General features: G+C 36.1%; 55 protein-coding genes and 2 riboswitches (2 of these 57 only partly in view). Of the genes, 2 read left to right on the top strand and 53 right to left on the bottom strand.

Annotation, left to right across the window (positions count from 1 at the left end; genetic code table 11):
* The 49 genes from Bccel_RS17435 to Bccel_RS17675 form a co-directional block, all read right to left on the bottom strand.
* Positions 1-478, bottom strand: partial view of a FliA/WhiG family RNA polymerase sigma factor gene (locus Bccel_RS17435; RefSeq protein ID WP_036938615.1) — the 5' portion only. 293 nt of this gene lie to the left of the window's left edge; 478 of the gene's 771 nt are visible here — the first part of the coding sequence; the start codon lies at positions 476-478; its stop codon lies off the left edge, out of view.
* Between the two features lie 93 nt (positions 479-571).
* Positions 572-856, bottom strand: coding sequence for an ECF transporter S component family protein (locus Bccel_RS17440; RefSeq protein ID WP_050753597.1), 285 nt, complete (start codon positions 854-856; stop codon positions 572-574).
* A gap of 21 nt (positions 857-877) precedes the next feature.
* Entirely contained in the window at positions 878-1,363 is a 486-nt protein-coding gene (locus Bccel_RS17445) for a chemotaxis protein CheD (RefSeq protein ID WP_036938617.1), read from the bottom strand.
* Positions 1,363-1,983 carry a chemotaxis protein CheC gene (locus Bccel_RS17450; protein WP_036938620.1) on the bottom strand — a complete coding sequence of 207 codons (621 nt, stop codon included), beginning with the start codon at positions 1,981-1,983 and terminating at the stop codon, positions 1,363-1,365. The genes Bccel_RS17445 and Bccel_RS17450 overlap by 1 nt, the downstream gene beginning before the upstream one ends.
* 17 nt (positions 1,984-2,000) lie before the next feature.
* Positions 2,001-2,453, bottom strand: a complete 453-nt coding sequence (locus Bccel_RS17455; RefSeq protein WP_036938623.1) for a chemotaxis protein CheW — start codon at positions 2,451-2,453, stop codon at positions 2,001-2,003.
* 17 nt (positions 2,454-2,470) lie between these two features.
* A complete protein-coding gene (locus Bccel_RS17460; protein ID WP_036938626.1) occupies positions 2,471-4,540 on the bottom strand; it encodes a chemotaxis protein CheA in 2,070 nt (689 codons plus the stop codon).
* Between the two features lie 5 nt (positions 4,541-4,545).
* The gene (locus Bccel_RS17465; protein WP_036938629.1) at positions 4,546-5,640 is read right to left on the bottom strand and encodes a protein-glutamate methylesterase/protein-glutamine glutaminase; all 1,095 of its coding nucleotides are present in this window, start codon (positions 5,638-5,640) and stop codon (positions 4,546-4,548) included.
* Between the two features lie 4 nt (positions 5,641-5,644).
* Entirely contained in the window at positions 5,645-6,331 is a 687-nt protein-coding gene (locus Bccel_RS17470; protein WP_036938632.1) for a flagellar brake protein, read from the bottom strand.
* A gap of 58 nt (positions 6,332-6,389) precedes the next feature.
* Positions 6,390-7,298, bottom strand: coding sequence for a MinD/ParA family protein (locus Bccel_RS17475; protein ID WP_036938635.1), 909 nt, complete (start codon positions 7,296-7,298; stop codon positions 6,390-6,392).
* 1 nt (position 7,299) lies between these two features.
* Positions 7,300-8,505, bottom strand: coding sequence for a flagellar biosynthesis GTPase FlhF (flhF, locus tag Bccel_RS17480; RefSeq protein WP_036938638.1), 1,206 nt, complete (start codon positions 8,503-8,505; stop codon positions 7,300-7,302).
* A 2-nt stretch (positions 8,506-8,507) separates the two neighbouring features.
* Positions 8,508-10,532 (bottom strand): flagellar biosynthesis protein FlhA, encoded by a 2,025-nt coding sequence (flhA, locus tag Bccel_RS17485; RefSeq protein WP_036938641.1) that lies wholly within the window; start codon positions 10,530-10,532, stop codon positions 8,508-8,510.
* A gap of 172 nt (positions 10,533-10,704) precedes the next feature.
* Positions 10,705-11,820 (bottom strand): flagellar biosynthesis protein FlhB, encoded by a 1,116-nt coding sequence (gene flhB, locus Bccel_RS17490; protein WP_036938644.1) that lies wholly within the window; start codon positions 11,818-11,820, stop codon positions 10,705-10,707.
* On the bottom strand, positions 11,817-12,608 hold the full coding sequence (gene fliR, locus Bccel_RS17495) for a flagellar biosynthetic protein FliR (RefSeq protein ID WP_036938646.1): 792 nt from the start codon (positions 12,606-12,608) through the stop codon (positions 11,817-11,819). The genes flhB and fliR overlap by 4 nt, the downstream gene beginning before the upstream one ends.
* 51 nt (positions 12,609-12,659) lie before the next feature.
* Positions 12,660-12,929 (bottom strand): flagellar biosynthesis protein FliQ, encoded by a 270-nt coding sequence (gene fliQ / locus Bccel_RS17500; RefSeq protein ID WP_036938649.1) that lies wholly within the window; start codon positions 12,927-12,929, stop codon positions 12,660-12,662.
* Positions 12,930-12,953: 24 nt separating this feature from the next.
* Complete coding sequence (gene fliP / locus Bccel_RS17505; RefSeq protein WP_036938653.1) at positions 12,954-13,727, bottom strand: flagellar type III secretion system pore protein FliP; 774 nt, start codon at positions 13,725-13,727, stop codon at positions 12,954-12,956.
* Entirely contained in the window at positions 13,717-14,205 is a 489-nt protein-coding gene (locus Bccel_RS17510) for a flagellar biosynthetic protein FliO (protein ID WP_036938656.1), read from the bottom strand. Before Bccel_RS17510 ends, fliP begins: the two co-directional genes overlap by 11 nt.
* 17 nt (positions 14,206-14,222) lie before the next feature.
* The gene (locus tag Bccel_RS17515; protein WP_036938659.1) at positions 14,223-14,585 is read right to left on the bottom strand and encodes a response regulator; all 363 of its coding nucleotides are present in this window, start codon (positions 14,583-14,585) and stop codon (positions 14,223-14,225) included.
* A 105-nt stretch (positions 14,586-14,690) separates the two neighbouring features.
* Positions 14,691-15,857 carry a flagellar motor switch phosphatase FliY gene (gene fliY, locus Bccel_RS17520; RefSeq protein ID WP_036938662.1) on the bottom strand — a complete coding sequence of 389 codons (1,167 nt, stop codon included), beginning with the start codon at positions 15,855-15,857 and terminating at the stop codon, positions 14,691-14,693.
* 1 nt (position 15,858) lies between these two features.
* Positions 15,859-16,845 carry a flagellar motor switch protein FliM gene (gene fliM / locus Bccel_RS17525; protein ID WP_036938665.1) on the bottom strand — a complete coding sequence of 329 codons (987 nt, stop codon included), beginning with the start codon at positions 16,843-16,845 and terminating at the stop codon, positions 15,859-15,861.
* Positions 16,846-16,857: 12 nt separating this feature from the next.
* Positions 16,858-17,376, bottom strand: coding sequence for a flagellar basal body-associated FliL family protein (locus Bccel_RS17530; protein WP_036938669.1), 519 nt, complete (start codon positions 17,374-17,376; stop codon positions 16,858-16,860).
* Between the two features lie 245 nt (positions 17,377-17,621).
* The gene (locus tag Bccel_RS17535) at positions 17,622-17,831 is read right to left on the bottom strand and encodes a flagellar FlbD family protein (protein ID WP_036938673.1); all 210 of its coding nucleotides are present in this window, start codon (positions 17,829-17,831) and stop codon (positions 17,622-17,624) included.
* Between the two features lie 204 nt (positions 17,832-18,035).
* A complete protein-coding gene (locus Bccel_RS17540; protein WP_036938676.1) occupies positions 18,036-19,400 on the bottom strand; it encodes a flagellar hook protein FlgE in 1,365 nt (454 codons plus the stop codon).
* Between the two features lie 130 nt (positions 19,401-19,530).
* Positions 19,531-19,926 carry a TIGR02530 family flagellar biosynthesis protein gene (locus Bccel_RS17545; protein ID WP_036938679.1) on the bottom strand — a complete coding sequence of 132 codons (396 nt, stop codon included), beginning with the start codon at positions 19,924-19,926 and terminating at the stop codon, positions 19,531-19,533.
* Between the two features lie 2 nt (positions 19,927-19,928).
* A complete protein-coding gene (locus Bccel_RS17550; protein WP_036938682.1) occupies positions 19,929-20,777 on the bottom strand; it encodes a flagellar hook capping FlgD N-terminal domain-containing protein in 849 nt (282 codons plus the stop codon).
* A gap of 13 nt (positions 20,778-20,790) precedes the next feature.
* Positions 20,791-22,452: a flagellar hook-length control protein FliK gene (locus Bccel_RS17555; RefSeq protein WP_036938684.1), complete on the bottom strand. Its 1,662-nt coding sequence runs from the start codon at positions 22,450-22,452 to the stop codon at positions 20,791-20,793.
* Positions 22,453-22,502: 50 nt separating this feature from the next.
* The gene (locus Bccel_RS17560) at positions 22,503-23,378 is read right to left on the bottom strand and encodes a MotE family protein (RefSeq protein ID WP_036938686.1); all 876 of its coding nucleotides are present in this window, start codon (positions 23,376-23,378) and stop codon (positions 22,503-22,505) included.
* Positions 23,379-23,491: 113 nt separating this feature from the next.
* A complete protein-coding gene (gene fliJ, locus Bccel_RS17565) occupies positions 23,492-23,938 on the bottom strand; it encodes a flagellar export protein FliJ (RefSeq protein ID WP_036938688.1) in 447 nt (148 codons plus the stop codon).
* A 120-nt stretch (positions 23,939-24,058) separates the two neighbouring features.
* Complete coding sequence (fliI, locus tag Bccel_RS17570) at positions 24,059-25,372, bottom strand: flagellar protein export ATPase FliI (protein ID WP_036938691.1); 1,314 nt, start codon at positions 25,370-25,372, stop codon at positions 24,059-24,061.
* Positions 25,373-25,422: 50 nt separating this feature from the next.
* Positions 25,423-26,196: a FliH/SctL family protein gene (locus Bccel_RS17575; RefSeq protein WP_036938693.1), complete on the bottom strand. Its 774-nt coding sequence runs from the start codon at positions 26,194-26,196 to the stop codon at positions 25,423-25,425.
* Positions 26,189-27,211, bottom strand: a complete 1,023-nt coding sequence (gene fliG, locus Bccel_RS17580) for a flagellar motor switch protein FliG (protein ID WP_036938695.1) — start codon at positions 27,209-27,211, stop codon at positions 26,189-26,191. Before fliG ends, Bccel_RS17575 begins: the two co-directional genes overlap by 8 nt.
* Positions 27,212-27,280: 69 nt before the next feature.
* Positions 27,281-28,882 carry a flagellar basal-body MS-ring/collar protein FliF gene (gene fliF / locus Bccel_RS17585; RefSeq protein WP_036938697.1) on the bottom strand — a complete coding sequence of 534 codons (1,602 nt, stop codon included), beginning with the start codon at positions 28,880-28,882 and terminating at the stop codon, positions 27,281-27,283.
* A gap of 151 nt (positions 28,883-29,033) precedes the next feature.
* Positions 29,034-29,336 (bottom strand): flagellar hook-basal body complex protein FliE, encoded by a 303-nt coding sequence (gene fliE, locus Bccel_RS17590; protein ID WP_036938699.1) that lies wholly within the window; start codon positions 29,334-29,336, stop codon positions 29,034-29,036.
* Between the two features lie 92 nt (positions 29,337-29,428).
* Positions 29,429-29,872 (bottom strand): flagellar basal body rod protein FlgC, encoded by a 444-nt coding sequence (flgC, locus tag Bccel_RS17595; protein ID WP_036938700.1) that lies wholly within the window; start codon positions 29,870-29,872, stop codon positions 29,429-29,431.
* Between the two features lie 3 nt (positions 29,873-29,875).
* Entirely contained in the window at positions 29,876-30,289 is a 414-nt protein-coding gene (gene flgB / locus Bccel_RS17600) for a flagellar basal body rod protein FlgB (protein ID WP_036938702.1), read from the bottom strand.
* A gap of 418 nt (positions 30,290-30,707) precedes the next feature.
* A complete protein-coding gene (trmFO, locus tag Bccel_RS17605; protein ID WP_036938704.1) occupies positions 30,708-32,030 on the bottom strand; it encodes a methylenetetrahydrofolate--tRNA-(uracil(54)-C(5))-methyltransferase (FADH(2)-oxidizing) TrmFO in 1,323 nt (440 codons plus the stop codon).
* A gap of 55 nt (positions 32,031-32,085) precedes the next feature.
* Entirely contained in the window at positions 32,086-34,167 is a 2,082-nt protein-coding gene (gene topA / locus Bccel_RS17610; RefSeq protein WP_036938706.1) for a type I DNA topoisomerase, read from the bottom strand.
* Positions 34,168-34,190: 23 nt separating this feature from the next.
* Positions 34,191-35,300, bottom strand: coding sequence for a DNA-processing protein DprA (gene dprA, locus Bccel_RS17615; protein WP_036938708.1), 1,110 nt, complete (start codon positions 35,298-35,300; stop codon positions 34,191-34,193).
* Positions 35,301-35,609: 309 nt separating this feature from the next.
* The gene (locus tag Bccel_RS17620; RefSeq protein WP_036938709.1) at positions 35,610-36,335 is read right to left on the bottom strand and encodes a DUF2161 family putative PD-(D/E)XK-type phosphodiesterase; all 726 of its coding nucleotides are present in this window, start codon (positions 36,333-36,335) and stop codon (positions 35,610-35,612) included.
* Between the two features lie 141 nt (positions 36,336-36,476).
* Positions 36,477-37,238 (bottom strand): sensor histidine kinase, encoded by a 762-nt coding sequence (locus Bccel_RS17625; RefSeq protein ID WP_050753598.1) that lies wholly within the window; start codon positions 37,236-37,238, stop codon positions 36,477-36,479.
* A 28-nt stretch (positions 37,239-37,266) separates the two neighbouring features.
* Positions 37,267-37,668, bottom strand: a complete 402-nt coding sequence (locus Bccel_RS17630) for a response regulator (protein WP_036938711.1) — start codon at positions 37,666-37,668, stop codon at positions 37,267-37,269.
* A gap of 54 nt (positions 37,669-37,722) precedes the next feature.
* On the bottom strand, positions 37,723-39,804 hold the full coding sequence (locus Bccel_RS17635; RefSeq protein WP_036938713.1) for a substrate-binding domain-containing protein: 2,082 nt from the start codon (positions 39,802-39,804) through the stop codon (positions 37,723-37,725).
* Between the two features lie 42 nt (positions 39,805-39,846).
* Positions 39,847-41,382, bottom strand: a complete 1,536-nt coding sequence (locus Bccel_RS17640; protein ID WP_036938715.1) for a YifB family Mg chelatase-like AAA ATPase — start codon at positions 41,380-41,382, stop codon at positions 39,847-39,849.
* A 223-nt stretch (positions 41,383-41,605) separates the two neighbouring features.
* Complete coding sequence (locus Bccel_RS17645; protein ID WP_036938717.1) at positions 41,606-42,397, bottom strand: prepilin peptidase; 792 nt, start codon at positions 42,395-42,397, stop codon at positions 41,606-41,608.
* Between the two features lie 239 nt (positions 42,398-42,636).
* Positions 42,637-43,821, bottom strand: a complete 1,185-nt coding sequence (locus Bccel_RS17650) for a 3-phosphoglycerate dehydrogenase family protein (protein WP_036938720.1) — start codon at positions 43,819-43,821, stop codon at positions 42,637-42,639.
* A gap of 139 nt (positions 43,822-43,960) precedes the next feature.
* Positions 43,961-44,035: riboswitch (glycine riboswitch) on the bottom strand.
* A gap of 3 nt (positions 44,036-44,038) precedes the next feature.
* Positions 44,039-44,130, bottom strand: a riboswitch (glycine riboswitch).
* Between the two features lie 165 nt (positions 44,131-44,295).
* Positions 44,296-47,790, bottom strand: coding sequence for a cohesin domain-containing protein (locus Bccel_RS17655; RefSeq protein WP_050753599.1), 3,495 nt, complete (start codon positions 47,788-47,790; stop codon positions 44,296-44,298).
* A gap of 1,356 nt (positions 47,791-49,146) precedes the next feature.
* A complete protein-coding gene (locus tag Bccel_RS17660; protein ID WP_242853075.1) occupies positions 49,147-51,204 on the bottom strand; it encodes a UvrD-helicase domain-containing protein in 2,058 nt (685 codons plus the stop codon).
* 139 nt (positions 51,205-51,343) lie between these two features.
* On the bottom strand, positions 51,344-51,694 hold the full coding sequence (locus Bccel_RS17665) for a DUF1294 domain-containing protein (RefSeq protein WP_242853076.1): 351 nt from the start codon (positions 51,692-51,694) through the stop codon (positions 51,344-51,346).
* A 68-nt stretch (positions 51,695-51,762) separates the two neighbouring features.
* Positions 51,763-53,121, bottom strand: a complete 1,359-nt coding sequence (locus tag Bccel_RS17670; RefSeq protein WP_036938727.1) for a PFL family protein — start codon at positions 53,119-53,121, stop codon at positions 51,763-51,765.
* Positions 53,122-53,133: 12 nt separating this feature from the next.
* The gene (locus Bccel_RS17675) at positions 53,134-53,403 is read right to left on the bottom strand and encodes an ACT domain-containing protein (protein WP_036938729.1); all 270 of its coding nucleotides are present in this window, start codon (positions 53,401-53,403) and stop codon (positions 53,134-53,136) included.
* A gap of 315 nt (positions 53,404-53,718) precedes the next feature.
* Between Bccel_RS17675 and Bccel_RS17680 the strand changes: the two genes are divergently transcribed.
* Positions 53,719-54,999, top strand: a complete 1,281-nt coding sequence (locus tag Bccel_RS17680) for a putative DNA modification/repair radical SAM protein (protein ID WP_036938732.1) — start codon at positions 53,719-53,721, stop codon at positions 54,997-54,999.
* Between the two features lie 52 nt (positions 55,000-55,051).
* Positions 55,052-55,801, top strand: a complete 750-nt coding sequence (locus Bccel_RS17685) for a TIGR03915 family putative DNA repair protein (protein WP_242853077.1) — start codon at positions 55,052-55,054, stop codon at positions 55,799-55,801.
* 3 nt (positions 55,802-55,804) lie between these two features.
* Here the strand turns inward: Bccel_RS17685 and Bccel_RS17690 are convergent, their stop codons facing one another.
* The 4 genes in view from Bccel_RS17690 to Bccel_RS30975 are tightly spaced (at most 20 nt apart) and all read right to left on the bottom strand, a layout consistent with a single transcriptional unit that may run on beyond the window.
* On the bottom strand, positions 55,805-56,236 hold the full coding sequence (locus Bccel_RS17690; RefSeq protein ID WP_036938734.1) for an MOSC domain-containing protein: 432 nt from the start codon (positions 56,234-56,236) through the stop codon (positions 55,805-55,807).
* Positions 56,229-56,723, bottom strand: a complete 495-nt coding sequence (gene moaC, locus Bccel_RS17695) for a cyclic pyranopterin monophosphate synthase MoaC (protein WP_036938737.1) — start codon at positions 56,721-56,723, stop codon at positions 56,229-56,231. The genes Bccel_RS17690 and moaC overlap by 8 nt, the downstream gene beginning before the upstream one ends.
* Positions 56,724-56,726: 3 nt before the next feature.
* Positions 56,727-57,479 (bottom strand): GTP 3',8-cyclase MoaA, encoded by a 753-nt coding sequence (locus Bccel_RS17700; protein WP_201781970.1) that lies wholly within the window; start codon positions 57,477-57,479, stop codon positions 56,727-56,729.
* A gap of 20 nt (positions 57,480-57,499) precedes the next feature.
* A protein-coding gene (locus Bccel_RS30975; RefSeq protein ID WP_201781971.1) for a hypothetical protein crosses the window boundary here: on the bottom strand, positions 57,500-57,671 show its 3' portion. The gene runs 32 nt beyond the window's last position; 172 of the gene's 204 nt are visible here — the last part of the coding sequence; its start codon lies off the right edge, out of view; its stop codon occupies positions 57,500-57,502.

A 57,671-nucleotide genomic window follows, 5' to 3' on the forward strand; every position in this document is an offset into this window, starting at 1 on the left:
AATCCTCCAGTGATACCATTGAAGAAACACTGACATCATTCAACAGCTTATAGAACTCATCCATAGAAATTCCAAGCTTTTCTGCTACTTCTTTATCAGTAGCCGAATGGCCTAACTGATTTTCTATTTCAAAATAGACCCTTTCAAGTTCTTTGTTCTTTTGCCTCAAAGACCTAGGTACCCAATCCATCTCGCGAATGCTGTCTATTATTGAACCCCTTATCCTTAGAGATGCATATGTCTCAAATTTGACACCTTTATTAACATCAAATTTCTCGATTGCATCAATAAGTCCGAAAACGCCAAAACCCATTAGATCGTCATATTCCACATTTGATCCGAAGTATATGCTTAATCTTCCTGCAACGTATTTTATAAGGTGGGCATATTCAATAATGAGCTTCTCCCTAATAACAGGGTCTTTTCTTTCACTGTACTGCTTCCATAAATCAATTTGTTTAACATTTGCAGATAACATCAAAATCCCCCATTACTAATAAATTTAGGACTAATAAAACTAGTATAAAAAATAATTCTTCTCATCAACTCTGAAATCAATATTATGTGCACTTTAATCCGATGCTTCCTGCTCTTCATTGTCATCCGACTCAACTTCTTCATTATTTACTTCTTCATTATTTGCTTTTTCCATCTCCTCCTTTCTTTTCTCAAGCTCTTCATGAATGCTATATAGAACACTTCTAGCAGATGCTCCGATTATGTAAAAGATCACTAAAGCGATTGTCATTTTAATACATGTCTGCTTCAGATCATCTTTACCGGTATAACTTATAGTGCCTATAACTATAGCCATAACTGCACTAATTATAAACGGAAATCTTTGGACATAATCCATTGGGATTCCTCTCAATCAAATCTAAATATAATTTATACCAAACCCCACAGTCTTGATAAGCAATTTGCCGTCATCGGAATATAATTCTATAGTCCGCCCATGATTTCCACCAACATCTTCTGAAACGATGGGTATTCCTAATTGTGCCAGAACATTCCTTGATGCTTCTATATTTCTAAGACCTATACGAATATTATCGCTTGAATCAGTGAAATTAAACATCTGTGCTCCCCCAGCAAGCTTGGCTTTTATTATTCTCCTATTTGCTCCCAGCTTAACCATCTCCTCGACAAGCTTAACAATAGCCGTATCAGCAAATTTAGCCTCATTAACTGCAGCTTTTGCAATCTTGCTGGTCGGCAGCATAATATGTGCCAAACCAATTATTCTCGTTGAAGGTTCATATAAAGCTATGCCTACGCATGAACCCAAACCAAGTGTCACCAGGATACTAGGATGACTGGTTGCTTTATAATCTGCCATGCCTACCTTTATATTTTCATGCATCAGATTATTACTCCTAAGGTCTTTAATAGTGTTTCATATGAACCTAAATCGGGTATCAGGAAAAAATCCCCTATTACCTTGTTGTCTCCTTCATTAAACTCTGATGCAATATAAAGCACAGTTTCACCAAGCATACCGAATTCAATAGCTGGAACGCTAAGTATTGCACCTGCCATATCTATTGCAACATTAGGAACACTACATAAAATTTTAAGATTTGTCAGCATTGACAAAGCAGCAACATACGATCCTGTCATTATATTGCCTAATTCTTTTATTGCCGACATCTCAAGTTCATCAAACTCCTCACTGGTACTTTCTTTAAACCCAAAAAGCATATTCACCAATAAACGTGCAGATTTCTTATCAAGCATAAAAAGAATGTGTCCTGTAATATCACCTGTCATACCCAGTAGTATTCCCACTACAGGCTCCTCAGGAGCATTTAACATGTCTGGAATCTCATTAAATTCAAGAATTTTAACCTTCGGAACCGACATATCTATTTTTCTGTTAACCATCTTAGCAAGGGCAGAAACTGCATTGCCAGCTCCAATATTCCCTACTTCACGGAGCACATCCAACTGAAGGTTGTTTAATTCATTAAAATTAATTGTCATATTTTTACTCCTCAAACCTATTCCTTAACAGAAATGTTAACAAGCTTTTCTATGTTTAAAAGAGTTATAACCCTGTTATCAACCTTGCCTGCTCCAAGCACATTCTCCATTAACCCTTCTTTAGCAAGACTTGTTGTACTTTCAATCTGCTCCTCATTGATATAAATAACTTCTTTCACTTCATCCACAATTATTCCCATCTGAACATCTTCAAATTTTACAATTATTATTCTAGTTTCTTCAGTTTCCTCAATTTGAGGGAGTCCAAACCTCTCTTTTAAATCCATTATAGGAACTATATCACCCCTTAGGTTGATAACTCCCTTTATAAATTTTGGAGTCTTTGGAACTCTTGTAATAGGAATCATCTTTTCAATTGTATTAACTATCTGTATATCAAGGCCGTATTCTTCATCTGAGAGTACAAACACAACAAATTGTATGGTATTTAATGCAACAGTTTCAGTCATTTATGACACTCCTTTCACTATACTGCAAGAGAATTTACATCCAATATCAGTGCAACGTTTCCATCTCCAAGTATGGTTGCTCCGGCTATGGTCTTAATTCCCGCCAGAAGCTTTCCTAATGATTTGATAACAATTTCATGCTGTCCGATAAGATTGTCTACAAGAAATCCCGAAAGCTTTTCACCTTTTTTAACAACAACTACTGTCAAAAGCTTGTTTTGCTTATCGCTTGGTGGAACATCGAGACAATTTCCAATCCTGATTATCGGAACAATGGTGTTTCTTAATAGAATTATTTCCTGCTTCTGAACCTGCTTAATATCTTCAGGCTTAACCTTTATGATTTCTCTTATTGTATTTAATGGAAGTGCATATTTTTCAGTATTTATTTGTACAAGTAGAGCCTGTATTATTGCCAAAGTCAAAGGAAGTCTTATAATAAACTTACTACCCTTTCCTGCTTCTGTATCAACCTCTACCATACCACCTAATGTTTCAATTTTGGTCTTGACCACATCAAGTCCTACCCCTCGGCCTGATAAATCAGTTATGGCCTCAGCAGTACTAAAGCTTGGTTTAAACAGAAAATCAATAATGTCTTTTCTTGAAAGGTTCTTTGCAGCATCCTTATTTACAAATCCTCTATCTATAGCCTTCTTCTTTACTTTTTCCAGATCTATTCCTTTTCCGTCATCCTCAACCTCAATAACAACATTGTTTCCATCCTGATATGCTCTTAAGTTAATCTGTCCTGCATCCGGCTTTCCTAATTCTCTTCTTTTATCAAGGGACTCTATTCCATGGTCCGCTGAATTTCTCAGTAAATGTATAAGAGGATCTCCAATTTCATCTATTACAGTTCTATCAAGCTCAGTATCTTCACCTGACATATTAAGAACAATCTCCTTGTTTATACTCCTTGAAATATCCCTTAACATTCTTGGGAATCTGTTAAATACAGTTTCAATAGGAACCATCCTTACTTTCATAACTGCGTCATGTAGGTTTGTTGTAACTCTTTCAAAATATTCAATTACCTCATTATAATTCTGATTTCTTTCTATTTCGTCCAAACCTTCAAGTCTAGTTTTTATTATGATAAGCTCACTTACGAGATTCATTAGAACATCCAGTCTGTCAATATCAACTCTTACTGTTTTTCCTGTCTTGATATTGTTTTTCGAAGCTTGCGACTTCTGGTGCTCTGATTCTTCACTATCATCATGATGACTTGTTGCATCTTCATGAACCTCAGCAGAGCTTTCCTGTGGTTCACTCAACACTTCATTAACAATCTCTTCAGTCCCGTTTGAATGAATAGTTGTAATTTTGACATCATCAACTTCTGATATGGATGTCAATTCCTTATGGAATGTTTCAGCATCCCTTTTACTAATAACAACAACCGTAAATTCAAAGTCAAATTTTTCATCCTCTATATCCTCAACTCTAGGTTCCGATTTTATTATTTCTGCATGACGTTCTAAAGTTTGGAATATTATAAATGCCCTTGCTGACTTCAAAACACAACCCTTATTTAATACAACAGTAATTTTGAAGACATTCATATTTATGTCAACTGCTTTATTGATGAGGTTCTGCTCATACTGATTCATTTTGAAGTTAGAAGTTACATGTTCAACACTAGCCTCTGCATTACCTGTTTTTAATACATTATCAACCTTTGCTGCATCTTTGCCATCCTTTTTGTTTAATATGCCATCCAAACCCCTAATTATTTCTGAATATTCTTCACTTCCCTCTGATCCTTTTGTCACTACCTCATTCACATAATTCTCCAATGCATCAAGGCACCTGAACAATAAGTCTACCAGATTGGTATTAACTTTTACTTCATTATTACGAAGTGCATGAAGAACATTTTCCATATCATGGGTTAACTTAGCCATTTTGCTAAATCCCATAGTTCCGGCCATACCTTTAAGCGTATGTGCTACCCTGAATATTTCGTTCAAAATTGGTACATCTTGAGGATTCTTTTCAAGCTGGAGCAAGCTTTGGTTCAATCCCTGCAAATGCTCTTTGGATTCCTCAATAAATATTTCCAGATATTGGCTCATATCCATTTTTACTACACCCCCACTATCTCCGTAATCTTTTTCGTGATCCTTTCAAGCGGTACAATTTCATCAACTATTCCCAATTCAACTGCGACTTTAGGCATACCGTATACAATACAAGTCTTTTCATCCTGTGCAATTATATATCCGTTGTTTTCATGTTTTAATTTTTTTGCACCTTCGCTTCCGTCATTACCCATTCCAGTCATAATGACGCCTACGATATTTGCAAGGCCTGTCTCACTCAGAGACTCCATCATAACTGTTGCAGATGGTCTGTGGGCTCCATATGGAGGATCTTTTGTAAGTTTTATTATTATGTTTTTATCTCTAGCCAGAGCAATCTTCATGTGATAATCTCCCGGTGCAATATAAACCACTCCAGACTTGACCGTCTCATTGTCTTCTGCTTCCTTAACCCTTACACTGCTTAATGAATCCAATCTTTCTGCCAGTGATTTTGTAAACCCCGGCGGCATATGTTGAACTACTAAAAATGCTGCAGGTATGTCACCAGGCAATTGGGGTATCACATCCCTCAAAGCCTTTGGTCCACCTGTCGATATACCTATAGCAACAATTTTCTTAATTTGTGAACTTTGATTATGTCCTTCTTTAACAATTATTTGCGGCTCATAGCAGCTTTTAAATTGCTGCACCTCTTTTGGCTCCTTTGCCGCAATTTTATTTTTCAGCCTGGATATTACCTTAACTTTCTCCAGCAATTCACTTTTCTTATCTTCTGAATTTATATGAAATATATTAGAAGGCTTGGTTATAAAGTCAATGGCACCATGCTCCAAAGCGTTTATTGTAGCCTCTGCACCTTCTTTTGTATGGCTGCTTAGCATTATGACAGGAATTCTACATACCTTTGAGAGTTCTTTCAGGCATGTAATACCATCCATAACAGGCATCTCAACATCCATAGTTATAATGTCCGGTTTAAGGTTAATAGCCTTTTCAATTGCTTCTTTGCCATTTCTTGCAGTATCAATGGTGGTAATTTCTTTATCACTATTTAAAATATCAGATATTACCTTTCTCATAAAAGCCGAGTCATCCACCACCAAAACCCTAATAGCAGAAACACTATTTATCGCCATAACACTATATCAATCCTTTTTTCCTTAGTTTTCTTTGCTCTTCAAAAATAAAACTGATTATAGTTTCTCTTGACCTGTTATCAATGTTATAAAATTCTACACCTGCTTCATATTTGTTTTTGCTTTCAGAATCGGTTTTAATACTTCTTACTATCGTTCCATAAAACTTTATAATCTTGTTTTCAGACAGTTGAAGCTCGCATTCAATAAATTTGCCCTTTTCAATACCTTCAACAAGTGCCAGGCAAGTGCCTCCTCCACTTATATCCCGTGTAAGACCCTTAAAGAAATTGCCCTTTGGCACAGCCGTGTTATTAAGCATCTCAACTTCCCTGCATTTTATATCCAATACACAATCGAACCTGAAAAATTGCCTTCTCTGGATTTTCTCCATTTCATTTTCTATGCTTAGCTTGTATATTGGCAATCCATCCTTTATAAGTCTATCTGTCAGGGTTGCTTTAAGCTTATAAAATTGATTGCTAATGCTTATATAGACGTACATATTTGTACCATTGGATGCAGGCAGATACATTCCTTCATATATTGGTGCCGCTACACATATGACATTTTCTCCCTCAGCCCATTCAAATTCACTTACAAAAAGATTATTTATATCTTTTTCACCTAAAGAAAAGTCCAACAATTGAATTTCCAATTTAGTTCCAGGTTTCAACTCGGAAGCCTTCATATGTACCCCCGCAATCTTTTAGATTTTCCAAAATCAACTGCATTACAACTCCAAGCCATCAGACATTTAAGAAACCAACAAGCCTGTTCATAAAACCCTTAATCCCTTTCATTTCTGCATTACTACCCTCGTTCCCATTGCATATAAGTTTCTTTGATATCTCCCTGATTTGTTTCGAAGCATTGCTTTTGGGATAACTTATCAAAAAAGGGTTTTGTGTTTTTACTGCTTTTATAACGGCTTCATCCTGAAGTACATATCCAAGAGGCATAAGCTTTAGTGAAAGAAATTTCTCAGATACTATGGAAAGTTTATTTAATAAATCGTTTGCCTCATTGGTATCCTCTGCCCTATTTACTATAACCTTTATAAGTCTTTCCTTATCTCTGTTGGATATCATCTTGATAAGTGCATATGCATCGGTTATTGAAGTAGGTTCAGGTGTTGTAACCAGCAGCACCTCATCAGCAGACATAACAAAGTTCATAACATTATCTGAAAGGCCTGCACCTGTATCTATAAGAATTACATCTGCTATCTTATCCATTAGTGAGATATTTGACAAAAACTTTTCAAGCTGGCTGTTTTCAAGCTTTATGAGTTCCTCAACGCCTGATCCCCCAGATATGAATTTAACATTGCTTGGCCCATCCGACAGTACTTCCAGTATATTTTTCTCACTATGAATAACATCCACCAATGTATGCTTAGGTATCATTCCAAATAATACATCTATATTTGCAAGACCAAAATCAGCATCTAAAATTATGACCTTGAGCCCTAATTCACTTAAGGCAATACCAAGATTTACTGATATATTGGTTTTGCCAACGCCACCTTTACCACTAGTTACTGTAATCACCTTGGCGTTTTTCTTTTCAATGGCAGGAGCCTGAACCTGCTTATTTTTTTGCATAGTTTTTAGATTATCAACAATCTTCCTTAGCTTTTCTGCCTGATCCATCATATCAAGATATGCTCCCTAATAAATTTTTGGTCATCTTGTCGATATTTAAAACTTCAATATCATCAGGCACACACTGTCCGGTCGTAACAAATGATAAATTTTTACCTGTACGGAATTTAGTATTTAATATAATTCCATTAACTTGGCTTTCATCAAGTTTTGTAAAAATCAATTTATAGTCTTTTAAGAAACTGTAATTATGCAGTATATCATTGCAGTTTCGTACACTTGTGGTTGAGCTCATGACCAAATATACCTCATCAGCTTCTGAGGCAACTATCAGAGACTTTAATTCATCAAATTGGGATTTGTTCCTGTAGCTTCTTCCTGCAGTATCAATAAGAACAACATCCTTATCCGAGTAAAGTGAAATAGCATCCTTTATTTCATTAGGTGCATATATTACATTTACCGGCAAACCCAATATTTCTGCATATGTCTTTAACTGTTCAACTGCCGCAATTCTGTATGTATCAGCAGTTATTAGCCCTACATTTTTCCTGAGATTTAAAGAATAATTGGCTGCAATCTTCGCAAGTGTCGTCGTTTTGCCAACTCCGGTGGGACCGACAAATATAATTACTGTCGGCTTTTTATCTTCCTTAAGACCAATAGTTTCCGGTTTACCTAATATTCCGGAAATAAGGTTGTATAACATGGAGGCTGCGTCGTTAATACTTGTTGTATCTCCAATCTTTTTACTTACAGTATCAATCAGTTTTTTTGCAATTTCCTCTTCAACCTCATTCTTAATAAGGTTGTTATAAAACTGCATAAGCACATTTGAATAAGGCTTTTGAGGCTTTTCTGACCTTTCCTGCTTAACAGGTACGGAAGCCGACGGTATAGCATTATTCTGGAATTGCTCATATATCTTTTTGAGCATGGTCTCCATGTTATTTACCTTATTCTCCAAGAAATCGATTTTTTCCTCTTTTTCCTCTAAATTTGTTTTAAAATTCGCTTCATTTTTTGTCGAATCTTCCTTTTGTTTGTTTGTTTCGACATTTTTCCCCTTCTCTTTTTTTGTTCCGATATCATCATCTATGGCTGCAAGCACTTCAACCATAGGCTTTGCAAATACATTCAAAAGGCCTCTTTTTCTAACCTTTCGCGTATTTAAGATCACTGCCTCATTACCCAAATCCATCTTTACTTTTAGTATTGCTTCCTGAGTATTGCTTCCCATATAACGTCTTATTTTCATATTTAGATACTCACCATCCCAATCGATTGAACTTCTATATTAGGGTCAATTTCACTATATGATAAAACAATTAATCCAGGTAAAAACCTCTCTGTCATTCTTTTAAAATAAAGCCTGACAACAGGCGATGCCAACACTATAGGCTGCTGTCCCAATTCCACCAGCCTCTGAACCTGTCTTGACAAACTGGATAATATGGTATTTGTCACATCAGGCTCTATTGTTATATATGAACCGTTTTCGGTTCTCTGGACAGACTCCATTATAATTTGTTCAAGCTTTGGATCTATGGTAATTACATTTGATTTGCTGTCATTTATAAACTTTCTTGATATGGCTCTTCCTAATGCTTGTCTAACATATTCTGTCAGTATGTCAGGATCGTGGGTAGCTGGTGCATAATCTGCCAAAGCTTCCAGGATTGTTACCATATCCCTTATTGAAACACCTTCTCTCAGCAGATTGGCAAGAACCTTCTGAATTTCACCTAAAGTCATAACCTTAGGTATCAATTCATCCACTATAGCAGGATAGTTCTGCTTTACATTGTCTATAAGTGTTTGAACTTCCTGTCTTCCCATGAGTTCACTTGCATTTTTCTTTATCACTTCAGTAAGGTGTGTGGCGATTATTGAAGGTGAATCAACAACCGTATACCCAAGCATCTCGGCACGATCCCTATGGCTTTCGGAAATCCAGACTGCAGGAAGCCCAAAAGCAGGCTCAACAGTTCTTATTCCATCAATTTCTTCCTCTACTCCACCAGGATTCATAGCCATGTAGTGATCGAGCATTATTTCACACTTTGTAATCTCCACTCCTTTGATCTTAATAACGTATTCGTTTGGACTAAGCTGTATATTATCCCTGAGTCTTATAACAGGAACTATCATCCCCAACTCAAGTGCTAACTGCCTTCTTATCATAACAACCCTGTCTAAAAGGTCCCCGCCTTGATTAACATCAGCAAGGGGAATTATCCCATATCCAAACTCCAACTCTATAGGATCAACCTGCAATAGGGATACAACATTTTCAGGCTTTCTGATCTCTTCAACTTCACTCTCCTGCACCTGCTCCTCTTCATGTATTTGAACTTCCTTTTGCTGCTTTAATAATGCAGCTCCTACCAGTGCAAGAATCGCTGCCAATACCAAAAATGGTATTGTAGGTAAAAAGAGTGATAACACAACACATAATGCTGAAGACAGGAATAGCACCTTTGGGTTTCCAAATATCTGTTTTAAAAGGTCACTACTCATTGCTGCATCAGATGCTGCCCTTGTAACTATGATACCAGTGGCTGTAGAGATAAGTAGCGCAGGTATCTGACTCACAAGACCGTCACCTATAGTAAGTATTGTGTAATGTTCAAGTGCTGTTCCAATCTCTTCACCTCTCATCAGTACTCCGATTATGAGGCCACCGATTATATTAATAAAAGTAATGATTATACCTGCTATTGCATCACCTTTTACAAACTTGCTGGCACCATCCATTGCCCCGTAAAAATCAGCTTCTCTCTGGATCTTTTTTCTTCTTTCCTTTGCATCTGATTCATTAATAAGTCCAGAGTTAAGGTCCGCATCTATTGCCATTTGCTTTCCAGGCATCGCATCAAGTGTAAATCTTGCAGCAACTTCCGATACTCTCTCGGAACCTTTGGTAATTACCATAAACTGTACTACCATTATTATGAGAAATATTATAAATCCAACAACTATGTTTCCCTGTGCGACAAAGTTCCCAAAACCTGCTATAACCTGCCCTGCTTCACCTTCTGAAAGTATATGTTTAACTGCAGTTATGTTCAGCGATAATCTATATAATGTAGTAATAAGAAGTAAGGATGGAAAAATTGACATATCCAGAGCTTCCTTTGAATAAATGGTATTTAGCATGATGACAACAGCTAAAGATATGTTTATTGCTAGAAGTATATCCAAAATAAAGCTAGGTATTGGCAAGATTATTATAAGAATTATGGAAACTATAATTATAGCAACCGACATATCTCCCAGCTTCATTTATGCATATCCTCCTCTCAAAGCTATATTAAGGCATGAATGAAAAATTACTTACGCTTTTAAGCGGGTGTTGACGAGTTAAGTCAACACATAAGCGAAATTTATAGAGTAAGTTATTTTTTAATCATGACTAAAAGTAAATAATCTTCATTATTAATGTATAAAGCCTAAATTACACCCCATTTTTGATTCCATAAACGAATGCAAGTATTTCTGCAACCGCTTGATACAATTCCTCAGGTATCTCCTGTCCAACCTCCACACTATCATAAAGACTCCTTGCAAGCGGTTTATTTTCGACTATTTCAACCTTGTTTTCCTTTGCAACTTCCTTGATCCTCTGAGCCATATAATCCTGTCCCTTAGCAATAACCTTGGGTGCCGGTGAAACGTTTGCATCGTATTTAATGGCCACTGCAAAGTGGGTTGGGTTGGTAATTACAACGTCTGCCGATGGTACATCATTAAGCATTCTTCTCATTGATATTTGTCTTTGCTTTTGCCTTATCTTTGATTTTATCTCCGGATTACCTTCAGTTTGCTTAAATTCTTCCTTAATCTCCTGCTTTGACATTTTCAAGCTTTTCTCAAACTCATACCATTGATATATATAATCAACAGCACCAATAAAAATCAGTGCTATGCATATTCTAATTGAAATATTTATAACTGTTGAAGCAATATATGCCGCGACACCTATTGCATCCAAGTCCATCAGTATTAATAGGTTTCCAGCTTCCGATTTAATATAGGAGTATGCAATGAAACCTACAATTACAAGCTTTATAATGGATTTAATCAGTTCAACAACAGATCTTAATGAAAATATCCTTTTTAAACCGCTTAAAGGGTTAATTCTGCTAAACTTAAATCCCAGATTTTCAAATGTAAAAAGAAAACCAACCTGTGCATATTCGGCAATAAGACCGGTTATTAACGCTATGGCCAATATAGGCCCGCTTATCTTCATAAGCTCTATAAATGACAGTATGAAAAGTTTTGATATCCCATTTATTGTATAAAGATCCGGTACTTTTACATATTCAGTAAGAACGACTTTTGTAAAATAAACTATTTCATTATACATATAACCGCCTAAAAGACGGAGTCCAACAAATATAAACAATAGTACAAATGCCGAGGTTATCTCCTTGCTTTGTAATACCTGGCCTTTCTTTCTGGCATCCTGCCTCCTTTTAGGAGTTGCCTTTTCGGTTTTGTCATCCCCTCCGGCAAAGAGCTGCAGGTTAACAGGTATATATTTTTTCTTTAAAGGGTCTATAGTCATTTTTGAAATACCATATCCTTTATGACTTTTAACATTTCATTATCCAATTCTCCTACCATGAACCCTACGAGATAAATAAAAGCAGGTATTGTAATCACCATAACCAAAATTCCAAGAATGATTTTTGCAGGCATCCCTACTGCAAATACATTAAGCTGTGGGATACTCTTTGATATAATCCCAAGTGCAATATCGGTAACTAATACTGCAGCTATAACAGGTGCACTTATCTTAAAACCTATTAAAAACATTTTACTGAAGCTTGCCAAAACATCATGCATCAAAATACTGTTAAAAGCGGTCTTTCCTGCTGGGATAAATTTATAGCTTTCAAAAAGTCCCTTCATTATTATGTGATGGCCGTTAGATGCCATTAATACCATCATGCTTATCATGTAATAAAAGTTAGCTGATATAGGTATCTGTATATTGCTTATGGGGTCTAATACGTTTACCATACCGAAGCCTACCTGCATGTCAATCATTTGACCTGCCATAAGTATTGCATCAAAAATTACGTTTGCAATATATCCTAAAATAATACCAACAATAAACTCTTTAAAAATTATCAGGGTATAAGAATACAAATTTCCCCCAAAATCAACCGGGTTCATTTTTACTGCATTCATTAATAAAAGCGATGATGTGAGTGCAAATCCAACTTTTAAGTAAACCGGTATATTTCTTCTCCCAAATATGGGTGATACTACAAAAAGCCCGGTCATCCTAACAAAAACCAGAATAAACATCTCTATGCCGTTTAGCAGTATCCCTTCCGGTATAAGCATTATTCTCCACCCACTAGTGTATAAATAGTTTTAATCTTGTAATAATTTCACTTACTTAATATACTGATTTACATTCATAAAAATCCCTTCAGTAAATTCAATCAATACCCTTAGCATCCATGAGCCAAAGAGCAGTATGCTTCCTAAAACAGCTAAAATCTTGGGTATAAATGTAAGGGTCTGTTCCTGAATCTGAGTAGTGGCTTGAAAAATACTTATGGCTAAACCCACTATAAGACTAAGTCCTAGCATTGGTGCTGAAACATATACAACAGTCATCAATGACTTTTGTGCCAAATCGATTACTGCCCCCTGATCCATATTAATCCTCCTGTTCCTACTGCGTCATCGGACAAAGCTATTGACAATAGTTTTTGTTAAGAGATTCCATCCATCAACCATAATAAACAGCAATATCTTAAAAGGCAGAGATATCATTACCGGCGGAAGCATCATCATCCCCATTGACATCAATGTGCTTGAAACAACCATATCTATAACAAGAAATGGCAGATATATTAGAAAGCCGATTTGAAATGCTGTCTTAAGCTCGCTGATTAAAAAAGCCGGAATAACTACTGTAAGAGATAAATTTGACAGATCCGCTTTTTTTACAGGAGTTTTACCTCCTGATAATGATACAAAAAGAGCCAGATCCTTTTCATAAATATATTTATACATAAAATTCTTTATAATTGCAGATGATTTATCAATTGCAGCCTGCTGTGTTATCTCCCCTTTTGAATATGGCCCGTAAGCATTGTCGTTTATTTCTTTTCCTACAGGTGCCATGATAAACAAAGTGAGAAACAGTGCCAAGCCGATAAGTACTTGGTTTGGCGGCATCTGCTGTGTACCTAATGCATTTCGCAGAAACGAAAGTATTATTACAATACGGGTAAAGGATGTCATCATCATTAGTATGGATGGTGCTAATGACAAGACTGTCAGCAGCAGTAAAATCTGTATACTGGAAGATACATCCTTAGGGTTATCCGAGGTGCCGATATCCAGGCCAATTTTGGGAATTGGCACAGTCTGTTCTGCGAAAACAACAGCAGGAATAATAATCACAAAAATAAAGGCAATTATTGTAAAGAAAACCTTTCTATTTTTCATTAATATTATCATCTCCATAATCTTCAGCAGGTTTTCCAAACTTAGAATATAGTATTTTTAATCTTTGTAAATTGCCTTTAAACCTTGTTGATTCCATGGAAACAGGTGAGTCTTCTTCAGTATCGGTCTTCTTATTCTTAAAGTTTTGAAAATACTTATCAAAAATTGTTTTAAAATCAAAGGCATTATTTATTGGAGTTTCTGTTTCCATTTCAAGGTCATCAAGCTTAATTTCCATGATAAATTCAAGATTCTTACCTGATGATGCCATAAGAACAAACTGATTACCAGCCTTAACCAGATGCAATTGCTTATTTAAGCCAAGTGTTACTGTATCAACAATTGAGAGGTGCTTTCCTTTTGATGCTTTGTTCATTTTATTACCAAGGAATCTGGTAGTAATATATGTTAAAAACAAAACTGAGCCAAAGCCTACCAGATAAACAAACCCTTTAAATACAGTAACTGTAGTCTCCATTAGTTTATACTCCTATTCTATCCTAATACCTTCTTAACTGCCTCAACAACCCTTTCTGCCTGGAATGGCTTTACAATAAAGTCTCTTGCACCAGCCTGTATGGATTCTATTACCATTGCCTGTTGTCCCATAGCAGAGCACATAATTATTTTTGAATCGGTATTAATTTTTTTTATTTCCTTTACCGCCTGAATACCATCTACTTCCGGCATGGTTATATCCATTATAACCAGATCCGGAGCAAGTTCCTTGTACTTTTCAATAGCCCTGGCACCATTTTCTGCTTCCCCTGCAATTTCATAACCGTTTTTTGATAAAATATCCTTGATCATCATCCTCATAAACGCTGCATCATCAACAATTAGAATTTTTTTACTCATTCTTAATCCCTCTCCTTAAATTAAATTCTGGTTAACATAATGTATTTTGAGAGTACAACACTTAAAAAACAAAATTCTTTATTTTAAACTAACATTTAATGCATTCTATAGTCTTTTTGAAGGATGTATGATATCAGTAATTCTGACACCAAAGCTTTCATCAATAACAACTACTTCACCTTTAGCTATTACTTTTCCATTTACCAGTATATCAACAGGCTCACCCGCCAACTTATCAAGCTCTATAATGGAACCCGGGCCAAACTCCAGAATATCCTTTATTAGCTTGTTGGTCCTTCCAAGTTCGACAGTCACCTGCAAAGGAACATCCATTATAATGCCTATATTCTTTTTTTCAACAACCATTTTCCCTTCATCAAAGGATTGGAATTGAGCCGGTTGCACATTTATCGGTCCGCTATTATGATGGTGTTCACTAAATCCCATATTTCCATAACCCATTTGCTGGGGTTGTGCTGAAAACTGCTGTCCCATCCCTGAAGACTGTGCAGGCGGTGTTGAAAACTGCTGCATCGTGGGCTGAGTTGATTGAGGTGATGGCTTAACAGGTTCCGCATGACTTGAACTTTTTACATCCATATTAAGTAGGTTATCTACCAGGTTCTTGGCAAAATTTATAGGAATTAGCTGCATTATCTCACTATCAATGAGATCTCCGATAATCATTTTGAAGGATATCTTTACTACAGCTTGATCTTCTTCAAACTCAGTAAACGGCTGCTCAGTACCTGTTTTTATATTAAAAGCCCTAGGAGGCGAAATATCAATTCTTTTATCAAACAGTGATGACATGGAGGTGGATGACGATCCTATCATTTGGTTCATGGCCTCACCAATAGCACTTAAATGCAGTTCGGAAAGCTCACCATCACGATTGCTTCCGTCTCCTCCCATCATCAAATCGGATATTATCTTTACATCATCTTCCTTCAAAATCAATAAATTTATACCGGTTAGCCCTTGTGTATATTCAACCCTTACTGCTACAACAGGCAAATCATATTGTTTTGTTAATTCACCCCAGGTTGATACAGTTACCTTAGGGGTAGTAATAGTTACCTTATGACCCAGTAAGGTGAATAATGTAGTTGCAGAAGTTCCCATACTTATATTGCCTACTTCTCCAAGTGCATCAACTTCCTGCGGACTAAGACCTTCTGTGACACCTGCATTATTATCTGAAGAAGGTTCCGATATGGGTGTACCATTCAGCAAGGCATCAATTTCTGCTTGTGAAAGCATATCTCCCATTTTATTCATCCTCCCTTTTCAGTACATCTGTTATTTTTATGGAGACCTTATTTCTCTTAACTCCAGGATTGGCATAAAACTTTAATATCTCCCCTACGTGAACTTCAAGATTACCATTTATACTTGTATCTAACGGCAATACATCTCCCTGCTGCAATTCCAAAAACTCTGCTACCGTAATTACCGTTTTTCCCAATAATGCTCTAACCGGCACTACTGTCTGCTCAATTTTGTTTTCAATATTCTCTTTTACATCTGATGCAAACTCCTTCTCCGTTGTTGAAAACCAAAACTTAGTGCTGAGCTTTGACACTATAGGCTCAACAACCATATGCGGAATGCAGATATTTATCATCCCTTCTACTTCTCCAACCCTTGCACTTAATGTGACAAGTGCTACTATTTCGTTAGGGGATATAATTTGTGCAAACTGTGCGTTGGTTTCAATTTTTTCAAGCCTTGGTCTAATTGCAATGACATTTTCCCATGGCTCTCGCATCAGGTTTAACATCTGTATTATTATTCTTTCAATAATAGCAAGCTCTATCTCGGTAAATCCCCTGACCCTTTCCATTGAAGAACCTTTTCCACCCAAAATTCTGTCAATCAATGCAAAAGATATGTTAGGAGCAATTTCAAAAATAACTGATCCTGTCAAAGGAGTAAAATCAACAACCGATAGAATAACCGGATTGGATATTGAGTTGTTGAACTCATAATACGAAAGCGGTTCTACCGATATTACATCAACCTGCACAAGAGTCCTTAAGTAACCTGAAAGAAAGTTAGTCACCAAACGGGAATAATTCTCGTGTATTATATGTAGCGTTTTTAGATGATCCTTTGCAAACTTGCTAGGCCTTCTGAAATCATGGCTTTTAATCTTCTTTTCGGCGGTTGTAGTCTGCATCTGCTGAACATCTATTTCACCAGTATTTAGTGCCCGCAACAGTTCGTCTATCTCATTTTGTGATAGAATATCTCCCATTTGATCACCCCCTTACTGATAGAACCAGTCTTCTAACACAACAGAATATACTAAGTCTGTCTTTATTATCTCAGACTCTAAAAGCAGTTCATTTATCTGCTGCTTTAATTCTTTTTTGGCCTTTTCCTTTGTCTCGGGTTTAGCCACCTCGTCTAAAGTCATGTTCAAAAAATAATTTCCTACAAGTTCCCTCATTTCACTTTCATATGCTTTGAGTTTCACAGCAACATCTTTTATACCTTCAACCTTTATAAAATACTTAAGTTTTATACTGACTCTAATAGCAGCAAGGGATTTTTCTTCCTGGGATTGTGGGCTTGCTTTTAAATTAAAAATTTTATCACCTTCAAATAAGGCCATCTCCGCCAGATCACTATCCTTTGGAGCTGAAACCGTAACTGTTTGAACAACTTTAGTTTCTTTGCCTGAATTGCCTCCAAAAACAAAGACATAAATCGCCAGCACTGCTAAACTTAGCGAAAGAAACGCAATAACAACCAGCAGAATAAAGAAGCTTCCTTTTCCACCCAACTCTAATGCCCCCTTTTAATCCTGAAAGAATCTATTCGCTATTCTCACAAGGATTACTGACAAACACTAAAATACAGCATAATTTTTCCCTATACCTAAATAAAAAGTAAATCTAAAAAATAACATTTTGTTACCCCAATTTACTTCTTTACTGCTAAATTACTATATTTCTTTGGATTGCTTTTTTTAAAGACAGCTAAACATAAAGATTATAAATCCTTCAGATTGCTAAAATATAAATGTAATCAAGAATAGATCAGTTCATCTCTGCTGACAAACAATATTTTTCCCTTATATTGTACCACCTTATCAACTATTTGTTCAATAGTTTCCGCTACAACAAGTTTTTTCCCGTTTGTAGTAGTTACCACTGTATCTGGAGTTGATTCCACCGACTCGATTAACTCACAGTTAAGCACAAAAGTTGAACCATTCAGTCGCGTTAATTTAATCATAATATTTTTACCTCAAAAACTCAAGTGTTTTTTATGTTACTTTTTTATGTTAAGAAATTATTTTGTCGGCTTATTTAATAATTTACCCTGATTTTAGCCGAGTCTAACGGATATTTTTATATCATATTGTTATTAACTATAGACTGCTTGTAATTTTTACAAGCAGTCTATTTCACTTTGAATTTCAAATTATTTACATACGTATTACCTTTTTAGATTAACCAATTCCTGAAGCATTTCATCTGAGGTGGTAATAATTCTGCTATTTGCCTGGAAGCCTCTCTGGGTTACAATCATATCTGTAAATTCTCTGGAAAGGTCTACGTTTGACATTTCCAGTGTTCCAGGATTTAAACTTCCAACCCCTTCACCGCCAGGTTTGACAGCTTTTTTGAAATCACCAGAGTTGGTGGTCTGGGTGTACATATTGTCGCCAACCTTCTGGAGACCTGCCGGGTTTTCAAAGCCCGCCAATCCTATCATTCCCAAAGGCTGTTGCTGACCGTTACTGTATACTCCTGTAATTATTCCGTCTCCTCCGATATTGAATGTAACAAGGTTACCTGTCGGATAACCATTCACATCCGTTGGCTTAACCGAACTATCTGCATCATACATTGTTAGTTTCTGGAAGTCGATTGCAATATCTATCGGTTGGGTTCCTATACTTGAAGCCGGTATCAGCTGTATTGTAGGATTTGTAGAATAGCCTGATGCTGTTGTAACAATCTGTCCTTTTGTATCAAACTGTAAAAAGCCATTTGCAGTAGATGATCCAAATGAAGCAGAAACACCCGATCCTGCCGACGCCGACCAGAACCATACCGTTCCTCCTGTGGTACCACTTGCTGTTATACCGCTTGCTGAATCCTTCCAGAAATTGATGCTTACTTTATAATTATTACCTAATGTGTCATAAACAGTCATAGGCACTGTAAATTGCGGCGATGATGTTGAGATTGAACTTCCAAGGGGTACTTTTGATGCATCAAGGTTGCCGGCAAAAGCAGCTTGTGAAGTTGCCTTTGCTGCTATCATTCTTTTATTTCTATTATACACATCGGAATAAAGATTTATAGGTTCTACAGGCTTTTCCGTATCATACTTGTATGAACCGTCAGTCTGGGCTGTTCCTCCATAATCCTGCCACCCATATACATTCAAGCCTCCAGATGATACCAGATTACCCAATTTATCTACCCCAAAGTTGCCAGCTCTTGAAAATTTATACAGGTCTCCTGCTCCACCTTTGAGTATAAAAAAGCCTTCTCCTTCTATGGATAAATCTGTTGGGTTATCAGTTCTCTGCAAGCTTCCTCTTGTTGTTATTGTATCAACAGCTCCTACCCCCAGACCCAGACCAAGCTGCATAGGATTTGTTCCTCCCCTGCCTGTGGCTGAATCGGGTGCTGATGCACCTTTCATGGTTTGACTGAATACTTCCTGGAATGTTACTCTTCCAGATTTAAAGCCAACTGTATTGACATTGGCAACATTATTACCAATAACGTCCATTCTTGTTTGGTGAGCCCTTAACCCCGACACTCCGGAGAACATAGATCTCATCATATTAAAACTCCTCCTTCAGTGGACTATTCCTTCAGTCGATCCGGAATAGGCAGCCTCCCCGAAGGGTCCAGCCGCAATATAATAATCTTCATAATAATATCGGTAATTTTTACTAAACTGTTAACATATTTTATGCGAACACAGCACCATCAATATTTGTAAATACATTTTCCTTAAGCTCACTGTTGTTTACAGCAGTAATAACTGTCTTACTTTTTACATTTACTACAAATGCCATATTGTCCACTATTACCAATGAGTCTTTAACACCTTTCATACCAGCTTTATTTACTGCCTCAGACATTTTTTCCTTCTGAATTTCTGTCAATTTGATGTTTCGGGACTGTAACCTCTGCTCTGCATGCTTTGAAAATTTAAGGCCTTCATTTTCAGTAATCTTGTCCTTTAATATTGCACCAAAGTCATTTACAGCACCTGTTTTTTCCTTCACAGGGTTGCTTCTCTGCTGGTTTTGTCCGCCGTTTATTCTTCCAATATTATTGAAGTAATTGTTATTAACAACCATTATTACTCACCAGCCTTTTGTTGCTCTACAGGTTTGATATTGCTTATGCTTTCAACAGGAACATCAAGTTTATCTAGTATTGCTGTAGTTGTTCCGTCAGGTGCGATTTTATATTCCCTGAGAACCGCAGATATAGGCACTTCTTTTAAAGTTGACGGATTTACCACATTAACTTCTACAGTTTCTCCAATATGGCTTTCGAGATAATTTTTCTTGTAGGAAGGATCTGTTGTCAGAACACCTGTAATACCGGATATATGTACACTAACCCCATCCATAACTGCATAGTCTTCATAATAGCCTTTCTGAATTTCCTTGACTGTACCATTGACTGGAACAATGTCTCCGGTAGAAGTGCTATAAACCGCACCCCTGCACTCAAAGCCTATCAGATTGGTGTAGGTTGAAATGTTGCTGTTTCTTCCAGCTTGCCCCTCTGTTACTTCAGTTACCTGATCTATAGGAACCTCTTGATCCTTGACAATTACATAAGTTTTATCCTTTGCTATTCTTACTGCAGTTACTTCTCCATCAATGGTTTTCATCTGGTTACTTGATGCATCTTCTATAGTTGCAGTCACATATTTTCCTACTAGATTCATAGCTTTAACTGAAGAAAATCCCGAATTCATGTTTTGCATTTGCTCCAATGAGCTGAACTGTGCCATTTGACCTATAAATTCCTTGTCTTCCGTAGGCTTCATGGGATCCTGATATCTTAACTGTGTCACAAGAAGACTTAAGAAATCATCTTTACCAAGTTCACCGGTTTTTCTATTGCTGGTTGACTTAGCAGATTCATCAATTATTTGCTGAATTGTTTTTTGTGTGTTTATTGAACTAACAGCCATCTGATTTCCTCCTTCAAGCAGTAAGGTTAATTCTGTTTTCTCCCATTATGTACGGATTAACTTTTTCAATATTTGCGGCAGCTTCCATAGAAGCTATAGGATTGTGACCATTTACCCCAACCTTACTATTATTTGTTTTGACTTCATTACCATTCTCCCTATGCCCGTTAAATTCTCTTGATGGGTTGCTGTCTACTGATACGGAAAAGCCTTGTATTGAGAAGCCTTGTTTTTCCAAAGTATCCTTCAATAATTGCATATTGGATTCTAAGACTTCTTTAACCTGCTGACTCTCTGCTACGAATTTTGCTGTGATTATTCCATTCTCTGTTACTATCTTCATTGAAAGTTTGCCAAGGCTCTCAGGTCTCATAGATAAAACCATTTCTGACTTATCTCCATTAAAAACGACCTTTGCCTTATCAATTATCTGAGTTAGTATTTCCCTTTTACTTACAGGCTGTTCCTTTAGACTCTTATATACGTCTACCTCTCCAGCTGTTTTATTTAATGTACCTTGCTCCTTGATGCCTGCGGCATTTAAATCACTGCTTATACTTTTTATGTCAGCCTTTGACTCAAGACCTAAGTCTTCTTTTGAAGATTTAAGGTAAACATGTTCCTGGGTCTTTGTTTCTGTATTCTCATCAGATGCTTTTAAATTTTCCTCTGTAGTGTTTGATTTAGGCTCCTTAGATTTCGAACTTTCGGATTCATTATCCGAAGACTGCATGCTTTTTTCAGTGTCTCCCTTAATTACTAAAGATGTTTCCTCTTGAGTTGATGTAGCTGAGTTATCCTTTATAATGTCATCTGCAGCTGCTTTCCTGCCATACTTTTCAAGCATACCCTCAACAATTTTTGCTAATTCTTTTTTCATTTCTTCAGGGTTTTCTTGCACTTTTTGTGTCAACTCCTGAATTTTTTCCTTAAGTTTTTCTACCAGTCCATCCAAAGGACTTTTTTGTAATTCTCCTTTATGGGAGGATACTTCGGGTGATGTTTCCATCTTACCTTTAGATTCCTGAATATTTACCTCATCAATACCCTTAGTTTCTGATAGAACAACATAACCAGCCTGCCCTGCTTTGGTATCCATAAGCTCCATAACACCCGTAATAAGATCTTTTAGAGCGTTCATCTGGTCTCCACTTAAGCCAAGCTTTTGAGATATGCTTTCTACAATTGAAGAAACATTATCTTCATTTTGAAAATCCTGAGTCTCTATGCCAAGGTTTGCCATTATATCCCTAAAAACTTCCGGCTGTATGCCCAGAACCTGAGCTATTGCCAATTCTTCCTGGGATATGCCTTTACCAACAGGCTTTTTTACATTATTATCTTCTTCATTCCTTCTAGCTTTTCTGTCAGTGTCATCAACAGCTTTTGTGGACTCTTTTGTATCCTTGGTTCCAGTATTTTGGCTGGTTCTAATAGCTTCCCTGTATGAGTTAATCCTTGCTTTATCTTTCCCTATTGGTTCTTTTGAATCAGCCCGATTTGAGTTTCTTCTGTTTTCAGCCGCTTTCAATTGGGTATTGAAGGATGCCTCCTTTTCATAAGGAGCTTTAAGAACAGCAGATGATGCTTTTTCAGTGCCAATTCCGGACTTTGCTGCTGTAGAAAATGCCTGTGCTCTGCTTAAAAATCCCATCATAAGATCTTGTGTTATCATTATCTCACCTCCCTTCAATGCCTTCTGGTTTTACTCTGCACTGCTTGTATCTATGATGCAGGTTTAACCATATAGAACTTTGATAGCTTTTCAGAAACCACAGCAGAAAAATCAGTTTTCATAGAAGCTAGAACTTCTGCCGAAGATTCTTTTTTCATATATCTAAGTATGTCCACCACAAGATCAATCTTCCCTGTACCCAACTTTTCAAAAATAGCTGCGGCAGCAGATGGATCCATGGTTTCATACAAAGTTGCAAATTTCTTTATCTCTGTATCCACTTTCTTCTCTGTAATAATTTCAGCATATATCTTTTGTGAAACCTCAGGGTTGAGCTGTTCGTAATACTCCTTAAACGCTGTTTTATCTCCCTTTGCTACAATTTCATCAATCTTCTTTTTATATTCTTCCTGCTTGCTTTTTTCAGCTTCCATTTGTTTTTTATATTCTTCATATTGTTTTTTGGCTGTCTCACTATCCTTTTTGTACTTTTCTACCTCTGCCTTTAATTTATCAATCTGACCATTAGAATTTTGCAGTTCTGCGATTTTTTTATTTGCATTTTCCAGCTTTTCTATCTGCTCTTCTTTAGTCTTTTTTAACTCCAAGTACTTTTTCTTTAAGTCTTCAGGTGTCAGTTTATCCGGATCATCCTCTTCCTTGGCTTTTGCGAGTGCCAGATTTAAAATGGGTATACCTTGAATCTCTTTTCTGTATTTATCTGCGGCACCACCAACATTATTCTTTATAACAATAAATAAAGCCCCTCCAATAACCGCTATTATTATTACAAGTGCTGTCAAAAGAGCAAGCAGCCCAAACAAAAATCCTTTTTTGCTGCTTTCCTCCACGCTTCCTTGCGGTTTAGGGCTTTGTGATTCCTGATTTAATATTTCATCTTCCTGAAGCTTACCCTTCTTAGCCATCTTCATCCCCTATTAAGTCATGATTGAAATATTACTTACCGTTTTGAGCGTGTGTTCACGAGTTAAGTTAACACGTAAGCGAAATTATACGGCAAGTTATATTTTCAACATGCTTATATTTCGTTATCCGTATATTTGTAGCTAACTATCTCATCCATTCGCTTTTGCTCATCCTTGGACATCTCAATTAGATATTCATTATACTTTTTTTCTCTAAGGGTTTCTAATATTTTCCTTTCCTTAACTATTTTTATAAGTTCTTCTCTATATTTATCGACATTATCGCTTGCATCCTTAATATTTTTATTTTGATCATCAATATTTTTTGCAAGCCTGGAAATATACATGGTATAGCTCCTGAGTTCATCAATTCTAACCATTTTAGAAGTCTTTTCTTGAAACTCATTTATGTATTTTTCCCTGTGCCTTAAAAGTGATTTTGCTATTTCCTTTTCCTCCTCCAGCTTTTGAACAGCTTTACCAAGCTCATTTTTAGCACTGTCTTCCAGCTGTATTTTTATGTTCAAAAGCGGCTGGAGCCTAAATTTGAATTTAGCCATATATGATCATCCTTATTAAAATCATGAGGAAATTATTGGCATTACAGCATTTATCTCAAAGTTTTTTTGTTAAGGCATCAATAATAAATTATTTCTACTTTTTAGTAGGTGTTGACTAAATTACTCCAAAAGGCTGAACATCATATTTGTAGTCTCCTCAAAAGTCAACTTGTCATGGGTTCCCTGCTCAATAAAACCGATAATTTTATCATAGACATCAATTGCATAATCAATTTTCTCATTACTGCCTCTTACATAAGCACCTATATTTATAAGATCTTCAGCATCCCTGTAAACAGCCATGACTTTCTTAATTTCAGCGGCAGTCTTTTTATGATCCTTAGTCACAATGTCCGACATAACCCTGCTTATACTGGCTAAAACATCGATGGCAGGATACTGGTTCTTATTAGCAAGTGCTCTGGACAGTACAATATGACCGTCTAAAATTCCCCTGGCAGTATCGGTTACAGGCTCCATAAGATCATCACCATCTACAAGCACTGTATAAAGACCTGTTATAGAACCTTTATCAGAGCATCCTGATCTTTCCAGAAGCTTTGGCATGGTAGCAAAAACAGATGGGGTATAACCTCTTGAAACAGGCGGCTCTCCAACAGCAAGCCCAATTTCTCTCTGTGCCATCGCAAAACGAGTCAACGAATCCATAAGCAAAAGAACATCTTTTCCCTGATCCCTGAAATACTCTGCTATTGCAGTTGCAATAAGAGCCCCTTTTAGTCTCACAAGAGCCGGCTGATCAGATGTGGCAATAACGAGAATAGACCGCTTTAGTCCTTCTTCCCCCAAATCCTTTTCTATGAATTCCTTAACCTCTCTACCTCTCTCTCCTATAAGTGCAATTACATTTATATCTGCCTTTGTATTTCTTGCAATCATACCTATAAGTGTGCTTTTGCCGACACCGCTTCCTGCAAATATGCCTACCCTTTGGCCTTTACCTACCGTTAAAAGCCCATCTATTGTTTTAACCCCTAAAGGCAGGGGCTCTGATATTCTCTTTCTTTGCAGCGGATGCGGAGTAGCATTATCAACAGGATAATAGCATTGCGCCTCTAGTGTGCCTTTGCTGTCAATAGGATTACCCATGCCGTCCAATATCCTTCCTTTAAGCATATCTCCAACACCAACACGAAGAAGTTCACCCGTGGCTACCACTTTGTTTCCCGGGCCTATACCATTCATTTCACCAAGGGGCATAAGAAGAACCTTGTTATCTTTAAATCCGACAACTTCAGCTTCAATTGCCTTTTTGCCCTTTGCAGGGTATATATGGCAAATCTCCCCCATATTGACCTCCGGCCCGGTGGATTCAATAGTCAATCCAACTACCTTTGATACTTTACCTGAATATTCTATAAAATCTGATTTATCAAGTATGCCCAAGTATTTTCCAAGATCAATTACAGGCATTTTTTGCACCCCTATTTTAGTCATGATCAACTTTTTACAAAAAATTTCGCTCATGCCTTAGTAAATATCACATCTCTAAATGCACTCTCAATTTTTTTGAACTTTGTTTGCATCCCTGCATCGATAGTACCATATGCAGTTTCAACAATACACCCTCCAGCCCTTAACGACGAGTCTTTTTTTATGTCCAGTTCTCCTATGCCTTCAACCATTCCCAAAATAATGTCCTTATTGGCACATACATAATCAAAATCCTCATTAGATACTTTCAAAACAACATTTTCTTTACTGGAGCATTTCTCCAATGCTTGTTTCACCAAGCCAAGAACAACTTCTTTATTTGTATTGATCTCCATTCCCAAAACCTTCCTGGCTATATCCAAAACAATATTTACAGCATCAGACTCAATACTTTCCAAAACGTCCTTATATTCAACCCTTGCATGTTCCTTAATAAATTCTGCCTCTTCAAGCAAGTCCTCATATTGCTTCTTCACCTCGTTATAGCCTTCCTCAAAGCCCCTTTGCCTGGCCTCTTCCAATATGGCATTCGCATTCTCTAAAGCCTCATTCTGAATTTCATTTACTATTCTTTCAGCCTCATAATTTGCTTCTTTAATTATCATTTTAGCTTCTTCCCTGGCGGCCTCCAAGATTTGTTCCCTTGTTTCTGTATCTTCCTGTGGTTCTATATAAAACTCCTTCTCATCATCTTCTTTTACATCATCATCAACGCGCTTGATGGTTTGGAAGTTCAAAGACTGACTAACTTGAAAAGGCAACCCCAGATTTATCTGATAGTTTTTATATACCTTGTTATACAATTATTTCATCTCCTCCGCCCCTGGAAATAACAATTTCACCTGCATCTTCAAGTTTTCTTATTACATTAACAATCTTTTGCTGTGCTTCTTCAACATCTTTAAGCCTTACAGGTCCCATAAAATCTATATCCTCTTTTATCATCTCGGCCAGACGCTTTGACATATTTCCAAATATGAGCTTCTGAACCTCTTCTGTAGAACCCTTTAACGCAATTGCAAGCTGACTATTGTCCACTTCTCTCAAGAACCTTTGTATTGATCTATTATCAAGAGTCAATACATCTTCAAATACGAACATTCTCTTCTTAATTTCTTCTGCCAGATCAGTATCCTCAATTTCCAAGGTTTCCATAATGTATTTTTCTGTTCCTCTATCAACATTATTAAGTATATCAACAATAGACTGAACACCACCTGCTGCAGTAAAATCCTCCGTTACCAATGAAGAAAGCTTCTTCTCCAGCACCCTTTCAACCTCTTTTATAACTTCTGGCGAAGTCCTGTCCATGGTTGCTATTCTCCTTGCAACATCTGCCTGCTTATCTTGAGGTAAGGCAGATAGGACTATTGATGATTGTTGAGGCTTTAAATACGCAAGTATTAATGCTATTGTCTGAGGATGCTCATTCTGTATAAAGTTCAGAAGCTGAGACGGATCAGCTTTTCTGACAAAATCAAAGGGTCTTACCTGCAGCGATACGGTAAGCTTGTTAATTACCTCCAAAGCTTTTTGCGTACCCAATGCCTTTTCAAGAATTTCCTTTGCATAATTAATACCGCCTTCTGCTATATATTCTTGTGCAAGGCATATTTGGTAAAATTCCTCCAGCACTCGTTCCTTGTCCTCGGGTGTAACTGTCCTGATATTTGCAATTTCAAGTGTAAGCTGTTCAATCTCTTCTTCTTTTAAGTGTTTGAAAATTTCGGCAGACTTCTCAGGCCCAAGAGATATTAAAAGCATTGCTGCCTTAGTCTTTCCGTTATAATCACCTTTAATACCACTATTACGACTCACCTTCTAATTCCCCCCAGCAAGTTTTATAATACCCGAATATGGATCTTATCTATATGGTTATTTCTTAGCCTACTCCCAATCATCTGAAAGCCAAGTCCTTAATAACTGTGCAACCGAATCAGGTTTTTGCTTGACAAACTTCTCAATCTGCTTCTTAACCTCAGATTTTTCTTCCATATCAATTTCCTGAATTTCTTCTTCAAATTCATCACCAACTGTTACATCAAATCCACCTACACCTGCTGCAGCTAAAGCAGGCTCGGCTACTGGAGCCGGTTCTTGCTTTTCTCCTTTTTTCTTCCTTGGTATAAGTGCTATCATAAGCCCTAAAGTAAGAAGCAGAAGTAGTGCAAAGAATCCATATGCATTAACAAGCTCTTTTATGGTATCAGCCAGCGACTTGGTTTCTATAGCTTCAGGTGCCATTTTATATTTGTTGACCGATATATTGGCCACGGGTATTCCGGTAGCCCTGCTCACATCACTTTTAATAGAATCAATGAAAGCCGTTGTAATATTCTTATCATCCTTAACCCGTCTTCCATAGTATAGTGCAACGGTCATGGTGGATTTCTCCATATTCATTGCTCCTAATGCTTTTTCCTCATCGGTCACCGTTCTTTTGTATTCATTATTAATCTTCTCGGATGACTTGTCATATGAAGAATTGCCATCTGAATTTATAGGGTATGTAGTGGTGTCTCCTGGGTTAGAGTCGGTTCCGGGAACTCCCGATGCGTTGCCGTTAACAAGCTTTTCCTTTGTCTCCTCCGAGCTGATTATGGCTGGGCCGTCCAAACCCGTTCCGTTGGATATATCACTAATCTTTCTTGTCATTTTGTCAAAATCAAGCACTGGGTTTACTACAGCCCTTATGCTTTCAAAGCTGTCAAGGGGCACCTTGTTGTACAGATTATATACACTGTTCTCAAGTGCTCTTTTCATTCTTTGCTTCATGTCATATTGGTTATTCGCTTCATTTATTGTGCTGTCTATTGATTGATTATTCAAAATATTTAGATTGTTATCAAGAACAGTAACATCCTTTGGTTCAAGCCCAACAACACTAGATGCAACCATCATAACAATACCCTGAACCTGTTTTTCAGTAAGCTCACTCTTTGGTTTAATGATTACATTTGCAGAAGGCTTTTCATTATCCTTCTCATCAATCACAAAGGGAGTTTCTTCAGGTTTGGATATTGTGACGCTTGCATCCTCAATATTATCAGCCAGCATTTTTAGTTTTGTGCTTAGGGTTGACTCATCATAATGCTGCCAAAGCTTTTGTTTATCACTTTCAGTTGTGTTAATTTTAATTGAACTGAAAGCATCCTCAAAGGTCATGCCGCTTTTAGGATAGCCGCCCTGTATTAATGCTACCTGTGCTTTATTATTGTCTTTTGAGTCAATAAGAATAGTACCGGAATTCTGATCCAGTTTAAACTTGATATTTTGATCCTGGAGAATTTTAGTCATCTCACTGATATCTTTTTGATTGGAACTTTTAATAAGAGGCACATAGCTTGATCTGGTCGCCAAAACTATGCTGGTTGTCAGAACAGCCAGCAAAATAGCAGAAATAATATAAATACGTTTTCTTTGAGATTTATCGAGAGCCTTCCATAAATCAGCAGCTTTTTGCTGTAGCCTCGAAATAAATTCAGGCATAATTACACCACCTTTTACAGAGCTTTCTCTTCCGTGAAAAATTTCCAATCCTAGAATACTTTAAATTCCAATACTTTTCCCCATTTATCTCCGTTCAGGCATTGCTATATGAAAAAATGTTATTAAATAAGTATCACCACTTATTGGTTTTCTAAATTTGCATTCTCATTATTTCGCTGTACGCATCAAGAATCTTGTTTCTGATTTGCATAGTCAGCTGCAGTGCCACTTCTGCCTTCTCTCCGGCAATTAAGACCTCATGGATATTATCAGTTCTGCCCACAGCTAAATTTTCGGTAAGTTCTTTAGATTGAATCTGTAAGTCATTTACAGAGTTGATGGCATTATTAAAAATTTCAGCAAAGTTTAGTCCCTTATTTTCAGTATTAGGGACATTTCTATCAAAAACAATGGGAGATATTGCATTAAAACCGTTTACAGAATTAACAGCCATAGCTTCCTCCAGATATTTAATAAAGTTAAAAGTAATTATTGGCTTGCTAAGATATGATTAAATATGTATAATCCCATACATTAGGCACTTGTTTATCTACCTATGTCAAGGGCTTTCATAGCCATACTTTTTGTGGTATTGATTGCCGTAACATTAGCTTCATAAGATCTGGTAGCCGAAATCATGTTTATCATTTCGGTCAGGACGTCAACATTGGGCATACTGACATACCCATCTTTATCCGCATCCGGATGCCCTGGATTGTAAATCTTTTTCAAAGGAGACGGGTCCTCAACAATATTGCTTACCCTAACACCATTTCCAGCAATTTTATCTTTACTGCCAGTATTTAAATATTCTGAAAACGGAGCTTTAGTAGATTTTTCTTCAAAAACCACCAGTTTTCTCCTATAGGGCTGCCCATTTTCATTTCTGGTTGTTTCAGCATTAGCAATATTCTGGGATATTATATCCATTCTTAAACGCTGGGCAGTAAGCCCTGTAGAGCTTATATCAAGAGAACTGAAGTATCCCATTTATTATTTTCTCCCTTCACTAATTACTGATTTAAGAGTTCTAAATTGCCCAGATAGCTTTTGAACTAACGCATTATAAATAATATTATTCTTAGCCATCAAAGCCATCTCTGCATCGATATCCACATTATTACCATCAAGTCTCATTTCCAAAGTAGTATTATCCTCTGTAATGGTAATATTAGCATTATTTAGTTCTGTTCCTCCAATGGGAATATGCTTTTTATCGGTACGGAAGCCTCTGAAGTTGCTGCTATCCAAAGCATCGCTGAGAACCTTTTCAAATGCTACTGTCTTTCTTTTATAATTTGGCGTATCTATATTGGCTATATTTTGTGTAATTGCTTCATTCCTCATCACTGTGCCATCTATTGCCTTTTCCAATATCCTAGTATTATTAAATAACCCTCCAACCATTGGTTATCCCCCTTCCGGTGGAATTTACAAAATGATAGAACATACGCACACATATACAAAAATTATTTAATTAATGATATTAAGCATAAAATATTTGAATAATATATTTTTTGAAGTACTCTTACTGATAATTTAATTCGACAAAACTTTTGATTTCTCTAAATAAAAAGTCTATTATTGATGTGTTAAAGCACTAAGAAGACAATGTATCGGTCATACAATTACATAATATCATATTTTTCTATGAAATTCAACAAAAAATGCACATGGAAAAATATATGCCGTTATATAAGGAATATTACAAAAATAAATAACTGCCTTATATCCTCCATAGATAACAGGCAGCTTATATAATATTTTTTATAATTCGATATATTAACAAAAATCAATTAGGCATTCCTTAGTCAATTGTCAGGTCTTAGGAAAACAACTCTTCGATTTCATTTTTTATTTCCATCACTTTACCTAAAGCCCTCTGGGATATTTCAAAGTTCTTCTTTCTTTTGTCCCTGATTCTTATATCCAATCCATCCATCAATCCGAAATTTACATTCATTGGCTGAAAATCCTTTACTGCAGGGTTGGAAATATAGCTGCTTAGTGATCCTAAAGCAGTAACTTTCGGAAAAAGCACCACATCCTTACCAATATATCTTAATGCAGCGTTAATACCTGCTACCATTCCTGATGAAGCTGATTCAACATACCCTTCTACCCCGGTCATCTGGCCTGCAAAAAACAGATTTGGCTTTTCCATAAGCCTGTAAGCTCCATCCAACTTGCCCGGCGAGTTAATAAATGTATTTCGGTGCATAACTCCATACCTTACAAACTCTGCATTTTCCAGACCAGGTATAAGTCCGAAAACCCTCTTTTGCTCAGGCCATTTAAGCCTCGTCTGAAATCCTACTATGTTATACAGCGTTCCTTCTGCATTATCCTGTCTTAACTGAACCACTGCATAAGGTTCTTTACCGGTATTGGGATCAACAAGCCCTACAGGCTTTAACGGACCAAATCTTAATGTGTCCTTCCCTCTTTGAGCCATACTCTCTACCGGCATACAGCCTTCAAATACCGCATTCTTTTCAAAGTCCTTTATATCAGCAGTTTGTGCGTTAATGAGTTCGTTTAAAAAGTACTCATATTGCTCCCTATTCATAGGACAATTAATATAGTCATCTGTTCCTCTGCCATATCTGGCAGCCCTAAAGGCTTTGCTCATATCAATTGAATTATATTCAACTATAGGAGCAGCCGCATCAAAAAAGTAAAGATATTCTTTTCCGATCAAGTTTCCCAGATATCCGGAGAAATCATCTGATGTCAGAGGACCTGTTGCTATTATAGTGATTCCATCTTCCGGTAAACTCTTTATTTCCTCACTTATAATTTCAATATTTTCTGCTTTCTTTAAAAGTTCGGTAACCATTTCTGAAAACCCGGTTCTATCAACTGCCAACGCTCCTCCTGCAGGTACAGAAGTGGCATCTGCACACTTCAATATAATAGAATCGAATATTCTCATTTCCTCTTTTAAAAGGCCTACCGCATTTTCAAGTTGTGCCGAACGCAGAGAATTGCTGCAAACAAGCTCCGCAAAAGTTTCCAAATGATGAGCTGGTGAAAGTTTATGGGGTTTCATTTCATACAACTTTACTTTTATTCCTCTTTTGGCAATTTGCCATGCTGCTTCACTACCCGCAAGCCCGGCACCAATAACATTTATATAATCAACCATCTATGTCACATTTCCTTTTTAGTCATTAGTTAGTTATTCATTAAATATTTCCTGACTATTCCTTTGGTTTTACATAATCACAACCTTCTTTGCTGCACTTTATGGTCTCTTTTTTTCCTGATGCATGGGAAACCAAAAAGCTATCGCATTTCGGACATTTTTCATCAGTAGGCTTATCCCAAGTCATAAACCCACATTCAGTTCTATTCTCACAGCTAAAATATTTTCTTCCTTTTTTGGTCTTCCTTATTACAACCTTGCCTCCACATTTAGGGCAGTTAACTCCTGCCTCTTCCACAATAGGCTTTGAGTTCCAACACTCAGGAAAACCGGGACAAGCCAGAAACTTACCGAATCTACCCATCTTAACGACCATATTTTTACCGCATTTTTCGCATATAACATCCGAAACCTCAACAGGTATTTCAACCTGACCGATACTTTCTTCTGCTTCAGTCAACACAACAGCAAAATCCTTGTAAAAATCCTTCATGATTTCTACCCATCTTTTACCTCCAACCTCCACTGCATCAAGCTTATTTTCCATTTGAGCAGTAAATTGGATATCAACTATATCCTTAAAGTTATTCTTCATAATATCAGTAACAATCTTACCCAGCTCAGTCGGGAACAGAAGCTTTTTATCCTTTTCTACATATCCCCTGGCAAGTATGGTTGTAATGGTAGGTGCATAAGTACTTGGCCTTCCTATACCCTTTTCCTCCAATGTTTTTACCAGTGAAGCTTCTGTGTATCTTGGCGGCGGTTGAGTAAAGTGCTGCTTTGGATCAAGTTTTTTGAGATCAAGCTCTTCTCCTTCTTCCAAAGCTGGAATATTGGTTTCAGCACTTTCTCCATCGTCATCTCTGCCTTCAATATATACAGACATAAAACCGGAAAATTTTACTTTAGAACCAGCTGATTTAAAAATATATTTTCCAACATTAATATCCACACTAAGCGTATCGTATACTGCTGATGACATCTGGCTTGCAACAAACCTTTCCCAAATCAGCTTATACAGTTTATATTGCTCATTTGACAATGAATCCTTGATTTCGTCGGGATTTAAGCTTATATAAGTCGGCCTTATGGATTCATGTGCATCCTGTGAAGCAGACTTATTTTTATAAACCCTTGCTTCCTGAGGCACAAAATTTTCTCCATACTTTTCCTTTATATACTCTCTTGTTTCACCCTGAGCTTCTGTCGATACTCTGGTAGAATCAGTTCTTATATATGTTACAAGACCCATTGCACCATGTCCTTTAACCTCTACTCCCTCATAAAGCTGCTGGGCAACCATCATTGTCTTCTTGGTTGTAAAGCCCAGTTTTCTTGCTGCTTCCTGCTGCATTGTACTGGTTATAAAAGGAGGTGCAGGTGTCCGTTTCTTTTCACTTTTCTTTACCTTTGTTACAACATACTTTTTGCCGTCAATTGCCTTTATTATCTCATTAACCTTGGCTTCATCACTTAATTCAATCTTTCCTTCGGTATTTCCATGAAATTTTGCATTAAATGGTGTCTTCCCTTTAAGCTGGCTGAGTTTTGCATCAATAGTCCAATATTCTTCCGGAACAAAATTCTCTATTTCTTCTTCCCTGTCACTTATAAGCCTTGTGGCAACTGATTGAACCCTGCCGGCACTTAAGCCTTTCTTGACTTTTTTCCATAGCAGAGGACTGATTTTATAACCGACTATTCTGTCCAAAACTCTTCTAGCCTGTTGTGCATCAACCAGATTTAAATCAATTTTTCTTGGTGCCTTTATCGCATTTTTAACAGCATTTTTTGTAATTTCATTAAATGTTATTCTGCACCTATCATCTTCATTTATATTTAATATATTAGCTAAATGCCATGATATAGCCTCACCCTCACGGTCAGGGTCAGTTGCAAGGTATATCTTTTCAGCGTTTTTAGCCTCTTTCTTTAATTTTGCTATCAGATCACCTTTTCCCCTAATAGTAATATACTTGGGTTCAAAATTGTTATCGATATCAACCCCCATTTGGCTCTTGGGCAAATCCCTTACATGACCCATGGAAGCTGTTATCTTATACCCTTTTCCCAAAAACTTTCCTATAGTTTTAGCTTTTGCAGGCGACTCAACAATTACCAAATTACCAGCCATCATAATCCTCCGTAATCTGCTTTTTAATCTTTAATCCTAAAAATCTTACCGGGTATTTGCTCCACTACCCCTTTTAGTTCAAGCATTACAAGCAAAGAACCTACAACCTTTATGCTAAACCCACTCTTCTTTGTAAGCTCATCGATGTGTAATGGCTCAAGCTTTAGACATTCAACCAGTTTTCTCTCTTCGCTGTTTAGCCCTTTGAACAAGGCTTCATCATAAGTCCTATAACTATGTTTAGTATCACCACTATCAGTTATACCATAATTAATCAATTCCTCCAATATATCTTCAACGCTTGTTACGATTTTTGCTCCATCCTTGATCAACTTATTAGTGCCTTTACTATTCATACTACTAATATTTCCAGGGACTGCAAATACCTCTCTTCCTTGCTCTAATGCAAACTCGGCAGTTATTAATGATCCGCTTCTTTCTCCTGCTTCTATAACCACCACACCAATAGACATTCCGCTTATAATTCTATTCCTGGCAGGAAAGTTGGAAGGAACCGGCGGAGTACCTGGAGGATACTCTGATATAACTGCACCTTTTTGAGTTACTTCCGAAATAAGTCCTCTGTTCTCCGGAGGATAAGCTATATCAGCACCGCAGCCTAAAACTCCTATTGTTCTTCCTGTTTCTTTTGCTCCCTTATGTGCATTGGTGTCTATTCCCCTTGCCATACCGCTAACTACTGTCAGGCCAACTCCTGCTAATGTATATGATAGGGATTCAGCCATTTTTATTCCATAATATGTTGCTCTTCTTGCACCAACTACTGCAATACATTTTTCATTTTTTAGTATATTCCCTCTTACATATAAAATTATAGGAGGATCATATATATTTTTTAAATAATAGGGATATTTTTCATCCCTAATAGTAATTATATCTATTTTTTGATCTTTTGCTACTTTTAAATGCTTATAAGCATCTTCCCTGAACTTTCCATCCATTAAGGATTTTATCGCTTGGCGATTCAGAAAAGTTGCTTTATTTAATTCTGCCTCTGAAGCATGCCATATATTCTTTGGATGCTCAAAAAAATTTATAAGCTTACTGCATTTTACAGGACCAAAACCTGGTATTGAATTTAACCAAACCCAATATATCAATTGTTCTTCCATACTTTTACCTCGTTTTATGAAGTATGCAATCACTAGGCTATTATACCATACAAAACACAAATAACAATAACTTTGTAACTATAAAAGATTATTAATCCTTACATTTGTCTATTGCGAATTAGTAATAACTAAAATATAACTTCCACTATAAATTTCGCTCATGTGTTGACTTAACTCGCCAACACCCGCTCAAAATTCGAAGTAATATTTTAGTCATTCCTTAACTTGTTTACACATATATATCGTAAAAATATGGATAAAGATTAAGTCCATTTCAAAAATACAGAAAATATTTATATTATAGTTATTTTAATCCAAAGAGGAAGTTATCTTACTCTTGTAATATTGTGCTAATTCCGGAAATTCATCCAGTGCTCTTTTACCCGCATCACTTAAGCCATAAACACTTTTTTCTTGTTTATAGAACCAACCGTAATAGTTTTTATTTAGAATACTCCAAGTTTTATTGGAGTCTGTCCCGTATTGGGTAATTTTTTTAGCTGACATTGGGCCGAACATATTTAGACAGCAAGCTATATGAAGTGAGTTCTCTCTATAAGCGGTAACGAGCTTTCTTCCTCTACTGCCGCCAACGTTAAGCTCCATAGTCCTGCCTTTAAGCTCTTCAACAAGTTTCATTTTTTTATTTTTGCTTTTTTGTCTGCTCGCTTGAAAGTCGAAAGGCTTTGGGGAAATGGGTATCTCAATTAAATTTTTGCCGTTTAATGAAACAAGAATCAGTCCTAACTCAAGCCTTTTTAAGAGATAGCATATATCTCTCCATTTTGCTGTTCCAATAAGCCTTTTTGGCTTTGGAACAGCAATATAAACAAAATCCCCTATTTTCTGTCTTTTAACGGCTTGTGCAAGCAAATCAACACTTAGGTTCCTTTTCAGTTCAATAATGGTCAGCTGGTTTTCCTTGGTAGCACAAATATCGCAGAAGTTGACCTCACTCCTTACTTCATAACCTTCCTGAACAAAAAAATCATGTATAGGTTTATATAAATCCTCTTCTAAAAATTCTTTTCCCATAAAAAAAGGCCTCTATATTCTATGATTTTGCTTATTTCGGTTGACAAAATCGCAAGCGATTGTCACAACAGAAATTATAGAATAAATAGCCCAGATTTTCAACTACATTAAATTAATAACTATTAATTATACAGTACCTAATCATGAATTTGGAATGGAAATTATAAAGGTGGTTCCTATACCCTCCTCTGATACTACCTCAATATCTCCCATAAAATCCTTTTTTATAATCTGGTATGAGCTGTAAACGCCAATGCCCGTACCATCTTTTCCCTTATTGGTAACTAACTCTTTAAAGAGTTTTTCCTTAATATCCTTTGGAATTCCTCCTGCACAATCTGTAATTATAAATTGTACCTTACCATTTTGTTCATCTATCTTAAAATCAATTGTACCACCATTTTCATAGGCTTCTGCAGAATTTATTACAAGGTTGCATATGACTTGAATCAAGCTTATAAGCTTGCCTTTTATTATTGTATTACCATCTATATTATGTTGAGAATTCATCGTGCATCTATAAACTTTTAATTGATCATTGAGAATTATATTAAGTCTCTTTAACAAATCATCGATAGTAAAAGAATTATATTGTGATATTGATCTTGAAACAGTTTGATCCTTAAGGGTTAGTGCTAGATCCTTAAGATAAACAAGATATTGGTATATGTTATCTGCCGCAACTTCCATATCCTTTGCAATATCATGGTGATCGTCATTCGTGACCAACGAATCTCCAATAGAATTGGAATATTCATTTATAAGCTCTTTCAGACTTTGTATTGAAGTGCCTATACACATAAGAGGAGTTTTCATATTGTGGGTAATACTGCCTAAAATTCTTCCCATAAAATACAATCTTTCGTTATCAATCATTGTCTCATGGATTTGTTTTAGCTTCATACTCAGAACTTTATTCTCCGCCAGCAAATTATGGCCTTGTTTTTTTTTGTAAACAAATTTTCCTTGCACTAAGGATCTGGTGTAATAAATTGTCTTGCGAATTTGTTTTTATATGGAATCCGTTTATATTATATTCTATCATTATATCCACTGAAGGGATATTATCATTAGTATCAGCTAAAAGTATTATCTCTATTTCAGAACATACATCCCTTATAGCTTTAACAATCGATAGATCCAAATGACCTGAATTATTTAAGTTAACAACCAATATATCCATCTCTTCGGATCTTATCAGTTCCAACATATTTAGTTTGTCATTAAAAAAGTGTACATCCATATCATATGCTTTAAGTTTGTGCCTGTGTTCCATTGAAAATGTTCTATCATCGCTATGGATCAGTACTTTTATTATGCTAGAATTATTCAACCTTGTCACTCCTTAGAATATACAGATTCCTTAAACTCGTACGAAAAACCAAGCTTATAAAAACAGCTTTATATAAAATGTTGTTCCAAGCCCAGTTTCTGAATTGAAATACAGGTCTCCGCCAAACCTGCCTTTTATAGTTGAATACGAAAGCATAAGTCCAATACCAGTAGCGTTTTTACCTCTTGTAGTAACCATCTTTTTAAAGATAGATGATTTTATTGCTTTAGGTATTCCAACCCCATAATCCTTTAAAGATATAAGTATGCAACCCTTCATATGCTCAATTCTTATATCAATGGTATCAGCATTATTCTCAATATTGGCATATGCAGCATTTACCAATATATTATCAATAACCTGCAGCAAGTTTATAATTTCACCTGATATTCTCAATTGAGGATCTGTTTCCACTTTTATGTTAATCTTTTGCATATTTAAGATTTCGAATTTCCTTATATGGTTTTTAATGCTGTCTATCAGATCATTAACACTAAAACCATCCATATTCCTTGTTGTAAACTTCGAATATTGGTCGTTGATCTGATCTAATACACTGGTCATATAACGTAAATTACCATCAATTCTTTCTATCCAAGAGCTCATTTCCTCTGCAATTTCATGATGGTCATCTATAGTGACAGATTTATCTGTAATTGACTTTGTGTATTCATCAATAAGAGAATTCAAAGCTACTGTTGAGCCCGCAATTGCCATTATATAGGATTTTATATTATTAGCTATACTGATTAAAAGTTGGCCTAATGTGGACATTCTCTCCTGTTCCCTGAGTTGTTCACTCATACGCTCCTTTTCCAAAAGCATGAGGGCACCTTTTAGTGTATTGCTTATTTGTCCCCTTAGAAGCTCAAAATTAATTACATCATCGTTGTCAACCTCAAAACACACAAAACCATAATGCTCATTATTAAAAAAAAGTGGTTTAACAAGATATGTAAACTGCCTGTCATAAGGTATAAATACATCAGGAACAAGCATTCTAGTTTTAAACGGAATATCCTCATAATCACTTCTTTCATTATTATAATATGCATACATAAGTTCTGAAAAATCAGGTATATCACTTTTAACAGTTACGGGCCCTTCCTGATATCTAATTATAAAACAGCTTTTGATGTATAATTTTTTCAATGCTGTAGTCAGTAGATCAAAAAGAGTATCCAAGCTGTAGGTTTGCAAGTTTTCATGAACTTTAAAGTTTGATATTGCCCTAATGTAGTAGTCAGAAAATGTTGACGATCTGTTTACTACAGCTTCACATCCACAGGATTCTCTAATTACCGTTGAAGTTGGAAGCTTTATAACTTCAGATACCTCAGTACCGTTAATCTCTTCTAGAAGCAGCTCAATTGCTTTTTCAGATATCATATCCAAAGGCTGCATAACAGTGGTCAGTGAAGGGGTTATTATTGCAGAATTGTGGGCATTGTCAAAACCGCATACTACAAAATTTTCTTTATAATCCAGATTCATGCTCCTAAAATATTTTATAGCACCCACTGCCATTTCATCATTGGCACACACAAGGGCATCAATTTTAATATTATTTTTTATTAAATATTCTGCTGTTTCCCAACCAGTTTCAGATTGAAAGTTTCCATTAAATATTATTTTCTCGTCAACCTCTATTCCATTCTCCTCCAGCACTTCCAAATAAGCATTATACCTTTCATTAGATTCATCGTTGCTTAAAGGGCCTTTTAAGAAACCGATTTTTCTATATTTATGGTGGTTTACAAGATGATCAACAAGGCTTTTCATGCCCTTTTTATTGTCTACTAATATACTTGGAACGCCGGGAATATTTTCATATATTGAAACCTTCGGTATACCTTCAAAGGCTTTAATGTATTCCATGAAATAGTCATGGGAGACCTTGTTTATTAATGTACCTGTAGCTATAATAAGGCCATCAAGCCTTGAAGCGTCGGCAAGTTTGTATACAATATTATGTTCAACACTAATATTATCAGTGTTAAATAGAATCCTTCCTTCAAAGGCTATCAGGTTGACATCCAACTTCTGGGCAGCCTTTCTTATCGATGTCCAGAAAAGGGTTTGAAAATCTCCATCTATTTCATTTACAAAGAATCCAATAGTGAGTCTTCTTTTCATAAATTGTCTCCCTTTCTGTTTAATCATTCATGGCTTCATATACTATCTTCCCCAAAATTTTCTGTCAAGACTTCTATATTGTATAGCTTCAGCTAAATGCTGAACTTTAATATCATCACTTTCATCCATATCGGCAATTGTTCGTGCAACCTTTAGTATTCTGTTATGAGCCCGTGCACTTAGTCCTAATCGCTCAAAAGCATTTTTTAAAAGTTCTTTACCTTCATAATCAAGCTTGCAAAACTTGTTTATAAGGGCTGGTGTGAGCTGTGAGTTTGAAAATATTTCAAGTCCTATATACCTTTCAAGTTGTCTCTTTCTTGCTTTATTGACACGCTCCCTTATTACATGGGATTTTTCACCGCACACCGGATTGTCAAGGTCTTGATATTGTACTCCGGCTACTTCTATGTGTATATCAATCCTATCCAAGAGTGGACCAGAAATCTTTCCTAAGTATTGCTGTATTTGCCTTGGGGAGCAACTGCATTGCTTGCTGTCATCTAAAAAATTACCGCAGCGGCAAGGGTTACCTGCACATATGAGCATTGTTTTAGACGGATATGAAATACTCCCGCTTAATCTGGATATATTTACATACCCGTCCTCCAAAGGCTGTCTCATAACCTCCAATGCCTCTTTGCTGAATTCAGGAACCTCATCTAAAAAAAGAACACCAAAATGAGCCAGGCTGATTTCTCCAGGCTTTGGAATCTTTCCACCTCCAACCAGGCTGTAGTGTGATATGGTATGATGAGGAGATCTGAACGGTCTTTTTGTCATCAGGGGTGTCTTTGGAGGAAGTGTTCCTGCTATACTGTGAATTTTAGTAACTTGGAGGGATTCTTCAAACGTCATAGACGGGAGAATTGACGGAATTCTTTTAGCAATCATTGTCTTACCGGAACCTGGGCTACCAATAAGTATACAGTTGTGGGCACCTGAAGCTGCTACTTCCAAAGCTCTTTTTACATTTTCCTGCCCTTTAACATCGGAAAAATCAAATTCATATTCAATATTATTTAAAAAAAGGCTGTCAATATCTATTGTGTAAGGCTCAATTCTAGCAGTTTTATTCAAGTGGTTAATCACATCGACAATACTTTTTACTGGAAGTACATTAACCCCTTTTACTACCGCAGCCTCCTGAGCATTATCTATCGATAGTATTATATTTTCTATACCTTCGTCTTTAGCCTGGACAGCCATAGGTAAAACCCCCGTTACAGGCTTGACTTGCCCGTCTAATGACAGTTCCCCAATAAACATATAATTATGTATTTCACTTGTATTTATCTGCCCTGTAGCCGACAAGATTCCCAAAGCAATGCCCAAATCAAAATGAGAACCTTCTTTCCGAACACTTGCTGGAGACAAGTTTACAGTAATTCTTCTTACAGGAAAATCCATTTTAGAGTTTTTAATTGAAGTCCTAACCCGTTCCTTTGATTCACGAACAGCAGCATCACCGAGTCCAACTATATCGAATGCAGGAATACCATTAGATATGTCCGTCTCTATTTCAACAACATATCCGTCTATACCAACCAATCCACAACTTTTAATTCTGGAAATCATATTGAATCAGCCTCCTCATTAATTGGGCGGATGGTAAAACTCTCATATATCTCAAAAGGCATAGCTAACTCTCACATTTGACATACACAAAATCACTTATGGTTTTGCTTAACCTTAATTTCCCATAAATATACAAATGTAAAAGTTCTACTCTTAATTTATATATAGAGAAACACAAATATATATATTAACTTATAAATTATCGGATTAATTTGAAGAAAAATTAATAGGAATTAAACTGTAAATACCAATTTAATATATCTATACCAAACAGTATGGTAGTAAAGGTTCCCAATACTATTGCTGGTCCAAAAGGTATTGCTTCCTTCAGTTTCTTACCCTTAAATATCATAAAAACTATTGATATTAGAGAACCAATGATGGCAGATAGTATAAAAGAAACTACTACCATTCTCCAACCAAGGAAAATCCCAATTGGCACGAACAGCTTTACATCCCCCATCCCCATTGCATCAGTCTTATAAATAAATAAGCCAATAATTCCTATAATAAAAAGTACAATGGAAACCAAAGCACCTCCGACCAAAGGATTCCACCAAGCTCTATCCATAAAAATCGGAAATTCATAAAACAGATTATAGAAAAATACAATTAGTGCCCCGCCAAGACCAGCGAGAAGTAAATCATCGGGAATAATATAATAGTCCATATCAATAAAAAATACTGCAATTAAAATTGACATCAATAAAAGAAATGCAAAAAATTGTATAGTTAAACCAAATTTTAAATATAGGGATATGCTAACAATAAGAGTAAACAAAGTAATCTGAAATGGTCTTACAAAGACTTTACTAGAACACTTTTTGCACTTTCCTTTGTGAATAAAAAAATTAACAGGTACCAGCATTTCAAGAAGTGTTAGCTTTCTGCTGCACGCACCGCAAAAAGGCCAAACCCAACTCACATCTTCTTCACCCTTGGGAATTCTCGATGCAACAATATTAATTATTAATCCAAGGAACAAACTAAAAACAGATAATATTATGATTGGCATTTATGTGCTCTCTCCCTGTTTGTTAATTGGTGATGCTGTCCATATCATTATTATTATATTTGATTAATGATAATATTTCAAGCCAAAACAAAACCAAGAATTGATTTTGAAAATACCTACTTTCCTTAAAATTCTGGCATATTAAGGAAAGTAGATATTTATAGATCACTTATAATCGCTGTATTACGGCATGAATGAAATTTATAGCGAAAATTATTTTTTAATCGTAATAAAATTGATTAGTATAATGACTTTTCTTCTATTATCCTTACCATCTTTATACCAGCTATGTTTTTAATACTTGTATATATATCTTCAGTTACTTTTCCGTCTACATCTATCATGTTGTATCCAATATTGTTTTTATGGTGTGTAAGCATATCTGCTATGTTTACTTTGTTTGCAGCAAGTATTGATGTTACCTGTCCTACCATATTGGGAACATTTTCATGAGCAGTCAATATTCTTGTACATCCGGGTTTTACTGCCATATCACAGTTAGGAAAATTAACAGAATTCTTTATTACACCTTTTTCAAGATAGTCTTTAACCTGATTTACTGCCATAACAGCACAGTTTTCCTCAGATTCAGGAGTTGATGCACCCAAATGCGGTATAGTAATTATTTTGTCATTTCCTAAAAGGTCTTGTTCAGGAAAATCTGTTACATAACATGCAACCGTACCATCATCTAAAGCATCCAACATATCCTTGTTAACAACAAGTCCACCCCTTGATAAATTTATTATTCTTGCTCCCTTTTTCATAATTGCAAACTTTTCTTTATTAAACATTCCCTTTGTTTCCGGTCCAAGCGGAACATGAACAGTTATATAATCACATGTTGACATAATTTGATCAAGACTTGTTGCTCTAATAACACTGCTTGAAAGTCCCCATGCAGCATTAACAGATATAAACGGATCATATCCTATAACTTCCATTCCTAATGAGACAGCATCGTTTGCAACCATAACACCTATTGCACCGAGACCGATAACACCAATCCTCTTACCTTTTATTTCAGGGCCTTCGAATTGGGACTTACCTTTCTCCACCAGCTTTGGCACTTCATCTCCTTTTCCCTTTAAGGATTGAGCCCAGCTAATGCCTTGGTTTATTCTTCTTGATGACATGAATAGTGCTGCTATTACAAGCTCTTTTACTCCATTTGCATTAGCTCCAGGAGTGTTGAAAACAACTATTCCTTTTTCAGTGCATCTATCAATTGGAATATTGTTTACTCCTGCACCTGCTCTTGCAATAGCCTTAAGATTGGATCCAAATTCCATTTCCAGCATATTAGCACTTCTTACCAATATTGCATCTGGATTCTCTGCTTCATTTGATACCATAAATTCATCCTTAGACAATAATTCCAAACCTTTTTCAGAAATACTGTTAAGTGTTTTTATATTATACATTATAAAACCCCTCCCCTTATATGTTTATATTAACAAATTACCAAAAAATATTGAACAAAATGGAAAAGGAGTCAAACCCAAATAGAGCGACTCCTGTGATTAACATAATAGTAATACACAATTAAAGCACGTGAATTTGCTCTGTCCTTTTGCCTGAGAGATTATTCCATCTATGGAATTTGCCCTTCGGCGCCATTTATTGGTCTCTCCAGAGATCCGTCCGGTTGAAGTCTCGATACCTGAGAGTATAACTCCTTCGGTGAATTGTATGTACTAAAAAATACACAATTACTCTCCCCCAACCATCATCCGCCAAAATTTAATTTTCCATTCTTAATAAAAATCAATTTATATCAATTTTTATATATTATATTATAATAATCCAGATACATATTGTCAACAAATTTTACCTTGATATAAAACAAGGAAGCTTCCAGTCTACCTGGCAGCTTCCTTGAATAATTAATAATGTTATTATTCAAAAGAAATTGTTGTATCTATTGCTTTACGATCAGTGCCAGTAAATGATCCCATTTTATTGAGCTTAATGATATCAGAACCGTTTGAAATATCAGATTTAAGCTTAAATGTTATGTTGGCAAAAACCCCATTTTCTTTTATTGGCATTGATCCTTGAGTAGCATCATTAAATAGGAATGATATAACACCTTTAACTCCAGTATATGCAGTAAAATTAACTATTGGTAAAGTTGTTATCAGTCCAGCATCAACACTAACTACTTCCAGAGCATTTGTGTCGTAAGAAAGTCTGAAATCACAGTTGTTTATTCCATCTCCTTTAAGTCCTTTGAATGTGACTGGAACTGTAACTGTGCTGCCTGCTGTTCCATTTAAACGGCCTACAACAACTTTGAAGCCTTCAGCAATAGGTGTAGGAACTGGTGTAGCAGTAGCAACCGCTTCAACAGTAATTTTTCCTTCGTTGAATGATGGCAATATTGCGGACATCTTATCGTCTTTAAGTGATGAGAATGAACCTACATGGCTTAAAGCAAACTTATAATTTCCAGATGCGGCACTATCCTTTATCTTAACCTTAATTACAGCAAATTCGCCATCATTGATAATAGGCATTTGCCCCTGTGTTGCATCACTAAACAGTAATGAAACATATCCGCCTTCAGCATTGATGTTAGATGTAAAGTTAGCTACAGGAAGAGTAACTATAGAGCCTGCTTTCACACTAACTATCTCAAGTGCACCTTTCTGGAACATCAACTTGAAATCACAATTATTTATTCCTTCTGCAGGTACACCTCTAAAGTACACTGGTATATCCATAGTATCTCCAGGTACGCCTTTTATAGAAGTGATATCTACAATCAGCTTATGCTCCTGTTTTACTGGAGTTGCTGTTGGTGTAGCTGTTGGTGTAGCTGTTGGTGTAGCTGTTGGTGTAGCTGTTGGTGTTGCTGTTGCTGTAGATGTTGGAGTAGCAGTTGGTGTTGGTGTTACTGTCGCTGTTATTGTAGGCATTGGTGTAGATGTTGGAGTAGCAGTTGGTGTTGCAGTTTCCTTTATTGCTGTTACAATTATCTTTCCATCAGTAAACACAGGCTCAAGACGAACCATTCCTGCACACGAGAATGCACCAACTCTATTTAATGATATCGGATAGTTTCCTGTAACACTAGGATTTAACACTTTAAATTTAATATTTGCAAAAACTCCATCTTTAGTTATTAGAAACTGTCCTTGAGTATTATCATTGAAAAGGAATTTAACTGTTCCATTGGAACCTTTAGCAGAGAAGTTAACATTTGAAAAAGGAACAATTTCACCAGCTTCAACGCTTACTACGCTTAATGCTTTATCGTCAAAGGAGAGTGTGAAGTCACAGTTATTTATACCCAGCTCAGGTACATTAGTAAATTTTATAGGAACTATAGCTTCCTGCCCTTCAACTTCAACATTTTCAATATCAACTTTTAATTTCTTTGGTTCTTTTGTAGGAATAGCAGTAGGTGTGTTAGTAGGTGTAGCTACGATTTCAGAAGAAATCGGCGTAGGTGTTGTTTTTGCCTTATCAACAGTCAACACACCTTCTTTTGTTGTCACATTAACTTTTACCATATTCTTGCCGGAAACCGACCCAATTCTCTTAAACTTAAATGAGTAATTTCCCGCAGGTGCATTTTCCTTAATTTTTAAGGTTATATTTGCAAATACGCCATCATCGACTATAGAGTTTGATCCTTGAGTGATATCATTATAAAGGAAAGATATGGTATCTTCACTTTTATTAACCACAAAGTCAGTGATAGGACTTTTCACTATGCTACCAGCTTTAATTTCGATTATATCCATTATGCTACTATCATATGATAGTCTGAAGTCACAATTGTTTATTCCCCCAGTGCTTGGTACATCACTGAATTTTACCGGGATAGTAACAACACTACCTGGTTCACCATGTACATCACTAATAGCTACATCTATGGTTTTTACAATAGATGCTGGTGTTGGAGTAGGTACAGGTGTGTTAACTTTTGAAGTAACAGTTACCTTTCCATTTCCAGTTCCTACCTTTACACTAACCATGTTTTTGCTAGAAAATGCTCCAAGGCTGGTAACTTTTATATCGTAGCTACCTGCTTTTGCATCGTTTTTTATAACTGCCTTAATATTGGCGAATACACCATTGGATGAGATTAAATTCGAACCTTGTGTATTATCATTGTACAAGAATTGGACAATACCTGCCTTGTTGTAATTTGCAACAAAGTCAGTTAATGGAGAAGTAACTATTTTGCCAGCTTCAATCCCCTTTATCTGCAAAACATTGCTATCATATGAAACTTTAAAGTCACAATTGTTAATACCACTGTTTGGAACATCTTCAAAGCTCACTGGGATAGAGATTTCACTTCCTGCTTCCCCTGTTGCAGATCCTATTGAAACTTGCACTTTTGCAGGTGCAACAACTGGAGTAGGAGTAGGAGTAGGCTTTGAAGTCTCTCCTGATTTGGTTACAGCAATAACGCCACCATCTATAAATGCGTCAATAGGCATCATTTTGTATGAGTTATCTTCCTTTAAGCCGGATATTGCACCAACCTTGGATGATACAAGTTTATATTCCTTAACTGCTGCACTTTCTTTTACCTTAAGCTTAACACTAGCAAATACACCGTCATTTTTTATCTGATTTGAACCTTGTGTTGAATCAGAGAAGAGGAAATATACTGTTCCATCATTCCTTGTGTATGAATAAAAATTAGATGGAGAGTTTGCTATTATTGAACCAGGTATAACACTTTCCATATTAAAAATGCTATTATCATATTGCAGCTTGAAATCGCAGTTATTTATACCGCCGCTTGGTACATTTTCAAATTTGATCGGTACTGTTACTGACTGACCTGCAACAGCATCAACCTTTTCTACAGCAATTTTTAAACCCTTTTTTACATCAGCTGTAGGTGTAGGAGTTGCTTTCACATTACCGTTCACCTTTATACTTCCTGATGAAAATTTCTCATTTATGCTACCGCCCCTGCTGTTTGAAAATGATCCTGAGCTATTCAATTTTACTTCATAGTTACCACTTACTGCATTATCTTTGATTTTAAACTTCAAATTAGCAAAAGGACCATTAATGGTTATTGGCAGCAAGCCTTGTGTTGAATCATTGAATAAAAACGATATTACTCCAGGTCTACCAGAATATGCAGAAAAGTTTGCTACTGCATTAGGTACTATAATTCCTGGTGTTATTTCTTCAAGTTCCAAAAAACTGCTTTCATATGACAATCTAAAATCGCAATTATTAATACCTGCGGTAATACCTTGAAAGCTTACAGGTATTGTAACTGAATCTCCTTCACTTCCTTCAACTGTGCCAATGATTACATTAACCGATGAATCAGCAAATGTTATAACTGGAAACATACTGGTAATCAACATAATCATCATTAGAACAAGTGCAAATATTTTATTCTTCTTCACTTAGATAAACCCCCTTTATTTTGTTCCGTATCAGCTTATAGCAACGAAACTTTAAGCACTTTTCTAGTTTACCCCTTAGATAAGATAAGTAAAAATACCCTCAGTTTTCTCTCTGTAAATTCTCAGTCGCAAATAAGCGGCTATGTATGTTTTATCCCTGCTGTATTCTGTTTTTCTAAATAACTAATTGGAGCTTCAAACAGAATATTCATGCTTCTTTTTATTTACATATCACTCCTCTCAAAATAGTAATAAAAATAAACTTACGGTTTTCGTTCGCATTTTTGAAAAAACCGCTTATATCTTCAGAAAAATATCTAAAGTTACAATTGACCCTCAACATTTATATATAATAAATAACTCTTAGCCACTTTCAATCTGGCCTTTTAATGAAAAAGTGATTAACCTATTACGCAACACTTTTCATATAGATCAATAGGCAACTTATTTAAGCAAACACTTATACCATACTATACAAGTCCCATAAAAAATATGATGACATTTCACTAACAATAATGTGTTATAAGCGTCTTGCCTTTTATTCCTGAAGAATTATATCATAGGTATAAAATTGCTTTTGTTTACCTAAAATAAACATCTTTTGTTAAACTTATTCAATAATTCAATTAAGAATCATAGATATGAGATACTTTTTTAATGTGATATTTAATATTTTGAATGTGTTTAGATAAAGATGAAAAATGGTATGAATTAAGAGCGAATTGATCAATAAGCAGTATAATAATTATTATCTCCAGGCTGGTTATACTGCAACCGGAATTAATAATATTAATACTATTCCATGAATGAAGTGTGTATTAGTTATGAATATTGGGCGTATTTATAATAAATAAGTCAAGAAAATTAGTATATATCATGTTAGTGTTAAGTCAAACATCCTAAAAATAAGCTATTTATTTACCATATTAATTTTTCAAAGTTCGAAAAACAATAAAATCAAAGTACATATCTTCTATACTTAATAAAAATCTACTATTCAAACAACAACTTTAATTACCAAAGTTTTGAAACGCTGTTTCTCAAATCACTTCAAAAACAAATCAGATGAAATACACACTGAAGAACCAAGCAAATATTGATTTCGTAAACATGCATAAGTAATCCGTTTATTATTACTTCCTTAGTAATATATGTAATATTTTAGGAAAAACGAACAACAAAAAGGAAGAAATCAAGCGATATCTCAATTGCTTCCCTATGTAAAAAAAATATTATTACGAATCAACTAAATAAATATCTTATCTCTATATATATTATAAACAATTTATACATATTTTTTTATGATTTTTCTTTTGATTTTTTGATAAGCCTTATGAATTTTAAACAATTTATAAACTATTCCATTATTTCATCAAAGTATTCGCTCAAAATGCCGTCATTCTCAAAACCATTTGCCGAAAGAATCGATTCAAAAGTAATAACTTTTTCTTCACAACGTTTAAGTAAGGACCTCATGATCATTGCAATATAATCCTTTTGATTCCTTACCTCCATATCTTCAGTATATACCATTTGGTCATCCCATGTTTTTGAAAGAACATGTACATTGGTCAACTCCTTGATGCTGCGGGGTGTCCAATTTTTACTGCTTAAGCTGCTTAGTATAAGCACCTTGGATTTCATAGAGCATGATAAATAAGATACAGGCGTAGTCAGTACCACGGTATTACCATGTAATTTCTCTTCCAATTCAAAAATACTTTCAGAAGCCTTAATGCCACTTCTAACCATTTCTAAAAAGCCCTTGTCAGCACTGATGTTCTTAAATCTTGATACTATTTCAACGAAGGTCTGTGCACTATCTATAAGGTTCTTAGCCTGCAACACATCATCCTCAGATAAATCCTGTGAAACAAGTATTTCAAGGAAAACCTTCTGCAGGAAGGCGTCTATAGGGAGTTTTACTTCAAGTTCTCTGTATTCATCTATCCAATTCCTTATATATTCATACTTTTCAATATTGTAATATCCAATTCTCTCTACAAGACCGGGAAATTCAATATCCGGAAACCTTGCATACGGCTTTTGCCTGCATATTTCATCGGCTAATATGGAACTTCTTATTGGATCAATTCTCAATATCAGCCTTATTAATGATCTTACATTATCCCTATTAGGAAGAAGATTAAAAGACGGGTAACAAAGCAACGCCAATGTTATTAGTGCCTGAGAAAACGGGTTGTCAATTATTCTGTTTTTTCTTGAATGATTGTTCAAAATAAGACCATTCGCCTCTAAAATTCTGCCGATGACAAATTCAGTAACCGGGTCAGCGTACGTAGAAAGAATTGTTATATCTGAAGGAAGATATCCATTTTCCCGTATTAGTTTTATAACCTTTTCCCCAATAAGCTCCAGCATATCACTTCTAAGTTCTACAGGCTGGGTTCTTTCAATAAAAGCCTTATTATGTATTCTACTAGAAGTTTTTCCTTCAATATAATCATAAAGCATATCGGAAAATTCATACATGAAGCTTTTACATGTGAATGAAGTATCAAGATCTACTATTTTACACCTTTTTAAAAGCTTTTCTTTAACATAATCATGGTTACTGCCGAAAACCTGTCCATAACCACCTTCATGATTATATCCTAAAAAGCATGATTTTACATTTGGCAGAAGCAAATCTATAAAATCCACCTCTGTTGGAACACACTCTTCTAGATTGTCGATTATTATATGCTGCACCCTTTTAAAAAGCTGGTCTCTATAGAAATCATCAGCAATAAGGCAGCTATTGTAAAGCTCAACAGCCATTGCAAAATCAAAAACTCCAAGCTCTATACACTTATTTCTATATGCTGCAGTAATATTGTCAGCATCATGAAAAATCTGCCGTTTAAGATCATCCTTTATTTCAAGTGAATTGTATAGTCTGCTGCCGATTTCTTTATATGATATACCTGATGTGGCAGCTTTAACTAAGTTCGAAGTAATATCTATCGATATCCTATCGGTAAAAGATGCTACCCCCTGAAAAATTCCTTTTCTTTCCCTGTGGGATTGTATAACGGTGGATACCAAAAACTGTGCAGACTCAAAAGTCAGGAAAGTCGGTTTTATTCTCCGATCCAGAATATCGCTGCAATTTTTTAAAATAATTGGATAGTGTGTTCTGATTTCACTTTGGATAAAACCATAGTATGAGGTTCTCCAAATAGTTCCGGAACTTTTAAGAAATGTTTTTGTTCTCCAATCAAGGGATTGAGTTCTGTTTAATAAAAGAATTAATATTTTTTCACTGGGTATACACAGCTCGTTCACCATGTATTTGTATCTTTCCAGTAATATGGTGGTCTTGCCTGAGCCTGTAGATCCTTTTAATATAAATTTTGAATTATCCGGTGCCTCTATAATATTTTTAAACTTGCTATCAGAAATAATAGCCAATCACCCCAAAAAATCTCTTGGGAATATTATAGCACCATATGGAAAATTTAAAAATACATTTAAGAAATTTTTCCCTTTAGTCATGTTTAAGTTATTTATTATTTATTATTTTGTAATTTTAAAAGTTATTCCTTAACAATCACTTTATCAATAAATAAAATGCCATAACCTGCATTACAAAAATTGCCGGAATACCAACCATAAATTTCAGATGCTTTGTCTTATGCCTAAACAGAAAAAAAGATATGTAAAGGCCGGGACAGCCACCGACTAACCCTAAAATAAACAGAGTTTTCTCAGATATTCTCCATTTTTTATGCTTAGCCTTATATTTATCAATCCCAGAAACAACTAACGCAATCAGATTTATAGTTATTAATATTAAAATTATATAACTTTTAGGCATTTTCAACTCCCCAAAATCTGTATTAGGTTTAGATGAAAAGTGATTAATCTCTATTTGTCTATCGCAAATTTCCTCTAAAACCATTTGGTATTTGCTTTACCAAATATAAGATTAATATAACACTTTTCATCTATTTATATCACTTTATATAATCAATTCCTCAAGCTGTTAATAGGTGCTGGTATGCGGCCACCACGCTTTATAAACTCATCACTTCCAAACCTGTTCACATTCATAACAGGGCCGGTGCCTAAAAGTCCTCCAAATTCAACAACGTCTCCAACCTTCTTGCCAAAAGCAGGAATAACCCTAACCGCTGTTGTCTTGTTGTTTATCATACCTATTGCTGCTTCATCGGCAATTATTGCTGATATTGTAGAAGCACTGGTATCACCTGGTATAACGATCATATCAAGACCCACCGAGCAAACGCAGGTCATAGCCTCCAATTTTTCCAATGTAAGAGCCCCAGCTTTCACAGCCTCAATCATCCCTGCATCCTCACTGACAGGTATGAAAGCACCGCTTAATCCGCCAACATATGATGACGCCATAACTCCTCCCTTTTTTACTGCATCATTTAATAAAGCCAAAGCTGCAGTTGTTCCATGTGCACCGCACTTCTCAAGTCCCATTTCTTCTAAAATGTATGCAACGCTATCACCCACAGCCGGTGTTGGTGCTAATGAAAGGTCAACTATACCAAACTCGGCATTGAGCCTTCTTGAGGCTTCCTGTGCCACAAGCTGGCCCATCCTTGTAATTTTAAAAGCTGTCTTTTTTATAGTTTCGGACACAGTTCCAAAATCAGCACCCTTAACCTTTTCCAACGCACTCTTTACAACGCCTGGGCCGCTTACCCCCACGTTTATTACACATTCCGGTTCTCCAATTCCGTGAAATGCACCTGCCATAAACGGGTTATCCTCAGGAACATTGGAAAATACTACAAGCTTGGCACATGCTAGGCTGTTATCATCCTTTGACAGCTCTGCAGCCCTCTTTATTACTTCACCCATTTCCCTAACAGCATCCATATTGATACCGGCTTTTGTTGTTGCAACATTAACTGATGAACATACCAGTTTTGTAGAACTTAAGGCTTCGGGAATAGCTCTTATTAGCTTCCTGTCTCCATTTGTATATCCCTTGTGGACCAGTGCTGAAAAACCTCCGATGAAGTTTATGCCCACTGCATCAGCCGCTTTATCTAATGCTTCGGCAAACTTTACATAGTCCTCCTCATCTGAACTTTCAGCAATAAGAGATATTGGAGTTACCGATACTCTCTTATTAATAATCGGTATTCCATATTCTTTTTCTATATCGTTCCCAACCTTAACCAGGTTTGCGGCAAGTCTAGTTATTTTATCATAAATCAATTGCCTTGATTTCTTTGAGTCCCCATGGCAGCAGTCCCTTAATGATATACCCATTGTGATTGTTCTAATGTCAAGACACTGTTCCTGTATCATATTGATTGTTTCAAGTACTTCCCTTGTTCTTATCATTAATCCATCCCCCTAAATCCTATGCATTGAATTAAAGATGTCTTCATGTTGAATTCTTACTGAAAGCCCAAGTTCCTCACCTTTTTTCTCAAGCTTGTCAGCCAGCTTTGTAAAATCTATAGCAAGCCCTGAAATATCAACAAGCATAATCATGGTAAAAACATCCTGGAGTGTTGTCTGGTTTATATCCAATATATTTACATTGTTATCCGCTAAAACGTTGCTGATCCCGGCAATTATTCCAACTCTGTCCTTGCCGATTACTGTTACTATAGCTCTCATTTCTATACCCCCCTGTTAATTGTTTAAAATTGACCAGTTAATTATTTGTTAATACTTTATACAATTTAATTACATCCTATTTTTTTCTTTATTTTGATAATCAAAGAAAATTTAAAAAATAAAAAAACTATATGAATAGAGTAACATAAGCGTATTATACAGTTTAAAATTCACAATATCAACCCGAACATGTGTTTGATTTTTGGTTATTTATGTGATAAAATGATAAAAAAGAAATTAATTCTTATTTAATGTGAATATGGACATTTAATTATTTGTTAATACCCAAATTACTCATGATGAAAAGGTGATGAAATGGAACTGGAAACCAAACTGGAGATTTTATCCGCAGCAGCAAAATACGATGTATCATGTTCCTCAAGCGGCAGTAATCGAAAAAACACTCCAAACGGCTTGGGCAACAGCCACAAGGCAGGTATTTGTCACAGCTGGTCGGAAGATGGACGCTGTATATCACTATTAAAAATTCTTTTTTCAAATCAGTGTATATATAACTGTACATATTGTGTTAATAGATGCAGTAATGACACAAAACGAGCCGCGTTTACTCCCTATGAAGTGGCAGCCTTGACTACAAATTTTTACAGAAGGAATTATATCGAAGGACTCTTTTTAAGCTCAGGAGTCATTAAAAACCCTGATTATACCATGGAACTACTCATAAAAACAGTTAAGCTTCTAAGGGAAGAATTTCATTTCAATGGTTACATACACCTAAAAGCAATTCCCGGAGCCGACACCAGGCTGATTCATGAAGCTGGCTTGTATGTTGATAGGATGAGTGTAAATATCGAGCTTCCGTCAAGTCAGGGATTAAAACTTCTGGCTCCAGATAAAAACAAGGAGTCCATAATAAAACCTATGGGTTTTATTAATAATGCAATAGCCGCTGTTAAAGAGGAAAATAAAATTTACAGAAAAAAACAGTCATTTGTTCCAGCCGGACAGAGTACTCAGCTTATTGTAGGTGCTACCCCGGATCATGACTACAATATCATAAAGCTATCCGAAAATCTTTATAGGCATTTCAAGTTAAAGAGGGTATACTACTCCGCATATGTTCCTGTAGTTGAACACCCCAATCTGCCCGCTATCAATAAGCCTCCCCTTTTAAGAGAGCATCGGCTCTATCAGGCAGACTGGCTTATGAGGTATTATTCATTTAATGCTGATGAGCTTCTGAATGACGGCAGTCCGGACTTTGATCTGGAGTTAGATCCCAAATCATGCTGGGCAATAAGAAATCTGCATATTTTCCCCATAGAAATTAACAAGGCAGATTATCAAACGCTTTTGCGGATACCTGGCATTGGTGTTAAATCTGCCCAAACCATAGTTTCTTCAAGGAAACTTTGCTCACTAGGTTATGACGATTTAAAGAAGCTTGGGGTGGTTTTAAAAAGGGCACGGCACTTTATAACATGCAAAGGCAAGTTTTATGGTAATTCCTTTAATGAGGCATTTTTGAGAGATGAATTGGCTGCTGAAAACAGTGTGGGCTCAAAAAAGGTGTGCAGCGGGCAAATTTCAATGTTCTCATACTTTGGCAACAATTTAAACTCGTTATTGCAGTAAGCCCTATGTATATATAAATCCTCACATACATAATATATAAAGGAGAGTACCCATGAATGACCAAATGATTAGCTACACCTATGACGGAAGCTTCGAAGGGCTTTTGAGTGCAATATATGAATCATATTACAGGCATGAAATACCTCTTAATATTTTACCTGAAGAATCATCACAGATGGGTATCTTTACAAAGGATTATAATGTAAAAACCAATATTGAAAAATTTCACAAGGTTTATAACTCAGTTAGAGAAAAAATTTCACCATTAGCCTTAAGAAATATTTATTATGTTTTTATTTCCGACTCCAAAAACAAAGAATTAATCATATACAAATACTTAAAACTTGGCTGGAAGTTTGGCGGGGACATCGACAGGCTCATAACAGATGAATCAGTCCTAAATGTACGGATAATCAGCCGCAAGGTGACATCTGAATGTCACAGGTTTCTAGGATTGGTCCGTTTCAAACTTATGGAAGGTGATTATTATTATGCATCTCTAGAACCCGATTATAACATCATAAGTTTATTGGCTCTCCATTTTTCCAAAAGGCTTTCAGACCAAAGATGGGTAATCCATGATCTTAAGCGAAAATTAGCTGTAGTATATGACAAAGAAGGATGGTTCCTTACCGCAATTGAACAACCTCTAGGAAGTCATTTAAGTGCTGAAAAGGAAGACTTTCAAACCCTCTGGAAGCTTTATTTTAAAAACATCTCAATAAAAAACAGAAAAAACCCAAGACTACAAAAACAGTTTATGCCTGTCAGGTATTGGGCCCATCTGGTAGAAATGGAATAGGTGTCAGCAAAAATCAATACTGTCGCCCGGCTTTATAATGCCTCCCTGGAGTACCCTGGCAAATATGCCTTCCCTTGGCATTACGCAGTCACCGATTTTATTATAAATTTCGCACTTTTTATGGCACTCTTTACCGATTTGAGTAACCTCGAACAATACATCATTTATTTTAAACCTGGTACCTATCTTCAGTGTATACAGCTCAACACCTGACGTCGTAATATTTTCAGCAAATTTACCTGTACATAAGCCTGTAAGGCCTAAATCCTTCATTTTTTCTATGCTTTCAATTCCCAAAAAGCTAACCTGCCTGTGCCAATTGCCTGCATGGGCATCCCCTTTTATCCCAAAGTTCACAATACATTCAGCAACATCTACCGATACCTTGTGTACACCTTTTTTTGCACTGATATTAACTGCGACTACCTTACACATTTTCCTGACCTCCTGTCTGCCTCACATACTCGCCTGATTTCCCGCCTGTTTTTTTAATAAGGGTTATATCACCGATTACCATACCCTTATCCACAGCTTTGCACATATCATAGACCGTAAGAGCCGCAACAGAAACTGCTGTAAGGGCCTCCATTTCAACTCCTGTTTTCCAGCAACAGCTCACCCTAGCCTTTATATCAACGCTTAAGTCTTCCAAGTTGCAATTAATTTCAACTTGAACCCCATCAACAGGCAGGCTGTGACACATTGGTATCAGCTCATCAGTTTTCTTTGCTGCCATAATACCGGCAATCCTCGCAGTGGAAACCACATCACCTTTAGGCATATTGCCATCCATAATAAGGTTTAGAGTTTCCTCTTTCATAAATACCTTACCAACCGCCACAGCCTCACGTTTGGTTATATCTTTTCCAGAAACATCCACCATTCTGGCATTTCCTTTTTCATCAATATGACTTAGCCCCATTTTCTACCCTCCTATGTTATTCATGCTTCTTTGTGAGTTAAAATTTTCACTGAAGTTATGTCCCCTAGGTTTTTTGGAAATAACCTCCCTGATAAATTCATTAAGCTTTATAGGTTCTTCTCTTAACACTTTTAAGAGATCATATTCATCGTTATCCCCAAGACAAAGCTTAATCTTTCCATCGCATGTAAGTCTAATCCTGTTGCAGTTTCCACAGAACTTATGGCTCATTGGACTTATGAATCCTATCTTCCCTCTAAACCCAGGCATTTTGTAATATCTGGCCGGCAAGCTTTCATCACGGTTTTGAAGCTTCACAAGCTCTTTGTATGAGTCAATGATCCCGGAATTATATACTATCTTATCCATGTTGCTCTCTCCAAACTTTCCGATAGGCATAAGCTCAATAAACCTTACCTCGATTGGCCTGTCCTTTGTGAGGAGAAAAAAATCTTCTATTTCATCATCATTTATTCCCTTTATAAGCACAGTATTTATTTTAATTGGCTTAAGATCTACATTTATAGCTTCATCAATTCCCTCAAGCACATTGTGAAGGCCGCTTACACCTGTTATTTTCATAAACCTTTCAGGATTAAGGGTATCAAGGCTTATATTAACCCTGTGGAGTCCGGATTTTTTAAGATCATTTGCCTTTGAAGCCAAATTTACACCATTGGTTGTCATCGAAAGATCAATAATTCCAGGTATCTTTGCTACACGCTCAATAATCTCATTAATATCAGGCCTTATCAAGGGCTCTCCCCCTGTTATCCTCACTTTTTAATTCCTAGTTGTGCCATCTCACTTATAATACTGTTATATTCGCTTGGTGTAAGAAAATTTTTGCACCCCAAATTCAAGGGCTGCTTTTCCTTGTCTGAATCGTTTTGAGGCATGCAGTATATACAATTAAGATTACAGTTTCTTGTGACAGAAACCCTTAAA

This window comes from Pseudobacteroides cellulosolvens ATCC 35603 = DSM 2933 (assembly GCF_001262605.1).
Lineage (GTDB): Bacteria > Bacillota > Clostridia > Acetivibrionales > DSM-2933 > Pseudobacteroides > Pseudobacteroides cellulosolvens.

Coding starts and splice junctions, on each gene's coding strand:
- Bccel_RS17440 (WP_050753597.1), bottom strand. CDS start 856: ATGGATTATGTCCAAAGATTTCCGTTTATAATTAGTGCAGTTATGGCT.
- Bccel_RS17445 (WP_036938617.1), bottom strand. CDS start 1,363: ATGCATGAAAATATAAAGGTAGGCATGGCAGATTATAAAGCAACCAGT.
- Bccel_RS17450 (WP_036938620.1), bottom strand. CDS start 1,983: ATGACAATTAATTTTAATGAATTAAACAACCTTCAGTTGGATGTGCTC.
- Bccel_RS17455 (WP_036938623.1), bottom strand. CDS start 2,453: ATGACTGAAACTGTTGCATTAAATACCATACAATTTGTTGTGTTTGTA.
- Bccel_RS17460 (WP_036938626.1), bottom strand. CDS start 4,540: ATGGATATGAGCCAATATCTGGAAATATTTATTGAGGAATCCAAAGAG.
- Bccel_RS17465 (WP_036938629.1), bottom strand. CDS start 5,640: ATGGCGATAAATAGTGTTTCTGCTATTAGGGTTTTGGTGGTGGATGAC.
- Bccel_RS17470 (WP_036938632.1), bottom strand. CDS start 6,331: ATGAAGGCTTCCGAGTTGAAACCTGGAACTAAATTGGAAATTCAATTG.
- Bccel_RS17475 (WP_036938635.1), bottom strand. CDS start 7,298: ATGATGGATCAGGCAGAAAAGCTAAGGAAGATTGTTGATAATCTAAAA.
- flhF (WP_036938638.1), bottom strand. CDS start 8,505: ATGAAAATAAGACGTTATATGGGAAGCAATACTCAGGAAGCAATACTA.
- flhA (WP_036938641.1), bottom strand. CDS start 10,532: ATGAAGCTGGGAGATATGTCGGTTGCTATAATTATAGTTTCCATAATT.
- flhB (WP_036938644.1), bottom strand. CDS start 11,820: ATGACTATAGACCCTTTAAAGAAAAAATATATACCTGTTAACCTGCAG.
- fliR (WP_036938646.1), bottom strand. CDS start 12,608: ATGCTTATACCGGAAGGGATACTGCTAAACGGCATAGAGATGTTTATT.
- fliQ (WP_036938649.1), bottom strand. CDS start 12,929: ATGGATCAGGGGGCAGTAATCGATTTGGCACAAAAGTCATTGATGACT.
- fliP (WP_036938653.1), bottom strand. CDS start 13,727: ATGAAAAATAGAAAGGTTTTCTTTACAATAATTGCCTTTATTTTTGTG.
- Bccel_RS17510 (WP_036938656.1), bottom strand. CDS start 14,205: ATGGAGACTACAGTTACTGTATTTAAAGGGTTTGTTTATCTGGTAGGC.
- Bccel_RS17515 (WP_036938659.1), bottom strand. CDS start 14,585: ATGAGTAAAAAAATTCTAATTGTTGATGATGCAGCGTTTATGAGGATG.
- fliY (WP_036938662.1), bottom strand. CDS start 15,857: ATGGGAGATATGCTTTCACAAGCAGAAATTGATGCCTTGCTGAATGGT.
- fliM (WP_036938665.1), bottom strand. CDS start 16,845: ATGGGAGATATTCTATCACAAAATGAGATAGACGAACTGTTGCGGGCA.
- Bccel_RS17535 (WP_036938673.1), bottom strand. CDS start 17,831: ATGATTAAATTAACGCGACTGAATGGTTCAACTTTTGTGCTTAACTGT.
- Bccel_RS17540 (WP_036938676.1), bottom strand. CDS start 19,400: ATGATGAGATCTATGTTCTCCGGAGTGTCGGGGTTAAGGGCTCACCAA.
- Bccel_RS17545 (WP_036938679.1), bottom strand. CDS start 19,926: ATGGTTGTTAATAACAATTACTTCAATAATATTGGAAGAATAAACGGC.
- Bccel_RS17550 (WP_036938682.1), bottom strand. CDS start 20,777: ATGGCTGTTAGTTCAATAAACACACAAAAAACAATTCAGCAAATAATT.
- Bccel_RS17555 (WP_036938684.1), bottom strand. CDS start 22,452: ATGATAACACAAGATCTTATGATGGGATTTTTAAGCAGAGCACAGGCA.
- Bccel_RS17560 (WP_036938686.1), bottom strand. CDS start 23,378: ATGGCTAAGAAGGGTAAGCTTCAGGAAGATGAAATATTAAATCAGGAA.
- fliJ (WP_036938688.1), bottom strand. CDS start 23,938: ATGGCTAAATTCAAATTTAGGCTCCAGCCGCTTTTGAACATAAAAATA.
- fliI (WP_036938691.1), bottom strand. CDS start 25,372: ATGCCTGTAATTGATCTTGGAAAATACTTGGGCATACTTGATAAATCA.
- fliF (WP_036938697.1), bottom strand. CDS start 28,882: ATGCCTGAATTTATTTCGAGGCTACAGCAAAAAGCTGCTGATTTATGG.
- fliE (WP_036938699.1), bottom strand. CDS start 29,336: ATGGCTGTTAATTCTGTAAACGGTTTTAATGCAATATCTCCCATTGTT.
- flgC (WP_036938700.1), bottom strand. CDS start 29,872: ATGGGATACTTCAGTTCTCTTGATATAAGCTCTACAGGGCTTACTGCC.
- flgB (WP_036938702.1), bottom strand. CDS start 30,289: ATGGTTGGAGGGTTATTTAATAATACTAGGATATTGGAAAAGGCAATA.
- trmFO (WP_036938704.1), bottom strand. CDS start 32,030: ATGGTTGATTATATAAATGTTATTGGTGCCGGGCTTGCGGGTAGTGAA.
- topA (WP_036938706.1), bottom strand. CDS start 34,167: ATGGCTGGTAATTTGGTAATTGTTGAGTCGCCTGCAAAAGCTAAAACT.
- dprA (WP_036938708.1), bottom strand. CDS start 35,300: ATGGAAGAACAATTGATATATTGGGTTTGGTTAAATTCAATACCAGGT.
- Bccel_RS17620 (WP_036938709.1), bottom strand. CDS start 36,335: ATGGGAAAAGAATTTTTAGAAGAGGATTTATATAAACCTATACATGAT.
- Bccel_RS17625 (WP_050753598.1), bottom strand. CDS start 37,238: ATGAAGCTAAAACAAATCCATGAGACAATGATTGATAACGAAAGATTG.
- Bccel_RS17635 (WP_036938713.1), bottom strand. CDS start 39,804: ATGAAAAGAAGACTCACTATTGGATTCTTTGTAAATGAAATAGATGGA.
- Bccel_RS17640 (WP_036938715.1), bottom strand. CDS start 41,382: ATGATTTCCAGAATTAAAAGTTGTGGATTGGTTGGTATAGACGGATAT.
- Bccel_RS17645 (WP_036938717.1), bottom strand. CDS start 42,397: ATGCCAATCATAATATTATCTGTTTTTAGTTTGTTCCTTGGATTAATA.
- Bccel_RS17650 (WP_036938720.1), bottom strand. CDS start 43,821: ATGTATAATATAAAAACACTTAACAGTATTTCTGAAAAAGGTTTGGAA.
- Bccel_RS17665 (WP_242853076.1), bottom strand. CDS start 51,694: ATGGTTTTAGAGGAAATTTGCGATAGACAAATAGAGATTAATCACTTT.
- Bccel_RS17670 (WP_036938727.1), bottom strand. CDS start 53,121: ATGATAAGAACAAGGGAAGTACTTGAAACAATCAATATGATACAGGAA.
- Bccel_RS17675 (WP_036938729.1), bottom strand. CDS start 53,403: ATGAGAGCTATAGTAACAGTAATCGGCAAGGACAGAGTTGGAATAATT.
- Bccel_RS17680 (WP_036938732.1), top strand. CDS start 53,719: ATGGAACTGGAAACCAAACTGGAGATTTTATCCGCAGCAGCAAAATAC.
- Bccel_RS17685 (WP_242853077.1), top strand. CDS start 55,052: ATGAATGACCAAATGATTAGCTACACCTATGACGGAAGCTTCGAAGGG.
- Bccel_RS17690 (WP_036938734.1), bottom strand. CDS start 56,236: ATGTGTAAGGTAGTCGCAGTTAATATCAGTGCAAAAAAAGGTGTACAC.
- moaC (WP_036938737.1), bottom strand. CDS start 56,723: ATGGGGCTAAGTCATATTGATGAAAAAGGAAATGCCAGAATGGTGGAT.